Annotated in this window: 42 protein-coding genes (1 of these 42 running past the window's edge); 23 read left to right on the top strand and 19 right to left on the bottom strand. The window is 61.6% G+C overall.

The annotated features are described in order from the left end of the window. The 6 genes from PQU92_RS12715 to PQU92_RS12690 all read right to left on the bottom strand — a co-directional run. Positions 1-990, bottom strand: partial view of an MFS transporter gene (locus PQU92_RS12715; protein ID WP_272748597.1) — the 5' portion only. The gene continues 291 nt to the left of window position 1, outside the view; 990 of the gene's 1,281 nt are visible here — the first part of the coding sequence; its start codon is at positions 988-990; its stop codon lies beyond the left edge, outside the window. Next, a complete protein-coding gene (locus PQU92_RS12710; RefSeq protein ID WP_272748596.1) occupies positions 987-3,728 on the bottom strand; it encodes an alpha-L-rhamnosidase in 2,742 nt (913 codons plus the stop codon). Before PQU92_RS12710 ends, PQU92_RS12715 begins: the two co-directional genes overlap by 4 nt. Positions 3,729-3,879: 151 nt before the next feature. After that, the gene (locus tag PQU92_RS12705) at positions 3,880-4,812 is read right to left on the bottom strand and encodes a dihydrodipicolinate synthase family protein (protein WP_272748595.1); all 933 of its coding nucleotides are present in this window, start codon (positions 4,810-4,812) and stop codon (positions 3,880-3,882) included. Positions 4,813-4,884: 72 nt separating this feature from the next. Then, entirely contained in the window at positions 4,885-5,889 is a 1,005-nt protein-coding gene (locus tag PQU92_RS12700; protein ID WP_272748594.1) for an alpha/beta hydrolase, read from the bottom strand. 9 nt (positions 5,890-5,898) lie between these two features. Further along, a complete protein-coding gene (locus tag PQU92_RS12695) occupies positions 5,899-8,988 on the bottom strand; it encodes a DUF6298 domain-containing protein (protein WP_272748593.1) in 3,090 nt (1,029 codons plus the stop codon). A gap of 255 nt (positions 8,989-9,243) precedes the next feature. Continuing rightward, positions 9,244-10,287 (bottom strand): glycoside hydrolase family 43 protein, encoded by a 1,044-nt coding sequence (locus tag PQU92_RS12690; protein ID WP_272748592.1) that lies wholly within the window; start codon positions 10,285-10,287, stop codon positions 9,244-9,246. A 589-nt stretch (positions 10,288-10,876) separates the two neighbouring features. On the opposite strand from PQU92_RS12690, the gene PQU92_RS12685 reads away from it, so the two are divergent. The 13 genes from PQU92_RS12685 to PQU92_RS12625 all read left to right on the top strand — a co-directional run bounded on the left by PQU92_RS12685 (position 10,877) and on the right by PQU92_RS12625 (position 30,263). After that, positions 10,877-11,563, top strand: a complete 687-nt coding sequence (locus PQU92_RS12685) for an AAA family ATPase (RefSeq protein WP_272748591.1) — start codon at positions 10,877-10,879, stop codon at positions 11,561-11,563. Next, positions 11,564-11,902 carry a stability/partitioning determinant gene (locus PQU92_RS12680; protein ID WP_272748590.1) on the top strand — a complete coding sequence of 113 codons (339 nt, stop codon included), beginning with the start codon at positions 11,564-11,566 and terminating at the stop codon, positions 11,900-11,902. Between the two features lie 3 nt (positions 11,903-11,905). Continuing rightward, the gene (locus PQU92_RS12675) at positions 11,906-12,841 is read left to right on the top strand and encodes a replication initiator protein A (RefSeq protein WP_272748589.1); all 936 of its coding nucleotides are present in this window, start codon (positions 11,906-11,908) and stop codon (positions 12,839-12,841) included. Between the two features lie 667 nt (positions 12,842-13,508). Further along, positions 13,509-15,263: a DUF885 domain-containing protein gene (locus PQU92_RS12670; RefSeq protein WP_438263824.1), complete on the top strand. Its 1,755-nt coding sequence runs from the start codon at positions 13,509-13,511 to the stop codon at positions 15,261-15,263. A gap of 138 nt (positions 15,264-15,401) precedes the next feature. Next, a complete protein-coding gene (locus PQU92_RS12665) occupies positions 15,402-17,846 on the top strand; it encodes a beta-galactosidase (protein WP_272748588.1) in 2,445 nt (814 codons plus the stop codon). A 109-nt stretch (positions 17,847-17,955) separates the two neighbouring features. After that, entirely contained in the window at positions 17,956-18,930 is a 975-nt protein-coding gene (locus PQU92_RS12660; protein WP_272748587.1) for a pectinesterase family protein, read from the top strand. Between the two features lie 79 nt (positions 18,931-19,009). Further along, positions 19,010-19,987, top strand: coding sequence for a pectinesterase family protein (locus tag PQU92_RS12655; RefSeq protein WP_272748586.1), 978 nt, complete (start codon positions 19,010-19,012; stop codon positions 19,985-19,987). Further along, positions 19,984-21,579, top strand: a complete 1,596-nt coding sequence (locus PQU92_RS12650; protein ID WP_272748585.1) for a pectate lyase — start codon at positions 19,984-19,986, stop codon at positions 21,577-21,579. The genes PQU92_RS12655 and PQU92_RS12650 overlap by 4 nt, the downstream gene beginning before the upstream one ends. 4 nt (positions 21,580-21,583) lie before the next feature. After that, a complete protein-coding gene (locus PQU92_RS12645) occupies positions 21,584-22,462 on the top strand; it encodes a rhamnogalacturonan acetylesterase (RefSeq protein ID WP_272748584.1) in 879 nt (292 codons plus the stop codon). Positions 22,463-22,531: 69 nt separating this feature from the next. After that, positions 22,532-25,633, top strand: a complete 3,102-nt coding sequence (locus tag PQU92_RS12640) for a sugar-binding domain-containing protein (protein ID WP_272748583.1) — start codon at positions 22,532-22,534, stop codon at positions 25,631-25,633. Between the two features lie 13 nt (positions 25,634-25,646). Next, positions 25,647-28,001 (top strand): glycoside hydrolase family 95 protein, encoded by a 2,355-nt coding sequence (locus PQU92_RS12635; protein WP_272748582.1) that lies wholly within the window; start codon positions 25,647-25,649, stop codon positions 27,999-28,001. A 179-nt stretch (positions 28,002-28,180) separates the two neighbouring features. Continuing rightward, positions 28,181-29,029 carry a 5-dehydro-4-deoxy-D-glucuronate isomerase gene (kduI, locus tag PQU92_RS12630; RefSeq protein WP_272748581.1) on the top strand — a complete coding sequence of 283 codons (849 nt, stop codon included), beginning with the start codon at positions 28,181-28,183 and terminating at the stop codon, positions 29,027-29,029. A gap of 10 nt (positions 29,030-29,039) precedes the next feature. Continuing rightward, positions 29,040-30,263: a glycoside hydrolase family 88/105 protein gene (locus PQU92_RS12625; RefSeq protein ID WP_272748580.1), complete on the top strand. Its 1,224-nt coding sequence runs from the start codon at positions 29,040-29,042 to the stop codon at positions 30,261-30,263. Here the strand turns inward: PQU92_RS12625 and PQU92_RS12620 are convergent. Next, complete coding sequence (locus PQU92_RS12620; RefSeq protein ID WP_272748579.1) at positions 30,260-31,528, bottom strand: DUF2264 domain-containing protein; 1,269 nt, start codon at positions 31,526-31,528, stop codon at positions 30,260-30,262. The genes PQU92_RS12625 and PQU92_RS12620 overlap by 4 nt on opposite strands. Positions 31,529-31,648: 120 nt before the next feature. On the opposite strand from PQU92_RS12620, the gene PQU92_RS12615 reads away from it, so the two are divergent. Beyond that, entirely contained in the window at positions 31,649-32,095 is a 447-nt protein-coding gene (locus PQU92_RS12615; protein ID WP_272748578.1) for a heme-binding protein, read from the top strand. A 37-nt stretch (positions 32,096-32,132) separates the two neighbouring features. Here the strand turns inward: PQU92_RS12615 and PQU92_RS12610 are convergent, their stop codons facing one another. The 3 genes from PQU92_RS12610 to PQU92_RS12600 form a co-directional block, all read right to left on the bottom strand. Next, on the bottom strand, positions 32,133-32,864 hold the full coding sequence (locus tag PQU92_RS12610; RefSeq protein WP_272748577.1) for an SDR family NAD(P)-dependent oxidoreductase: 732 nt from the start codon (positions 32,862-32,864) through the stop codon (positions 32,133-32,135). A 1-nt stretch (position 32,865) separates the two neighbouring features. Further along, positions 32,866-34,071, bottom strand: coding sequence for a galactonate dehydratase (dgoD, locus tag PQU92_RS12605; protein ID WP_272748576.1), 1,206 nt, complete (start codon positions 34,069-34,071; stop codon positions 32,866-32,868). A 122-nt stretch (positions 34,072-34,193) separates the two neighbouring features. Beyond that, positions 34,194-34,901, bottom strand: coding sequence for a FadR/GntR family transcriptional regulator (locus tag PQU92_RS12600; protein ID WP_272748575.1), 708 nt, complete (start codon positions 34,899-34,901; stop codon positions 34,194-34,196). Positions 34,902-35,202: 301 nt separating this feature from the next. On the opposite strand from PQU92_RS12600, the gene PQU92_RS12595 reads away from it, so the two are divergent. After that, positions 35,203-36,645, top strand: coding sequence for a sugar porter family MFS transporter (locus PQU92_RS12595; protein WP_272748574.1), 1,443 nt, complete (start codon positions 35,203-35,205; stop codon positions 36,643-36,645). Positions 36,646-36,738: 93 nt separating this feature from the next. Further along, on the top strand, positions 36,739-38,103 hold the full coding sequence (locus PQU92_RS12590; protein WP_272748573.1) for a BNR repeat-containing protein: 1,365 nt from the start codon (positions 36,739-36,741) through the stop codon (positions 38,101-38,103). Here PQU92_RS12590 and PQU92_RS12585 read toward each other — a convergent pair whose 3' ends face one another. The 4 genes from PQU92_RS12585 to putA all read right to left on the bottom strand — a co-directional run bounded on the left by PQU92_RS12585 (position 38,104) and on the right by putA (position 42,362). After that, positions 38,104-38,295 carry a hypothetical protein gene (locus PQU92_RS12585; protein ID WP_023462431.1) on the bottom strand — a complete coding sequence of 64 codons (192 nt, stop codon included), beginning with the start codon at positions 38,293-38,295 and terminating at the stop codon, positions 38,104-38,106. It lies immediately after the preceding gene. A gap of 72 nt (positions 38,296-38,367) precedes the next feature. Beyond that, positions 38,368-38,577: a hypothetical protein gene (locus PQU92_RS12580; RefSeq protein WP_272748572.1), complete on the bottom strand. Its 210-nt coding sequence runs from the start codon at positions 38,575-38,577 to the stop codon at positions 38,368-38,370. Positions 38,578-38,694: 117 nt separating this feature from the next. After that, on the bottom strand, positions 38,695-39,183 hold the full coding sequence (locus PQU92_RS12575; protein WP_272748571.1) for an Lrp/AsnC family transcriptional regulator: 489 nt from the start codon (positions 39,181-39,183) through the stop codon (positions 38,695-38,697). A gap of 107 nt (positions 39,184-39,290) precedes the next feature. Beyond that, positions 39,291-42,362 carry a bifunctional proline dehydrogenase/L-glutamate gamma-semialdehyde dehydrogenase PutA gene (gene putA / locus PQU92_RS12570; protein ID WP_272748570.1) on the bottom strand — a complete coding sequence of 1,024 codons (3,072 nt, stop codon included), beginning with the start codon at positions 42,360-42,362 and terminating at the stop codon, positions 39,291-39,293. Between the two features lie 116 nt (positions 42,363-42,478). On the opposite strand from putA, the gene PQU92_RS12565 reads away from it, so the two are divergent. Continuing rightward, positions 42,479-42,934 (top strand): Lrp/AsnC ligand binding domain-containing protein, encoded by a 456-nt coding sequence (locus PQU92_RS12565; RefSeq protein WP_272748569.1) that lies wholly within the window; start codon positions 42,479-42,481, stop codon positions 42,932-42,934. 87 nt (positions 42,935-43,021) lie between these two features. On the opposite strand, the gene PQU92_RS12560 is transcribed toward PQU92_RS12565, so the two are convergent. Both PQU92_RS12560 and PQU92_RS12555 read right to left on the bottom strand, forming a co-directional pair. Further along, entirely contained in the window at positions 43,022-45,133 is a 2,112-nt protein-coding gene (locus PQU92_RS12560; RefSeq protein WP_272748568.1) for an alpha-glucuronidase family glycosyl hydrolase, read from the bottom strand. Between the two features lie 144 nt (positions 45,134-45,277). Next, positions 45,278-45,541: a GlsB/YeaQ/YmgE family stress response membrane protein gene (locus PQU92_RS12555; protein ID WP_272748567.1), complete on the bottom strand. Its 264-nt coding sequence runs from the start codon at positions 45,539-45,541 to the stop codon at positions 45,278-45,280. A 182-nt stretch (positions 45,542-45,723) separates the two neighbouring features. Between PQU92_RS12555 and PQU92_RS12550 the strand changes: the two genes are divergently transcribed. The 3 genes from PQU92_RS12550 to PQU92_RS12540 are packed head-to-tail and all read left to right on the top strand — an operon-like array spanning position 45,724 to position 50,407. Next, positions 45,724-49,848: an ATP-binding protein gene (locus PQU92_RS12550; protein ID WP_272748566.1), complete on the top strand. Its 4,125-nt coding sequence runs from the start codon at positions 45,724-45,726 to the stop codon at positions 49,846-49,848. Positions 49,849-49,889: 41 nt separating this feature from the next. Continuing rightward, a complete protein-coding gene (locus PQU92_RS12545) occupies positions 49,890-50,102 on the top strand; it encodes a hypothetical protein (RefSeq protein WP_272748565.1) in 213 nt (70 codons plus the stop codon). After that, positions 50,099-50,407: a GNAT family N-acetyltransferase gene (locus PQU92_RS12540; RefSeq protein ID WP_368407110.1), complete on the top strand. Its 309-nt coding sequence runs from the start codon at positions 50,099-50,101 to the stop codon at positions 50,405-50,407. Before PQU92_RS12545 ends, PQU92_RS12540 begins: the two co-directional genes overlap by 4 nt. A 63-nt stretch (positions 50,408-50,470) precedes the next feature. Here the strand turns inward: PQU92_RS12540 and PQU92_RS12535 are convergent, their stop codons facing one another. Both PQU92_RS12535 and PQU92_RS12530 read right to left on the bottom strand, forming a co-directional pair. Next, the gene (locus tag PQU92_RS12535; RefSeq protein WP_272748564.1) at positions 50,471-53,602 is read right to left on the bottom strand and encodes a TonB-dependent receptor; all 3,132 of its coding nucleotides are present in this window, start codon (positions 53,600-53,602) and stop codon (positions 50,471-50,473) included. 760 nt (positions 53,603-54,362) lie between these two features. Continuing rightward, the gene (locus tag PQU92_RS12530) at positions 54,363-54,788 is read right to left on the bottom strand and encodes a response regulator (RefSeq protein WP_272748563.1); all 426 of its coding nucleotides are present in this window, start codon (positions 54,786-54,788) and stop codon (positions 54,363-54,365) included. Between the two features lie 293 nt (positions 54,789-55,081). Here PQU92_RS12530 and PQU92_RS12525 point away from each other — a divergent pair, with 293 nt between their 5' ends. The 3 genes from PQU92_RS12525 to PQU92_RS12515 all read left to right on the top strand — a co-directional run bounded on the left by PQU92_RS12525 (position 55,082) and on the right by PQU92_RS12515 (position 57,231). Next, entirely contained in the window at positions 55,082-55,417 is a 336-nt protein-coding gene (locus PQU92_RS12525; protein WP_272748562.1) for a nuclear transport factor 2 family protein, read from the top strand. Positions 55,418-55,624: 207 nt separating this feature from the next. Continuing rightward, positions 55,625-56,788 (top strand): sensor histidine kinase, encoded by a 1,164-nt coding sequence (locus tag PQU92_RS12520; protein WP_272748561.1) that lies wholly within the window; start codon positions 55,625-55,627, stop codon positions 56,786-56,788. Positions 56,789-56,808: 20 nt separating this feature from the next. Next, positions 56,809-57,231 carry a response regulator gene (locus tag PQU92_RS12515; RefSeq protein ID WP_272748560.1) on the top strand — a complete coding sequence of 141 codons (423 nt, stop codon included), beginning with the start codon at positions 56,809-56,811 and terminating at the stop codon, positions 57,229-57,231. 158 nt (positions 57,232-57,389) lie between these two features. On the opposite strand, the gene PQU92_RS12510 is transcribed toward PQU92_RS12515, so the two are convergent. Next, on the bottom strand, positions 57,390-57,671 hold a 282-nt coding region (locus tag PQU92_RS12510; protein WP_272748559.1), incomplete at its 5' end, for a hypothetical protein.

Raw genomic sequence — 57,671 nt, 5'->3', positions numbered from 1 at the left:
GGAGATACAGGCCAGCGCCAAGGTGTTGCTCTGAACCAGCGCGGCGGGGACGGTGAAGGCCGCCATGCCGAACATCGCTCCGATGGCCAGATATTTGCGCCCCTTGACCGTCGACCCGGTCAGCCTGACCAGCCGGTCGGACAAACCGCCCGCGACCAGACACCCGATAAAGCCGAAAAAGAACGGCACGAAGGCGGCGAAGCCAGACCGGATGGTGTCCATGCCGCGCTCCATCTGGAGGTAGTTGGGCAGCCAGCTCAGGTACAGCCAGTTGAGATAGACCGAGCCGAAGAAGCCGAAGATCATCCCCCAGGTCGTCGCGTGTTTGAACAGCGCGCCCCACGCCTTGATCCCGCCGCCGGTTTTGGTTTCGACCGCCGCCTGCGTGATCGTGGCGCGGTCGTCTTCCGACAGCTTCACCTCGTTTGGATTGCGATAGGCCGCCCACCACAGGGCCGCGACGAATAACCCGGCGACCCCCAGCACGACGAACACCGCGCGCCAGCCCCACAGCACCAGAAACACGCTGAGTAGCGGCGGCGCAATCGCCGTCCCCAGCGGCGAGGCGGAGTTGAACACGCCCGTCGGGAAGCCGCGCTTTTCCGGCGGGAACCAGTCGCTGACCACCCGCGCAGCCGTCGGATATTGCGGCGACTCGCCGACCCCAAGCAGGATGCGCGCACCCAGAAACGTCGCAAAGTTGGTGACCAGCCCGCACAGGGCCTGCGCGATCGACCAGAAGGCGACCCCCACCGTCAGGAACAGGCGCGGCCTATAGCGGTCGATCAGGCCGCCGACCGGCAATTGCGCGATCGCATAGCTCCACGAAAAGGCCGACAGCAGCAGCCCCATTTCGCCGAGCGACAGGCCCATCTCTTCGCGGATGGCGGCATTGGTCACCGACAGGGCGCTGCGGTCGAGATAGTTGAGCGCACCGGTAATTACCAGCAGCACCAGCGACAGACGCTGAACGGAGGTCAAGGATCTCATGCGACGGCCCCTGTAAAGCGATGATGGCCGGACCCGATGAGCTGGGCGACCTTCACCCCCGGCACGATGATGCGGGCCTTGGCCCCCGGCGGGATATCGACCTCCATCTCGATACGCTGACCCTCGCGTATCCACCGGCTGCGCACCTCGCCGAAGACGGTCGTGTGGGCGACATCGGCAGAAGTCAGGCTGCCGACCGGTTTCGGCGCGACCGTGATGACGCGGCCCTCGGCATCGGCGAAATCGACGTGGATGCCGCCGATACCGCCATAGAGCCAGCCTTCGCCGTGCCCCAGCATGAAGTGGTTGAGCGACTTGTTCCAGTCGGCGTTCCACGCCTCGGTCAGGGCCGTCGCCCCCTTGGCCAGCTGATAGCCATAGCTGGGCCGGTCGGTGACCGACAGCATGTCGAACAGCACGTCGTCGCGCCCGTACATCATCAGGGCGCGCACCACATAGTGGAAGCCGACATCGCCGGCCGTCACGCCGTTCTGACTGTCGCGCACGGCCTTGACCAGCGCCGCCAGCACGCGTTGTTCCTGTCCCTTCGGCACGATACCAAGCGCCAGCGGCATGGCATTGGCCGTCTGGCTGTCGCGATCATAACTGCCGACATCGGCCTTGTAGAACCGGGCATTGAAGGCGTCGCGCACCGTGGCGTGGCGGCGTCCGGCGTCGGCGATTTCCGCCGCCGGGCGTTTGAGCACCGTCGCCACCTTACCCAGCGTATCGAGCACCTGAATATAGGTCGCCGTACCGCTCAGGGCGCGGCTGGTCAGTTGCGACGGCCCCAGCTTGCCATTGGGGGCCACGTCGTACCAGTCGCCAAGTCCGAAATCGACGATATGGCCGTCGGCGCGCGAAGCCAGATAGTCGGCATAACGGCGCATGGCCGGATAGCCGTCGGCAAGCAATTGCGGATCACCGTATTGCCGGTAGGCCGCCCACGCCGCCAGCGCCACCGCTCCGCCCCATTCCGGCGAATTGCGCGCGTCCTGATCGCTGCCGTCGGGTTTGAGGAACTGCATATATTCCGGCGCGATGCCCGGCACCATGCCGTCGGCCTTCTGCGTATCGTTGATATCGTGGACCAGTTTTTCATACATCGTCACGGCGTCGCGGTTATAGAAGACCGTCAGAGCGTTGAGATGGTTCTGCTCCAGCCAGCCGAGCTTTTCGCGGTGCGGGCAGTCGGTCAGGACGCTGTAGGCATTGCTCAGCACGGCGCGTTCGATCAGGCGATGGATACGCCCGAACAGCGGATCGCTGCACGCGAAGCGGCCCGCCTCCGGCAGGTCGGTGTAGCAGAACTGCCCCGACAGCGAGAGGACTTCGGCCTGACCGATGCCTGCCCTGCCCTTCGGTGCCGCGCCCTCAACCTGAAGGAAACGGAAGCCGTGATAGTTGAAGCGCGGCACGAAGCGTTCGTCGCCGCGACCGGCCAGCGTGTAATTATACTCAACCGTCCCCTTTTCGCCCCCGGCATTGAAGCTCTTTTGCCGTGCCAGGCCCTGCTCGTCGACGACCTCGCAGGGGGTCAGTTTCACGCTGGCCCCTGCCGGACCGCGCACGATCAGTTCGGGCCGGCCGGCGAAGTTCTGCCCCAGATCGTAGATGAAGACGCCGGGTTTCGGCTCGGTGATAGTGACCGTCTCGAAGCGCTGGTGCTGACGCACCGGCGGGATCGGCTGGGCGCGCAACCTGCCCTTGGGCGCAGGCACTTCCAGCGCTGCTCGCCAGCCATCGGTCGCAGTGTCGGCTACCGTGTCCCAGCCGGATCGTTCGCGCCGCGCATCGACGTCTTCGCCGCCGAAGATCGACGAGAACAGGATCGGCCCCTCGCTGACCTGCCAGCTTTTGTCGCTGACGACCTGTTTCACCGACCCGTCGGCCATAAACAAGCTGAGGTGCAGGCTGAATTTCGGCTTGCCGTAGCTGTGGCTGAACTTGGTCTTGCGACCCTTGACGCGTTCGGCATTGTACATGCCGTTGCCGAGCCACACCCCCAGCCGGTTGCCGCCATTGTTCAGCAACTTTGTCACGTCGTAGGTCGTGTAGTAGATCGTCCGGTCGTATTCGGTCCAGCCGGGATTGAGCAGGCTGTCGGTCACGGGCTTGCCGTTGACGGTCAGTTCGAAATGGCCGAGCCCGGTCACCGATACCACGGCGCGCACGACCTTTCCGGCGTCGAAGTCGGTGCGGAAAATCGGCAATATGGTTTCTTCCGGCGGCGTCAGGACCATGTTCTGCCCGCGCACATGCGTCCCCGGCGCCGGGTCGGCCTTGGCGGCGATCCATTTACCCTGCCACGTCGAAGGGTCGATAATGCCTGTGACGAACGACGCCGTTTCGCTCCATTGCCCGTCGGTGACCACCGCCCAGTAATAGGGGGTATGCGAGGCCAGTTTCAGCGGTGTTTTCGGCTGTGTGTCCAGACGCCCCTTTTGCAGACCGCTGTCCCACACATCGCCCTGACGACGACGCAGAGCCGCCTCGCTTGATGCGACGATCACGCGCGATATCCCCGGCATGACGTCGCGCGCGCCTTCGGGGGCCGTAATCTCCCAGCGAAACCGCGGACGCCGCGTGTCGATACCGAGCGGCGCGGTCAGCCATTCGATACGCAGATTGGCGGGTGTGACCGGTGTAGCGGCCCACACGCCGGCCGGCAGACTGGCCGCCCCGGCCAGCGCCGAGGCCGCACCTATAGCCATACGACGGCTGATGCCCTTCGCCATGTTTCGTCTCCTGTCTAGAGCACGTCCCGATCCGATTGGATCGGAACCGTGCTCTAATTTTTTGTTTTGTCGCGCATTTGCTTCCGAAAACCGTTGCACACTTTTCGGAATGCGCTCACACGGGCCTTTTGGCCTCTGATTTTTAGGTACCTTAAGCCGGTACTTTTAGGCTTTGAATCGCCGCCCGCGCCGTTTCGATCGACGCTTCGATATTATCAAGCACGTCCTCCACCGCCCAGCAACGCGCATAAAGGTCGAAATCCTCCCCCAGTGCGCGCGTATGGGTCGAGGCAAAGGTGCCCAGACGCTGATGATAGCGTTTGGCCAGCGCCGGGTAGCCGAACAGCTCGCACAACGACCCCACCGCCAGTGTCGGCGCGACCTGCGCCGCGACCTGCGGATGGCGCTCGCCGTGCGTCAGCAGCCATTTGTACAGGTCCGGCGCGAAATTGGCGAAGATGCCGCAAAACCCCCGCGCCCCGGCTTTCATGGCGTCGAAAGCGATGGCGGCATTGGCATTGCTGATGGCAAGCCGCGAGCCCTTGGCCAAGGCCAGTCGCCGCTTGACCACCGACAGATCGCACGACACGTCTTTCAGGATCACAAAGCGGTCCATATCGAGGCAATACTGCAATTCGGCATCGCTCAACAGACGTCGCTGCGGTCTGGGGCACTCGTACAGACCGAGATCGATATCGGACGGAAGCGCCTGAACCAGACGATCCAGTTGCGACAGAAACGCCCCCTCGCCTATCCGGTTCGTGATGAGAACCACCGCATCCGCCCCGCTGTCGGCGGCGGCACGCAGATCGGCTTTTTGCGCCTCTTCATCCTCACTGACATGACCCGAGACCAGTACGGGCACCCGGCCCCGGACGGCCTCGACCACGAACCGGCCCAATTCGCGCCGCTCCTGCGGCGACAGGAAAAACATCTCGCTCGACAGGCAGACGGCGAACAGGGCATCGGCACCGTTGGCGATATACCACTCGATCAGACGGCTCAGGCCGTCGTAATCGATGCGGTCATCCGCCGTAAACGGCGTCAGCATGACGGGAACGATACCGTTGATTGCACCCGCCACCTGTGTTCTCCCCTATAATCTTGCCCCTGCGCATCATTATTCATATGACATCACAACACACTGTTCGCCGGGTCAGCTCACCAACCCTTGTTTCCGGGCAAAATCCATGAACAGGCCGGGCCAGGCGGCACACGGCAAACCCACGGTCTTGCGGATACCGAACCCGTGCCCGCCTTCGGTGAACAGATGCAAGGCTACGGGTACCTTGTGCGCTTTCAGCGCCGCGCGGTACTCAACAGAGTTCTCCGGCGGCACACCGGCATCGTCTTCGGCATGAACCAGAAAACACGGCGGCGAGGCAGAAGTGACATTGCGCGCCGCGGTCAGCAGCGCCTCCATCTCCGGTGTCGGGGCCTCACCGAGCAGGTTCTTGCGCGACCCCATATGGGCGACGCCCGGCGTCATCGACTGCACCGGATAGATGGGGGCCGACAGGAAGGGCCGCGCCGACAGGGCATCGGCAGCATCGACAGGCTCATAAGCTTTCGTGCCGAAGCGTGCATTGAGGTCGCAACACAGGTGCCCGCCGGCCGAAAAACCCATATGGGCCACGCGCGCCGGATCGATGCCGAAGTCCGCCGCCCGCTGCCGGATCAGGCGCACGGCGCGCTGAGCGTCGGCCAGAGGCGCGTTGTAGCCCTTGGCCCAACCATCGGCGGGCAGACGGTAAAACAGCACGAAACAGGTAAAGCCCAGCTTCGCGAAATGCCCGGCGATCTCATAGCCTTCGCGGTCGACCACCACCCAGCTATAGCCGCCGCCGGGCGTAATCAGGAGCGCTGCGCCATTGGGTTTGGCCGGGCGAAAGACCGCCATCCGCGGCTGGCTGATTCCCACCGTGAAGCGGTCGTGTATCGCCGGGTCCTTGCTGCGTTCGGTCGTCTTCTCCTGTGGCAGGACCTTAGGCGCACCGGGCGCCCCCTTCGGCCATAAATCGATAGTTCCGGAAGGCTCAGGCCATTCCTCGACCAAAGGACCGGCGGTCGGCGCGGGGCTTTGGGCGCGCGCCGGGGTGACCAAGGCAGCGACCAGTGTCCCGGCAATCAGGTCACGACGACGGGGTTTGAAATCGGTCATATCATCCTCCTATTGCGCCGTTTCCGGCGTCAGCCACGCCGCCCAGCTTTTACCCGCAGGCGCGTTAAGCGGCTGATCGGCGCGCCAGACGCCGCCATCGACCGTACCCGCCGGGGAAATCCATGTCACGCGGAACGCACCCGCGACCTGCGCCGGATCAAGCCGTACCGTCGTACCTTCGGGCGAATAGACCAGCCACGCCCCGGATGGGTGTTTCGACATCCACGCCGTTTCGCGGCCTTCGACCACCGCATCGACGGGTACCAGCCCTGCCCGTTTAGTGTCGGGCAAGGCGGTCTCGATGGCGGACGTCAGGTCCGGATACCGGTCCTGCGTCGTCAGGACCACGATGTGCGGATATCGGTCGCGGTATTCGCGCCACGCCCGGTACTGCATGGGTTTCGTCGTCTTCCACAAACCGTCGCGCATGGCCCCGTACAGCGAGGTCGCCTTCAGTTTTGGCAGGTCGGCAGGCAGACCCGGATTGGCGGCTTTCAGGGCCGCGATATCGGACTCGCGCACGATGTCGTCGGTCTGCTCGCGCGGGGCCTTGTTGATGCCGCTTTTCACCGAATAGAGGCTGCCGTCGGGGCGATAGACCCAGTGGTGGAACTCGACCGCCGCCACCTTCGGCCCGCGCACCGGATCGGCCAGAAGACGATCGAGTTGCGGTTTCGGGATCTTGAGATTGATGAAGACCGGTTTGCGCTTTTCTTTCGACCAGGCCGTGACCTCATCGAACCAGAAATCGAGGAAGCGGTCGTCGCCGGTATATTCCTGATCGATGCCATAGACGACATTGGTCCGGTCTTTCAGCACACCCAGACTGTGGCGGATGTAGCGGCGGTGCAGGTCGCGGCGCAGCGGATCGCTCACGTCGTAGAAGATATTGGCCGCAGGCACTTCGAACGGCAGGCCGGTCGGCTGGATCGTGTTTTCCGGTCGCCACGCGAAATCGGCATAATGGGCGCGGCTTTCGAGCAGATTATGCTGGAAATAGAAGTTGTAATAGAGGATGCGCCCGCGCTGATCGGCCAGCTTTGCAAAGTCGGCGATGCGGTCGAAATACCAGGGATTATATTTCGTCAGGTCGTATTTGCTCAGACCGTCCCACGCCACGCCCTCGCCGCTACGCGCCCACGGCTGCTCCAGCAGCGGGCCCCACACCTCGCCCGTATCGCGTTCGGCCGAGCCGTCGTAATTGTGATTGACGCGCCGCCGGTCGTACCACAACGGATAGAACTGGTTGAACGCCATGCCGGGCTTCATCGCCTCGACCACGGCTTCCAGATCGTCGGTATAGCCGGTCCCCGTCCGTCCCGGCACGTAGCGCACCAGCGCATGCCCGAAGGTCGGCGCGAGCGTCGGCGGAATCTGACCCTGAAACCACGAATAACCCATCACCCCGGTCCAGGCCGGTTGACCGTCGATGACGAAGCGCCCATTTTCGACCTTCAGCGGTCCCTTGGGTGCCGGTTGGGCCGCCGCCTGACGCGCCTCATAGGCCTTGATATCGGCGGCGGTCAGCACCGGTACACCGGTGGCATTCGTCGATACCGCCTGACGTTCCAGCGCCTTCAAACCCGCCTCACCCAGCCGGTCGAACAGTTGCACGCGGTACAGACTGGACGGTCCGATCGGCTCGCCACGATAAAAGTCACGGAAGGCCACAGCACGCGCGTCGGTGACGATACCGTCGCCATGCACAGTGGCCATCGATCCGAAGGCCAGATTCCACGCCCCCGGGGGATTGCGTGCCTCAATATCGGTGGCCTCCGAATTCCACGCCACGGAGTTGGCGGCGGTCCAGCCCGCGCCCTGCCCGTCCGTGTCGCGGTCGGTCAGGCGCAGGGCGTCGCCGCGGATCTTGACCCGGTCGAACAGCACCCCTGAGGCCCAGCTTTCCAGCGGCCCGCTGTCGTCGAGCGACTCTTCGGTGCGACAATCAAGGAAGACGTTGGGTCCGGCGGCGGCGTGGCCGGTCGACAGGTCGTGGCCGCCGTGGCGGCTGAAACAGCGCTGAATCAGGGTCTGCTGGCCCGCCGTGTAGAACATACGGCGGCGGAACCCGCCCACCTCGCCTACAGGATCGAGCGCGGCGATATCCTGAACCGTCACGCGTCGCGCGTCCGGCCCGATATGGACAGCGTAGCTGACGAAATGGCGCGTCTCGACGTCGCGAACCCAGGCGTCCTCGACCTTGTCCAGCCCGATGGCGACCCAGCTATGGTCCTCGTCCTTAGGGCGCTTTGTATCGTAGTTTGACACCAGCCGCAGGTTCTCGATGCCGACCTGACGCAGACGGCCGTCGAAGGCGTAGGTCGAGACATAGGCCCCGTCTTCGGGCACCAGAGTCGTCGTCAGGGGCGCATCGAGCGTCACCGTCTTGTCATTAACGGCGACGATACGGCGCTCCCAGACGATGTCGCGCGTCCCGGGCTGCCAGTGCAGGCGGTTTTCCGGCCGCCAGCCGGGAAACTGATCCATCCCCAGCGCCGCAATCCACGCCTTGGTCGACGGGCGGTGAACCACCACGGCATCCCCGGCTTTCAGACCCGTCGTGTCGGCCAGTTCCAGCGTCACCGTGCCCGTCGGCGCGCGGCCCGACACGGCGCGGCGGGTATTGGCGGTTTCCGTCAGGCTCCCCTCACCCGCTACATCGATCAGGGTGCGACGGTCATGGCCATCGGCGATCAGGATGGTGCCTTTGTCGCCCGTCCCCGATCCGCGCAGAACGATGCCACTGGCTTTGATGCGCACCTGTCCCTTGATGCGATATTCGCCGGGGGCCAGCAGGATTACGCCGCGAATACCGTTGGCATCCGGCTGACGCGTCGCCACAAGATCGATCGCCGCCTGAATCGCTCCACCCGCATCGCCACGCACCGGCTTTACCAGCAGGGTGGGCGCAGGCAACGGCAAAGCCACGCCGCCTCCCGCATAACCTGCGGACGAAAAGTCGATCATCCGCTGGCCATCGGTGGTCATTGCATAGACCAGCCGCCCGTCAGTCCCCGCCGAAATCGTCGGCGCCTCGGCGGTAACGCCACTGGCAATAGCCAACCACAAAGCGGCGGATAACAGGAGGCGCAATTTCATTTGGTCTGACCCTTCGCTGGCGGCATAAGGTTAGGCCACGGCAAAGACGCCCGATCTTTAAGGGATCAAAGACTATAAATTGCCCGGTCCGGCCTTTGGCCTGTTTATATCTGGCCGGCGTTCACCGTCCCTGTAAGCACGATGTTAGCGCTATCTTTGACGCTCTGGCAAGTCAGACCAAGGTATATTTTCAAGACATTCAGGACGCAGGGGGCTCGACCCCCTGCACCCCGAAACCAAATAGCTATCCGATAGCTATTTCAAAAGGCCGTTGGCAACCGGTTCGCCGAAATCGGGGGTACCGTCGGCACGATAGGTGAAATACTGCATACGGGTGTGACGGTTCGGGTCGTGCAGCGGGCTCTTGACCTGCTCATAGTCACGCCCGTGATAGACCAGCACGTCCCTGCCCTTTTCATCGACCGTGAAGCTGTTGTGGCCCGGCCCGAAGACTTTGTTTTTCGCTGAGGTTTTGAATACCGGCTGCTGGGATTTGACCCACGACTCCGGGTTCATCAGGTCGGCATCAGCCTTGGCCGTCAACATGCCCAGGCAATAGTTGGCATCGGTTGCCGCCGCCGAATAGGTCAGGAAAATGCGCCCGTTGCGCACCAGAAAGGCCGGTGCTTCGGCGACCTTATAACCGATGATTTCCCAGTCGAGCGTCGGCACGGTCAGGCGTACCGGCTTGGCCCCCAGCTTGGTCGGCGAGACCAGCGGCGCCAGATACAGATTGCTGTTGGTGGCAATCCCCGGCTCTTTCTGCGCCCAGCACAGATAGCGGACGCCCTTGTGTTCGAAAACCGTCGAGTCGAGGTTGAAACTGTCCCAAGGCATTTCGACCTGCCCCGTCAGGCTCCACTGGCCTTTGAGCGGGTTCTTTTCCTTGCAGGACAGAACGTAGGTGCGGATATGGAACTTGTCGTCGCTGTTGCCGGCGGCGAAATAGAGGTGCCACTGACCGTCGAACCAATGCAGCTCCGGCGCCCAGATATAGCCACCCATCTGACCCGCCGCGGGCCGCTTCCATACCACGACCTCTTCGGCGGTCGTAAAACCGCCCAGGGTCTTCGACCGGCGCAGGATCAGGCGGTCGTATTCCGGGACCGAGGCGGTCATATAGTAATAGCCGTCGCTGTGGCGGAAGATTTGCGCGTCGGCGCGTTGCAGGACGACGGGATTGACGATCGGCGATGCCTTGGCGGCCTGCACGGCTGAGGCTATCGCCAGCCCCGCACCGACGGTCGTTGCGCCCGCAATGAAATGACGACGGGAAAAGGGAGGGTTAGGCTGCGTCATGTCGTCTCCTGACTGTGGGCTGTTGCGCGCGGCGCAATCTAATTTTGTCGGACAATTTTTACAGAGACGGTTGCGCCTTGTCAAACCTGACAAGGTGCCTAGCCCTTGCCGTCAGCTAGCCATTAGCTATCCAACCTGCCTTCACGCAATGGCATTGGATAGCCAGCAGATACCTTCCAGATATCTGATTTAAGTCATTAATTTATATGAATTTATATTTTTTGTAGTTTCGGGGTGTGGGGTCTGCGACCCCACGTCTTCTTAACGTCGCTCACTTCGGATATCCAAAAGATATCTTATTTCTATCGGATAGCCGTCAAACAGCTCCCCTTAAGCTTTCTACAGGCTTTCTGGCACCTTTCTGAAATCTGTTAACTTCCTGTTAGCCATCCGAAAGCTAGATTATTGCTAACCGAAGGCTATCGGACGGGTGTCTGGTAGGTTTCCGTCAGCTTACCGGTAGCTATCTTGTATCTATCGGTAAGCGCTTCGCTGGACCCTCGGGTCGAATCGGCGCAGTTTGCGTTAACACTCTATTAACTTTTTGAGCGCGCCCGCAAGCTATCGGGTAGCTATCCGGGAGCCCGCCATGCCGGTCATTTCGTTCATTTCGCCCAAGGGCGGCGTCGGCAAGACGACGGCGGCGACCCTGATGGCGACGCAACTGGCGCGCAAGGCAAAGGTCATCGTCATCGATGCCGACCCGAACCGTCCGATCCTTGCCTGGTCGCAACTGGCCGACTGCCCGGCCAATATCAGCATCGTATCGGACGCCAATCAGGAAAACATCCTCGACAAGATCGAAGAGGCGGCCGCTGAAGCCCCGTTCGTGGTCGTCGATTGCGAAGGGACGGCGTCGCTGACGGTCGCCTATGCCATCGGAGCGTCGGATCTGGTCGTGGTGCCGACGCAGGGCTCGCAACTGGATGCCAAGCAGGCGGCCAAGGCCCTGAGCCTTATCAAGAATACCGAACGCCAGTCGCGCCGGCCGATCCCGCACGCGGTGCTTTTGACGCGGACCAATCCGGTCATCAAGCCGCGCACGCTCAGCGCCATCCACGAACAACTGCACAGCCACGGCATCAAGCTGTTCAACACGCAACTGCACGAACGTGAATCGTTCAAAGCGATGTTCTCCTTCGGCGGGACACTGGAAACACTCGATCCGAAGCAGGTCGCCAATATCGACAAGGCGATTGCCAATGCCCGCGACTTCGTGTCCGAGGCCATCGAATTGCTGAAAGAAGGCCAAAACCTTCAACAAGAGGTAGCATAAGTGACTGAACGCGCTTCCATTTTTGACGACGATCTCGATTTGTCGGCCTTCACGCCCAAATCAAAGCCCAAGCCCGACAAAGAGGCTCTGCGCGCGGTAGCCGAGGCGCGGGGGTTCCCGTCGCGCGAAGCCGTGGCCGCTGAACCCGTAGCCGCGGAGCCTGTCCTGCAGCGCCGTTACCGCACGGGTCGCAACCGTCAGCTCAATCTCAAGGTCACCGACGAAGCATTGCGCCGCTTCTATGCCCTGGCGGACGCTCAGGGTCTAGTGCTGGGGCAGGTCTTCGAGCAGGCCGTCGAGGTGCTGGAGGCCAAGCTGAAAGCCGAAGGTAAGTTATAAGCCATGGTACGCCGCGCTTCGGAATCGCAGTTCGACCTGTTTATCCCGCTGGTCAGCGACATGTCGCTGAAAGACCAGCGCGAGGTCATGGAGCGGCCCTTTTTCTCGCTCGCCAAGCGCAAGCGCCTCAAGCCGATCGAATATACGTCGCCGGATGGCGATACCTGGGTCAAGGTCTCCGGGAACGCCGAATTCGGCATCGCGACGATCTGGGACGCCGACATCATGATCTGGGCGTCCTCGGCGCTCAACCGGCTGAAAGAGCAGGGGGTCAACGACCTGCCGCGGACGCTAAAAACGACCTCCTACGACCTGCTACGCGCCATCAAGCGCGACACCGGCGGCAAATCCTATCAGGAACTGAACGCAGCGCTGCAACGGCTGGAATCGACGACGATCCAGACCTCTATCCGCGCCCCCAAGCGCAAGGACAAGGCGCAGTTCGGCTGGATTGACGCCTTCCAGCTTGAGGTCGATCCGGTGACCGAGGCGCCGCGCGGCATCTCGATTACTCTGTCGGACTGGGTCTATCAGGGTATTGTCACCGAGCGCTCGCTGCTGACCATGCACCCGGACTACTTTCTGCTAACCGGTGGCATGGAGCGGGCGCTCTACCGCGTGGCGCGTAAACACGCCGGTGACCAGACGGACGGCTGGACGTGCCGAATCTCTTTACTTCATGAGAAAACTGGTTCGGATAGCCCGTTGAAACAGTTCACCTATTTGCTGAAACGCATTCTGGTGAAAAATGCCTTGCCCGAATACGAGATGACCCTGACCAAGACGGCGGACGGTTCGCCCGCCGTGCACTTCATCCGCCGCAATGCCGAGGAACGCGCCAAGGTTCGCGATGCGCTGAAAGCGTTGGAACGTCAGACGCTTGAGGACGAGCGCGCTCTGGAGGTCGATGGCCTTATGCATAAACGGTTTGCCGATTAAATCCTCGGGGGAATGGTGACCGGGATTCGATTTTTTATCGGGGGATCGGTGACTATTGCCACGGGGGATTAAAGACCGAACTATCGGGGGAATGGTGACCGATTCGCTAGCACTGAGTCGGGGGATCGGTGACCCGGACTCGGTTCGGAGTCATTATTGACACTTTTCCTTGGGTTTTTAGGCTCTCAAAGCCTTTTCGGGGGATCGGTGACCGCTTTTGCCGCTTGTTCTATGGTTAAATGCCGTTCACAAGCTGTGGAAAAGCCTTGAATTTTCCGTAACCCCGAACGGGGGAAGAGTGACCGGCCCCACGGGGGAACGGAGACGGCTCACGCGGGGGAACAGTGACGCAAGGACGGGGTATCAGAGATTAATAAAACCTTACACCCCTGATCTGTAAGGGAAAATATGATCGTTTCCAACCTTAACTTACTTAACTAGATTCACTAACACTTCTCTTTAACGCAGAAGATTTGCGGTGATGACCGTGCAATGGCCGGCTTTTGGCGACCTTTGGAGGGTCGCCCAAGCCTGCCAATCGGCGAGGGGAGGGGGGCGTCACCGGGATTTACTGGAAATAACCTGAACCGACATTTCGGTGGCCTCGATCAAAAAACTTGTCAGGTGCCGAGACTCGGCATCAGTGTCGCCGATTATGGCTATCCCGATGACCAACCTCTCAGCCGTTTTAATGGCCGCTGCCTTAAGTACGTTTCCGGTCACCGGGATGGCGCAGACGACCGGTGAGGGCGCGCGCCTGAAAGCCATCTACGGCGCTGAATGGGCGTGGCGAGGGGCCCAGCAGGCCGACAGCGAGGAGACCGAACGCAGCGGCATTGCCAACCGTCTGGCCGATGTCGGGCCGGCGGCGCAAAAACAGCGCCTCAATTACTGGCTGAAGGTGCGGGCGCAGCTACAGGCTATCGACCAGACGGCGCTTAGTCCGCGCGAACGCGACGACTACATGGTTTACAAAACCCAGATCGACGCTTTGATCGACGGGCAGGTCTTTCGCGACTACGAAAAGCCCCTCAATTCCGACTCGGCGTTCTGGAGCGATCTGGCTTACGGGGCTTCGGCGTCATTTCGCACAGAGGCCGATTATCGAAACTATATCAGGCAGTTGAACGACGTCCCGCGCTATTTCGACCAGAATATCGACAATATGCGCGCGGGCCTTAAACGTGGGTTCACGCCACCGAAAGTGACCCTGACGGGGCGTGAGGCCAGTATCGCTCGCGTGGCCGACGCCATACCGCGCGACACGGTCTATTTCAAGCCGTTCCTGAACCTGCCATCGGGTTTCAGTGACTCGCTGAAAGCCGACCTTCAGGCTCAGGCGGAGGCCGCCATCGCCACGCGCGTCATCCCGGCGCATAAAAAACTACTGACCTTTATGGTCACCGACTATATCCCGAAAGCCCGCGCCGGACTGGCGGCCGCGGACCTGCCCGACGGCAAAGACTATTACCAGGCCCAGATACGCGCCTATACCACGCTCGACCTGTCGCCGGACGATATCCACGCCATCGGTCTTCGGGAAGTCGCGAGAATCCGCGCCGACATGCAGACGATCATGACCGAGGTGGGCTTTAAAGGCTCGCTAGGCGAATTTCTGACCTTCCTGCGCACCGACCCTCAGTTTTACGCCCAAACGCCTCAGGACCTGCTCTACAGGGCGGCGTGGGTATCCAAACGTTTCGACGCCAAGGCCGGTGACTATTTCGGCCGCTTGCCGCGACGAAGGTTCGGCATCTATCCGGTCGCGCCGGAGATCGCGCCGTTCTACACCAGCGGACGCGGCGGGCCGGGCGCCTACTGGGTCAATACCTACGATTTGAAATCGCGCCCGCTCTATTCGCTACCGGCCCTGACCTTGCACGAATCGGCGCCGGGCCATGCGTTTCAGATGCCTTTGGCCATGGAAAACAAGGATTTAGCCGATTTCCGCCAGCGGACCTATATCTCGGCCTATGGCGAGGGCTGGGCGCTCTATGCGGAATATCTGGGGCTGGAAATGGGCCTCTACGAGACGCCCTATGAGCGCTTTGGTTACCTGTCCTACCAAATGTGGCGGGCGGCGCGTCTGGTGGTCGATACCGGCATCCATGCCAAAGGCTGGACGCGCGAACAGGCGCAGGCCTTCATGCGCGACAATACTGCGCTCAGCGAGCACGAACTGACGACCGAGGTCGATCGCTATATCACCTGGCCGGGGCAGGCTCTGAGTTATTATCTCGGCTATCTGACCATCAAAGAGGCGCGGCAAAAGGCTGAAGCGGCACTGGGTGACCGGTTCGATATCCGCGCCTTCCACGATACGATCCTCGATCTGGGCAGCGTGCCTTTGCCGCTGGTAACGGCGCGGGTGGATCGCTTTATCACGGATGGGGGCAAGGGGCCCTACTCGGAGACGCCGTAAACCGGTCACCGTTCCCCCGATGATTCGGCCTCAAATCCTTATGCAAACGATAATCCCTGCGGAAGGATTATTTTGTCTTTGATTTTTCGAGATCAGTTTTTATATTATAAATAATCTTATAAAACGGGGAGCGACCAAATGTCGAAAACACACTGGGCAACCGCCACGGCGCTGGTGGTCATGATGATGGCCGCCCAAGGCGCTTTCATGGCATCCGCCGAGACCGTCACGCTCGATGCCAGCAAGGCCGCACCTGCGCCGTTGCAAAATACGCTGAAAATGGGCGCCAATCGCGCCCCGTCGGGTGAAACGATCGAGGTCAACAGCCAGTATCTCAGGATCGGTGGCAAGCCGGTCATCCCGGTGATGGGTGAGTTCCACTATACGCGATTCCCACACGCCTACTGGGAAGAACAAATCCTCAAGATGAAGGCCGCCGGCGTCAATGTCGTGGCGACCTATATCATCTGGCAGCACCACGAAGAGCTTCCGGGCAAATTCGACTGGTCCGGTGACCGTGACCTGAAAAAATTCGTCGAACTGTGTGCGAAACACGGCATGTACGTCTATCTGCGTCCGGGGCCATGGGCCCATGCCGAGGTGCGCTTCGGCGGCATCCCCGACTGGGTCGTCGATTCGGTGCCGACGCGCGGCAACGACCCGGTCTATCTCAGCTATGTCGACGCTTTCTATAAACAGACCTTCCAGCAGGTGAAGGGGCTTCTGTGGAAGGATGGCGGGCCGATCATCGGCTTCCAGCTTGAGAACGAATATAATCGCAACGGTCCCAATCAGGGGCGCGACCATATCGCGAAGCTCAAGGAAATGGCCATCGCCGACGGTTTCGACGTACCGCTCTATTCGGTCACCGGCTGGGACAATGCCATCTTCCCGCGCGGCGAGGTGATCCCGGTCTTCGGCTCCTATGTCGACGAGCCGTGGTCGGCCTCGGCCAGCATCCTGCCACCGAAATCGAGCTATATGTTCCAGTTTGGCGTGCGCAACGAAAAGGGCCTCGGGGCGCAGGGATCGACCTCGACACTGGATGACGGGGCGCGCGACACCGACATCACGCCCTTCTTCGGGGCTGAATACGGCGGCGGCGTGCCGCAGATGTACCGCCGCCGGCCGATCATCAAGCCCGACGATATCGTGGACATGGTCATTACCAAGGTCGGCTCCGGCGTCAACCTGATGGGCTACTACATGTTCCAGGGCGGCCAGAATCCCGGGGGCTATCCGTCGCGCGATGAAAGCGTGGCGACCGGCGGATTCAACGATGTCCCCAAGCGCGGCTACGATTTTCAGGCACCGCTGGGCCAGTACGGTCAGGCGCATCCGGTCCTGAATCAGATCAAGCCCATCCATTATTTCCTTCAGGATTTCGGCGATCGGCTGGCCCCCACTCACGTCTATGCGCCCGACACGCAGGCGGTTGATTCCAAAGACCTGAAGACCCTGCGCTGGGCCTTCCGCGGCGATGCGACATCGGGCTTCGTTTTCGTCAACAACCACGTCCGTCAGTATGCCATGGCCGAACACACCGATACGCGGTTCACGGTGAAACTGGGGGCGCAAAGCCTGACCTTGCCGTCGAAGGGCGTGACCGTCAGGGACGGCGACGCCTTTATCTGGCCGGTCAATTTCGATCTGTCGGGCGTCAATCTGGTCTGGGCAACGGCGCAGCCGGTGACGAAAGTTACCGACGGGGCGGGCGATCTCTACGTCTTCAAGGCGACAGGGAGTGTGGCGCCGGAACTGGTCTTCGACAATGCGCAGATTGCTTCGATCAAGGGCGCGAAAAAGGCGGTTATCGACGGTCGTGCGGTGGTGACGGTCACACCCGGCAGCGGCTCTGTGGTCACGATCAAAACGAAAGATGGTAAGACGGCGCGCGTGCTGGTTCTCACCAATACACAGGCCGAACACCTGACCAAGGTCGACATCAAGGGCAAGCCGCACCTGATCCTCAGCGACGCCCATGTCTTCGGGGACGACGCTCAGGGCTTCGAACTGCGCTCGACCAACGCCAGTTTCAGCTTCGGTATCTATCCGGCAGCGGACCTGACCGGTACGCTGAGCCTGAAATCCGGCAAGGCCGACGGGGTGTTCCGTGGCTTTACGGCGCAGGCGACGCCGAAGACCCTGACGGCGACGCGCACCGTCCTGCGTCCGGCGGGCAAGGCGCCGCCGCTCAAGACCTATGGCCCGAAAAACACGCCGGTCGTGCCGGAACCCGAAAGCTTCGGCGCGTCGGCGGGATGGACGATCGAGGTCCCTAAGGGGGCGCTCGATGGCGTGGCCGACGTCTATATGGACGTGACCTATCAGGGCGACGTGGCGCGGCTGTTCTCCGGTCCTGAAATGCTCGACGATGAATATTTCAACGGTCAGGTCTGGCGTATCGGGCTCAAGCGTTATGCGGCGAAACTGGACAAGCCTTTGACCCTGACCATCATGCCGCTGCGCGAGGATTCCAAGGTCTATCTTGACGCCTCGGTAAAACCGGTGTTCGAAAACGGGCAGGTGGCGAAAATAGAATCGCTCACCCTGACACCGGAATACAGTCTCAGGGTGCGATAAAAACAATTATCACAGGTGATAATTCGTCTGGTCAAACGTCGCCGGTTATGTAAAGTTAGCGCTAACAAAAGCGCGATAACGCGCAGAACGTTAAAACAGGGACTATCACATGAGATTATCGCGCAGAGTCGTTCTGGGCGGGCTGACCTTGTCGGGCGCAGCGGCTTTCGCTGCGTTACCGGCGACAGCCCAAACGCGCCCGGTGATCAGGGTGCCAGAGCAGTACAAGACCCTCGCCGAAGCCTTTGCCGCCGTCGGGGATACCGGGGCGACCATCGAGATCGCCCCGGGCACCTATCGCGAAAAGCTGACCCTAGCCAAGACCGACGTGCACCTCGTCGGCACGGGTAAGACACCGAACGACGTGGTTATCGTCTGGGGCGACAGCTCGAAAATGGCCGGCGGCACCGGTAAATCCGCCTCGTTCACCGTGACCGGCGACGGTTTCCGCGCCTCGAATCTAACGATACAGAACGACTACCATCTGAATAATACCGAAGGGTCGCAGGCCGTCGCTTTGTACCTGACGGCGGACCGCGCCGTCCTGACGAAGGTCCGGCTTCTGGGGGCACAGGACACGCTCTATGCGGCGTCGAAAAAGCCGACTCAGCCCAGCCGTCAATACTATAAGGACTGCTATATCGAAGGGCACGTCGATTATATATTCGGCAATGCTCTGGCCTTCTTCGACCGCTGCCAGTTGCACATTCTGGCGCGCAGTTCGGCCTTTATCACGGCCCATAGCCGTACCGCTGACACCGAGACCACGGCCTATGTTTTCGATCACTGCCGCATCACGGCGGGCGAGGGGGCGACCTTTTACCTTGGTCGCGCGTGGCGACCCTATGCGCAGGTGATTTTCCTCGATACGCAGATCGATGCGCCTTTGCATCCGGAAGGCTGGCGCGAATGGACGCCGGGGAAAACCGAGACCTACGCGACCGCGCACTATGCCGAATATAATTCCTCCGGCATCGGGGGCGATATGAGCCAGCGCGTCTTCTGGGCCAAAAAACTGACGGCCGAACAGGCGACCAAATGGCGGCTTGAGGCCGTCTTCCCGGACCGGAGCTGGATCGGATAAATTAATAAGGGAAGCGGCGACGGATAAAGATAAACCGCACGTGTTAGCGGTAACAATAAAATATCCAGTGAGGAAATCCATGCTCTTGTCACGCAGGCTTTTTGCCGGTGGTCTAACCGTTAGCGGCCTGGCCGCTGGTCTGGCTGCACCCGTTTTTGCGCAATCGAAGATGGTACTCAAGGTGCCGCAGGATCACAAGACGATTGCCGAAGCCCTGACGGCTCTGCCGGAGACCGGCGGCACCATCGAGATCGCGACCGGCACCTATAAGGAAAAACTGGTCGTCGCCAAACCCGACGTGGTGCTCAAAGGGCAGGGCAAGACCGCCGAAGAGGTGCTGATCGTCTGGGGCGACAACGCCCACACCCCGCGCCCCAACGCCACCCTGACCGTGTCGGGCAACGGCTTCCGCGCGACGAACCTGACGATCCAGAACGACTACCACCTCAAACAGCCCGATGTCCCGGCGCAGGCTCTGGCCCTGTCCATCGATGCCGACAGGGCGGTGGTGACGGGTGTAAGGCTTCTGGGGGCGCAGGACACGCTGATGGCCTCGTCCAAAAAGGGCCCGCAGCCAAGCCGTCAGTACTATAAGGACTGCTATATCGAAGGTCATGTCGACTTCATCTTCGGCAATGCTCTGGCCTTTTTCGATCGTTGCCATCTGCACGTCATCGACCGCGGCAGCGCCTTTATCACGGCGCACAGCCGTAATGCCGAAACCGAGACCTCGGCCTATGTCTTCGACCATTGCCGTATCACAACGGCGGGTGACGGCGACTATTATTTCGGCCGGGCGTGGCGCGCCTACGGTCAGGTGGTGTTCCTCGACACCCGGATCGAGGGGAATATCCATCCCGAAGGCTGGCGCGAATGGACGCCGGGCAAGACCGAGACCTACACGACCGCGGCCTTCTCGGAATACAATTCCAGCGGTCCGCATGGCGATATGAGCCAGCGCGTCTTCTGGGCGAAAACCCTGACCGCCGAACAGGCCGCGAAATGGCGGCTTGAGGCCGTCTTCCCCGACCGCAGCTGGATCGGGGCGGGGGCATGAGGCGGCGTGAGTTCCTTCTGACCGCTACGGCGGCCAGCATCGCCGCACCGGCCCTGGCCGCCGCACCGTCGCGTGACAAGGTACTGAATACCATGTCGCGCGCCACGCGATTCATGACCGATAAGGTGGCCGTCAATGGCGGCTATGTCTGGTCGTACCTGCCCGACTTTTCGCGCCGCTGGGGCGAGATGGAAGCCAAGGCGACCATGATCTGGGTGCAGGCGCCCGGCACGCCGGGCATGGGCCATCTGTTCCTCGACGCCTATCATGCCACGGGCGACGAACAGTATTACAGGGCCGCCGAGGACGTGGCCGGGGCCCTGATCTGGGGTCAGCATCCGTCGGGCGGCTGGCACTATATGATCGACTTTGCCGGCGAGGCGTCGCTGAAGGACTGGTACGAGACCATCGGCTCGCACGGTAAACGCCTCGAAGAGATGCGCCACTATTACGGTAATGCCACTTTCGACGACGGCGGCACGATCGACTCGGGCGAATTCCTGCTCAGGCTTTATCTCGAAAAACGCGATCCGAAATACCGCGTACCGCTGGAAAAGGTCGTCGATTTCGTCATCGACAGCCAGTACGCCGTCGGCGGCTGGCCGCAGCGCTTTCCGATCAACCGGGAATATTCGAACGGCGGATTACCCGACTATACGGCCAATATTACCTTCAACGACGAAGTCGCTATCAACAATACCGACTTCCTGATGCGCATCTATCAGGCCCTGGGCGAGCAACGCGTCCTAGAGCCGCTGATGCGCGGCATGGGCGTCTTCATTCTGGCCCAGCAGGGTGCGCCGCAGCCGGGCTGGGCGCTGCAATATACGACCGACCTCAAACCGGCAGGGGCGCGTTCGTCCGAGCCGCCGTCTCTGGCGACCCACACCACGGCGGCCTGCGTCGGGCAGATGATGACATTCTACCGCTGGACCGGTGACACGAAGTATCTGGCACGGCTGGACGAGGCGCTCGACTGGCTCGACGCCATGACCTTGCCGAAAGAGCGTCAGGTCGACGGCTTCACGCACCCGACCTTTATCGAGGTCGGCACGAACCGGCCCCTGTATCTCAAAGGCGGCGGGACGTGGAGCGGTGATCAGCGCAATGAGATTAGTTATGAGCCCGTGGGTGGTTCGTGGTTCAACCGACGGCTCGACGTCGCCCGTCAACGCCGGGAACTGGCCGCGCTTCGGGCGATGCCGAAGGCCGAGGCGACGAAGGATTCGCCGCTGTTCGCGAAGTCTGGCAAGCCGTTGAATCGCTACTTTGTCGTCCGCGAGGTCCGCGGTTCGGACCTCAATATCTCAGAGGCGGCGGCCAAACCTGTGGCCGATCTGGTCGCGGGGCTTAATGCCGAAGGCTACTGGCCGACGCCGCTCCATGCCACCAGCAATATCTATCATCCGGACGAGGCGGCCGCGAAGATGCCGCCGTCGAAGACCGCCACGGGGCAGTCGATCGATGCGCGCGACACCTCGCCCTACACGGTCAAGGACCCGGTCATGGGCATTTCGACCGGCACCTATATCAATAATATGAGCCGCCTGATCCAGTATCTGGACCAGACACGCTCGACGGCAAAAGGATAACCCTATGAAGCCTTTGTTCTTTGCGGTTTCGCTTCTGCTGGCCACATCGGCGGCGGCCCAAACACCGGCGCCTGGCCCCGCGCCCGTGGAAGCGCCGCGCAAGATCACCGCCAGCCGCATCATCCTTGTCGGCGACTCGACGACGGCGGTGCAGGGCGGCTGGGGGCCCAGCTTCTGCGCCTATCGTGTGACCTCGTTCGTCGCCTGTATCAATCTGGCGCGCGGCGGACGATCCAGCGGCAATTACCGCGTCGAAGGATCGTGGGATATCGCTCTGGCCGAGATGAAATCCGGTGGTTTTGCGAAAACCTATGTCCTTATCCAATTCGGCCATAACGATCAGCCGGGAAAGCCCGGACGCTCGACCGATCTGGCCACCGAGTTCCCGCAGAACCTGAAACGCTATGTCGAAGAGACTCGCGCCGCCGGAGCCATCCCGGTGCTGGTCACGCCCCTGACCCGGCGTATCTTCAAGGACGGGCAACTGGTTGATGATCTGGGCCCGTGGGCCGAGGCGACGCGCAAGGTGGCCAGGGAACTGAATGTGCCGCTGATCGATCTGCACGCCCGTTCGCGTGCCGAGGTCATTCGTCTGGGGCCGGTCGACGCCATGCGTTTCGCACAGGAGCCGCCCGCGCCTCATATCCGTGACGCGGCGAAATCGGGCACGACGGTTGAGGCCTCGACGCCCGTGCCTGTGCCGGCCAATGCGACCGAAGAAGAGCGCCGCAATCTGACGGAATCGATGAACCGCACCAAATCGGCCTTCGACTACACCCATATCGGGCGCGAAGGGGCCGATGTCTTTGCCGAGATGGTGGCCGAAGATCTGGCCACCGTGGTGCCGGAGCTGAAGCGCGGTCTGGTTCTGAAAGCGAAGTAAATTCAACCGGGCCAGAGCCCGTAAAACAAATATCGGGGCGCGGTAGCCGCCCCAGTGAGGGAGATGAACATGGCCCAGGTACAAATGGACAGACGACGTTTTCTGGGGGCCGCCGGGCTCGCGACCGCCGCCACCGGACTGGCCGGGAGCGCTGCGGCGCAGACCGTGGCCGCTCAGGCTAATCGTATCGATATACCCGATGAAGGCTGGGGTATCTGGATCGACGACAAGGCCGCCTATAAGGACGACGTCATCTACCTGCCGGCGCAGGTCGATCTGGCCAAGCTGCCGATCAATCCGCCGACCGGCGGCTGGGCGTCACTGAAACCCGATGTGACGGTGACGCTTCCGGCGACCGTCGAGCAGTATTTCTGGGGCAAGTACGGTCTACGCCCCTATACGGGCGACGAATATCGCTACGCCGAAGACGACGCCGTACCGCAGAACGGTGCCTATCGCGGCGTGTCGTGGTGGTTCCGCTCGATCGATATTCCCGCGTCGGCCAAGGGCAAGCGCGTCCTGCTGCACATCCGCGGCGCGCGCCTGCGGGCTGAGGTCTTCCTCAATGAAAAGCTGGTCGGCTATTCGATCATGTCGGAGCAGCCGATCGACTGCGACCTCTCGGGCGCGATGACGACGGGGGCCAACCGTCTGGCCATCCGCATCACCAATCCCGGCGGGCGCTACGACTGGCGCGACTCGACGACCATGATGTGGGGCAAGCTGAAGCTGTTTGCCTCGCACGGTTTCGGCGGCATGGACCGCGGCCTGTCGCTCAGCGTCCACCCGCTGAGCGCCCATATCGAAGACGCCTGGGTGCTCAATACGCCGCACGCGCGCACGGTGACCGCCCATATGCAGGTCCGTGTCGCGCCGGGTGTGAAGACCGGCAAGCCGACCGTGACCCTGCTGGACGATTTCGGCGCGCCGCAAAAGGCTGCCGTCAAGCTCGACAGCCTTGAGATCAAGGACGGTCTGGCCAAGGTGAAATTCACCCTGACCGCCGCCGATGCCAAGCTGTGGGATCTGAAAAGCCGTAACCTCTACCGTCTGCGCTTTGCGTGGCCCGCGGGCAAGGACGCCTCGATCAAGGAGGTCCGGTTCGGCTTCCGCTGGTTCGCCGTTGAAGGGATCGGGACTAACGCTCTGCTGCGTCTGAACGGCAAGCGTATCAAGCTCTATTCGGCGATTTCGTGGGGCTACTGGGGCTATAACGGCATGTGGCCGACCAAGGCCCTGTCGCGGCGCGAGGTCGAGGCGGCGCAGGACCTGGGCCTCAACACGCTGCACGCCCACCGTAATGTCGGCAAGCACGATGTCTTTACCGCGCAGGACGAACTCGGCCTGATGCGCGTGATGGAGCCCGGCGGTGGTCGCCACGGTATCGGCAAGGACCTGAAACCCGGCGAGACCCTGAACGCGGCGGATACGTTCAGCCGCGACTTCATGGTCGAAAAGTGCCGCATCATGGCGCGCACCTTCCGGTCGCACCCGTCTCTGGCGCATTACACCCTGCAAAACGAGATCGGAGCCAATCTGGAAAACCCGGATGTGCAGAACGTCCTGAAGGCCATCCATGACGAAGATCCGTCGCGCACGGTCATCCTCAATGACGGCTTCGTGGCGCGCGGCGCGGCGCAGGCCATGTATCTGGCCTATGACGACCACTATTACCGCTCGGACAAGGAACAGTGGGGCGGCTGGTGGGTCAATCACCAGGGCGCCGGCGATCAGTGGTACGATAAGTTCTACGAGAACAAGGACAAATATATCCACTATCAGACCGGCAAGCCGTTCATCGTCGAATTCGGTGAAATGCAGGGCTGTGCCGTCGCCGACAATCACGTGAAGATGGTCGCCGATATCAAGGCCTCGGGCGGCAAGTCCTACGATCTCGAAGACCACACGGTGATCATCGCTAACACCGCGACGTACCTCGACAAATGGGGTTTCCGTAAGGCGTTCCCGACGACCGAGAGCCTGTTCCTGTCGGTCGGGCGCAAGGCCTATGACGCGTGGCAGAACTATCTCGAAAACATCCGCATCGGGGATGAAACCGACATCGCGGCCATTTCCGGCTGGGAAACGACGGCCATCGAGAACCATTCGGGCATCGTCGATAACCTGCGCTATTTCAAGGCCAATCCCGATTTGCTTAAAAACAGCCTGCTGCCGGTGCGCCCGGTCGCCAAGCAGCGCAAGCTGGCCTATGCCGTGGGAGAGGTGGCCGAGGTCGATATCTACCTGCTCAATGACACCAGCGAACCGGTGTCGGGGCAACTCAAGCTGTCGCTGATCACGCCGGACAATAAAGCTGTCGAGATCGCCACCTACGATGCGCCGAAGCACACGCCGGATCAGTTCAGCTATCTGCTGGCCGAAAAGGTGGCGACCCCGGCCCTGACTCAGCCGGGTCTCAACAAGATCCAGCTTGAGCTGAAAGGCTATCCGGCCTTCGTGCGCGAAATCTGGGTGGTGGATACAAAACCCGTCTTCAAAAAGGCGCTGAAAATCGGCCTGTCGGGCGTGGCGAAATCCTTCCGCGACCAGTTGGCGAAAATCGAAGGCGTCACCTTCGAGGATGTCAAACCGAAGACGAAATACGACGCCATCATCGCCTCGGGCCTCAAGGCCGACGAGATTGCCAAGCGTCAGGTCGGCGAACAGACCGGCCTCGAAGCTCAGCCCAAGGCGGGTGAAAAGCCCAAGCTGATTCTGGGCGAACTGCCGGCTGAGGTGCTGGAGGCCGTGAAATCCGGCACGCCGCTGCTGGCCTATGTGCCGGAAGACGGTCTGGCCGACGGTGTGGCGAAGCAACTCTCGGCGCTCGGCCTGTTCGACTACAAAGGTCAGGTCGGCAATCTGCGTGCGCCGTGGATGGGCAACTGGAACTATCTGCGTGCCCACGCCATCTTCGATGGCATCCCCGCCGATCAGGCGACGTCCGTCTGGCATCAGATCGAAGGCCAGCCGTCGAACGGCCTGATCATCGACGGGCAGGGGCTTGAGGTCATCGCCGCCTATAGCCGCGACCACGACCGCCACAACGGTGCGGCGACCTTCACCGCCCAACGTGACGGCATGAAGGTGCTGGTGCAGCGTTTGCCCGACATGGTCGCGCCGCTGCAAAAACGCTTCCTGATCAACGCCCTCAACTGGCTTTCGAATTAATCCGGAGTTTCCGATGCCCCAGCTTAACCGGCGCGACGCGCTGAAAACCGCCGTCGCCTTTTCCGCCCTGTCCGGCGTCAGCCTGCCCGCCAAAGCCCAGACGAAGGCGTTTTCGAACGACGACCTGAAACTGTGGTACAAGACCCCGGCGGTCGAATGGACCGAGGCCCTGCCGCTCGGCAACGGGCGTCTGGGGGCGATGGTCTTCGGCGGCGTGGCGCGCGAACGCCTGCAACTGAACGAAGACACCATCTATGCCGGTGCCCCGTATCAGCCTGCCAATCCGGAGGGCCTGATCGCCCTGCCGGAAATCCGTAAGCTGATCTTCGACGGCAAGTATCTGGACGCCGAAACCCTCATCCATAACAAGTTCCTCGGCACGCCCAACCGTCAGGTCTCGTATCAGACGGTCGGTGAACTGGTTCTGACCTTCGGCCCGTCGACCAATTCAAGCGGTTACCGCCGCGAGCTTGACCTCAATCGCGCCGTCTCGACCGTGACCTATCGTCAGGACGGCGTCACCTATAAACGCGAAACCTTTATCTCGGCGGTCGATCAGGTGCTGGTCACCCGCATTACCGCCGACAAACCCGGCAAGGTGTCGCTGCAACTGGGCTTCGAGACGCCGCAGGTGGCTTCGGTGACGGTCGAAGGCCCGCAGGATATCGTCCTGACCGGCAAGAACGGCCCGCACAACGGCAAGGACGGCGCGCTGCGTTTCGAGAGCCGCGTGAAGGTGCTGGCGCAGGGCGGCAAGCAGTCGACCGGCCTCGACGAAGTGCTGGTGTCGGGTGCCGATTCGGTCACCGTCTTCATGGCGGCGGCGACCAATTACAAGTCGTATAAGGACGTGTCGGGCGACCCAACGGCGATTACCAAGGCTCAGTTGGCAGCAGCTTCCGGCAAGGCCTACGACGCCCTGTTGAGCGCCCATATCGCCGACCATCAGGCGTTGTTCGGCCGTGTCAGCGTCGATTTCGGTCGTACCGAATTCGCCGACCTGCCGACCAATGAGCGCGTGCTTCTGTCGCAGAAGCAGAACGATCCGGCGCTGGCCGCGCTCTATTACCAGTACGGGCGTTACCTGCTGATCGGTTGCTCGCGGCCGGGGACGCAGCCTGCCAATCTGCAAGGGCTGTGGAACGAGAAGCTCAACGCCCCGTGGGGCGGCAAATATACGATCAATATCAATACCGAGATGAACTACTGGCCCGCCGAGCCGACGGCCCTGCCGGAGCTGGTCGAGCCTTTGATCGCCATGGTGAAGGATATTTCCGAAACCGGCGCGGTGACGGCGAAGGTGCAATATAATGCCCGAGGCTGGGTCACCCACCATAATACCGATCTGTGGCGGGCGACAGCCCCGATCGACAAGGGCTTCTATGGCATGTGGCCGTCTGGCGGGGCGTGGCTGTGCCTGCACCTGTGGGACCGCTACGACTACGGGCGTGATAAGGCCTATCTGAAAGAAATCTACCCGATCCTGCGTGGGGCCTCACTGTTCTTTGTCGATACCCTGGTGAAGGACCCGCACACTGGCTACATGGTCACCTGCCCGTCGATGTCGCCCGAAGCGAAGCATCCGTTCGGCACCTCGATCTGCGCCGGCCCGACCATGGACATGCAGATCATCCGTGATCTGTTTGCCAATACGATCAAGGCGTCGGAAATCCTGAAGACCGACGCTGCCTTCCGCAAGGAAATCACCGCCCTGCGCGGCAAGCTGGCGCCCAACAAGATCGGCAAGGCCGGGCAGCTTCAGGAATGGCAGGACGACTGGGATATGGAGGCGGCGGACATCCACCATCGCCACGTGTCGCACCTGTACGGCCTGTTCCCTTCGACCCAGATCACGCCGCGCGGTACGCCCGAACTGGCCGCCGCCGCGCGAAAGTCACTCGAAATCCGTGGCGACCTGTCGACCGGCTGGGCGATTGCATGGCGGATCAATCTGTGGGCGCGGCTGGGGCAGGGCGACCGGACGCACAGTATCCTCAAACTGCTGCTGGGGCCGGAACGTACCTATCCCAACATGTTCGATGCCCACCCGCCGTTCCAGATTGACGGCAATTTCGGCGGCACGTCGGGCATGACCGAGATGCTGCTGCAGTCCTATAATGACGAGATCATCCTGCTGCCGGCCCTGCCGACGGCGTGGCCGCAGGGCAAGGTGACCGGGCTCAAGGCGCGCGGAGGCTTTACCGTCGATCTGCACTGGAAAGACATGACGCCGGAAACGGTGATCCTGACCAGCACTCTGGGTGAAAAGACGACCCTGGTCTTCGGTCAGGTGGTCCTGCCGGTGGCCTTGAAAAAGGGCGAGACGGCGACCTTCCGCTATGACGGTAAGGCCTTGGTGCGTGTATGACCAACCCGTCTCAAAAATGGGTGATTTTACGTTCAATTATGAGATAATTGTCTAGGTCTGTCGGCATAGTTCCGCTAAGGTCGTAGCTATAAGTCGCGCATTTGACTCCGAAAACCGTTGCACACTTTTCGGAATGCGCTTCAAGCCGCCCTCAGAGCGGCCTTAGTCAGGGACCCTGAATGTACCGAAAGACCTATTACGCAACGCATCCTGACGGTATGGCCGGGGCCTCCAATGCCGACTTGCGCGACCGTTATCTGATCGACGAGATGTTTGTCGCCGATCAGGTCGTGCTCAACTATCTGCATCAGGAGCGCCTGGTCATCGGCGGCGCGGCACCCGTTACGGCGGTGGTGCGTCTGCCCGTTCACAACGAACCGGCGTCGGCCAAGGGCGCGCCCTATCTGCACGCGCGCGAAATGGGCGTGGTCAATGTGGGGAGCGGAGCCGGTGTGGTCACGGTCGATGGCACGGACTATCCCCTTGGCCCGCTCGACGCCCTCTATATCGGTCGCGGGGCCGGTGAGGTTGCGTTCAGGAGCGACGATAGCTCCGTGCCCGCGCGTTTCTATCTCGCTTCGACCCCGGCCCATGCGGCCTATCCGACGCAGGCCCTGTCCACCGCCACCGCCGTGCCACTGGAACGCGGCGATCAGGCGACCTCCAATGCGCGGATTATCTATCAACTGATCGTGCCGGGGGTTTGTGCGTCGGCGCAGTTACTGATGGGCCTGACCATCCTCAAAACCGGCAATGTGTGGAACACCATGCCGCCGCACACGCACGACCGCCGCTCGGAAGCCTATTTCTACTTCCAACTGGGCGAGAACGACCGGGCTTTCCATTTCATGGGCGAGCCCGATAAGACGCGCGACATCGTCGTGCAGAACGAGGAAGCGGTGATCTGCCCGCCGTGGTCGGTCCATATGGGGGCGGCGACATCAAGCTACGCCTTCATCTGGGCGATGGGCGGCGAAAACCTCGACTATGACGATATGGACGTGCTCGATATCTGCCAGCTTTGCTAAGGAAACTTTCATGACATCGCGTATTATCAAATCCACGCTCCTGTCCCTGACGGTTCTGAGCGCCCTTCACACCACCGCGCTGGCGCAAACCCCTGCGTCGCCGCCCGCTTCGGCGCGGGCCGTGCCCGACAATGCCATTCCCTTCGACCGCAAGCGCATCATCGCCCTGGCGGAAAAAGCCGCCGATTATCAGATCGCGGCCATGGCCGCCGGTGGTCCCGTCACCAAAAAGGAAATGACCGACACGACCGGCTGGATTCAAGGGGCGTTTTTCGTCAGTCTGATCGATCTGGCCGACCGGTCGGATGCCCCGATCTACGGCCAGCTTATCCGCGCGCGCGGTCGTGCCAACAACTGGGCGCTGGGGTCGCGCCTGTACCACGCCGACGACCACGTCATCGGACAGTCCTATTTCTGGGCGGCCCGCCACGGCGACGGCGAAGCGGCGCTGAAACCGATGCGCGACAGTTTCGACAAGATCCTCGCCGCGCCTTCCACCGTCGATCTGAAGCACGGCGAATATACGGCACCGGGCGGGGCCGGGTGCGACACGCGCTGGTGCTGGGCCGATGCGATCTTCATGGCCCCGGCGGCCTGGCTTGAGATGTCGAAGGTCACCGGCGATCCGAAATACGCAGCCTTCGCCAAGTCGGAATTCCGCGCCGTTACCGAATATCTCTTCGACAAGGACGAGCACCTCTATTACCGCGACTCGCGCTTCTTCGAGCGCCGGGGCCCGGACGGCGAAAAGGTCTTCTGGAGCCGTGGCGATGGCTGGGTGCTGGCCGGTCTGGCGCGCATGATCGCCCTGCTGCCCGAAGGCGACCCGGACCGCGCCTATATGGTCGGGGTCTTCAAACAGATGTCGGCGAAGATCAAATCCATCCAGAAGGCCGACGGCTACTGGGCGCCATCGCTGCTATCCGATCCGAAGACGGCTTTGCCCGAATCGAGCGGCACGGGCTTCTATACCTACGCGCTCGCCTGGGGCGTCAAGGCCGGTATCCTCGATCGCAAAACCTATGAACCGGCGATTCGTAAGGGTTGGGCCGCGCTGGCCCGCTCGGTCCACGCCGACGGCAAGGTGGGCTATGTGCAGCCGGTCGCCGATCGCCCGAACAATGTCGGCTGGGACGATACGCAGTTCTATGGCGTGGGCGCGTTCGTGCTGGCGGCGACGGCGGTGGCCGACCTCGATCTCGACAAGCCGGTGGTGAAAGCCAAAAAGCGTTAGCGCTTGAGGTCCGGCACCACGACCTGCCGCACGTCCTTGAGGGCGTGATCGGCGGGTTGATCGACCCCGCCCCATACCTTCCGGCTGGTCCACGGGGCGGCGGGCGCGCTCCAGAAGGCGTGGGCAGGCGGCAAGCCCAGCGGCAGCAGCCCCGCCGCGCAGAGATAGAGGCTGCCGGTCGAGATATAGGCCTCACCCAGACCCGGCTGATGACCGGCGAACCCGATGGTCAGCCAGCCCTTGGCGTCGAACGTTCCCCTGGCTTCGCTCAGGCGCCGGATCGTGGCGGTGAGGGCGCAGCGGACCTGCGCCGGCGTGATTTCGGCAGGTAATGCGTCCATCCACGCCATCTGGGCCAGGGTTTGCAGCGCGCCGAACCGATAGGTCAGGGAGCGCCCCAGCGGCGGGAAGCTGCCGTCCGGCGCGATCATCCGCTCTTGCACGGCGGCGTATCGCACGGACCGCATCAGCACCTGATCATAGGCGGGGGTAAAACGCGGATCCTGTGCCTTGAGTACCCCCAGCACATCGACCAGCATCGGCTGGATGACCAGCGCGTTGTAGTAGTCGTGGTGGTAAAATTCGCCGTCGCCATAGGCCCCGTCGCCGAGATACCAGCCCAGCATCAGGCGAACATTTTCCTCCAGACGGCTGGGGACGGTGGTTTGTCCGGCAGAGCGCAGGAAGGCTTCGACCATGGCCGCGAACATCACCCAGTTACTCGTCTTGGGGTCGCTCGCCTTACGCGAGGCGACGAAAGCCTCGATCACCTGCGTCTTGACGCGGTCGGACAGTGGCGCCCACAGGACGTCGGGCGCGCGCAACAGGCCCTGGGCCAGAAATGCCGCATCGACCAGCGCCTGACCGCCGTCGGTGAAGTTCAGGGCATCCGGCGATCCGGGGCGAGTGGCGTTGTCGAGCGCGGTGGGGGACCAAGCGATATATTGCTGCTGAAGCTTGAGTTCCGTACCCGCAAGGCCCTTGAGCGCCAGCCACGGGGCGATGCCGCACATCAGCCGCCCGAAGGCTTCGAGATGGCTGTATTTTTCGCGTCCGGCATTGGGTTTCTGCTCGACGGGCATGGCCTGACGCAGGGTGCCTGCCGCCAGATGGCTGAGAACCGGGCGCGCGATACGGTCCATGACACCGACCCAGTAGGCGCGATCCTGAGCGCCGGTGGTGGCGGTCACCGTCGCCGCGCTCAGGGGGCCGGTTATGCCCATGGCCGTGGCGGCCGTGAAAAAGAGACGCCGGGATATGGGCATGGAAGTCCTCCTTGTCTTATTATTTCATATTGGCATCCCGAATATGCGGATGACAAGCCTTGGCTCTATCTGTCTGTAAAAACCTGTGCTAGGCCTTGGTCATATATAAAGGAAATGCCCATGTCTCTCTCGCTTGCCCTGGTGCTGGCCCTTGCCGCCGCGCCCGACGTCACGCTCAAGGAATCGCTCGATCTGGCGACCGCCGCCGCCGACATCTGTCAGACCAAGGGCTTCGCCGCGAGCGTCAGCGTGGTGGACACCCAAGGCGTGGTCAAGGTGACGCTCAGGGCCGACGGCGCGACGAAAGCCCCGGTCGCCGCACCCAAAAAGGCCGCGACGGCGGTCGCGTTCAGGGCCCCCGGTTCGGAGCTGGAGCCGCGCGAGAAGAGCGATCCCGCCTTTGCCGCTCTGATCGCGGCGAAGCCCGATCTCTACAACGCCCATGCCGGATCGATCCCGCTCTATCGCGGCGAGGTTCTGGCGGGAGGGCTGGCCATCGGCGACGTGCCCCACGCCATGGCGGACCAGTGCGTGCGCGAAGCCGTGCAGAAATTCCCGCTGAAATAAGGGAGCTGACAGTTCTCAATCGGCGCGGTTTCGGGCGTCAGAGTTTCGCCAGTCGTCCGCCGTCCACCGTGATTTCCGATCCTGTAACGAACCGTGCGTCATCGCTCAGAGCGAAGACGATGGCGGCGGCGATATCTTCGGCCTGTCCGATGTCGAGCGGGTCGAGGACTTCGAGGCCCGATTTGATATTGGGGCTCTCGCGCAGCATGGGGGTATCGACCGCGCCCGGCAGGATGGCATTGGCGCGTATATTACGCCCGCGCCCTTCGATGGATGCCGTGCGCGCCAGAGAACTGAGCGCGGCCTTGGCGGCGGCGTAGGGGCCGACCAGAGGCGAGGTCTGGTGCGCGTGGATGCTCGACACATAGACGAGGCTGCCGCCGCGGCTCATATGCCTGAACGCATGGTGCGTGAAATAGGTCGCGGCGAAGAAGTTGATCGTCATGATCCGCGCCCAGTCGTTGCCGGTCAGCTCGGCCAGAGGCTGATAGATCATGGCGCCCGCGACGTTGACGAACCCGTCCACATAGCCGAACCGGCTCAGGGCCTCCGCATAGGTGCGCTCGGCTTCCGATTCGACGGAGACATCGTGCGCGCGGACAAGCACCCGGTCGGGTGCCGCAAGGCCTGCACGGGTGACGTCGAGCGCCGCAGCGTCGCGGTCGACGAGGACCAGATTGGCGCCTTCGGCCGAGAGGCGTTCGGCGGTCGCCCGACCGATGCCGCTACCGGCACCGGTGATGATAACGGTCTTGTTCTGAAAGCGCATCCTACCACTCACGAATATAGCCGTCGGGGCCGCGCCAGACAGGGTTGCGCCACGGAGGGCAGTCGTGGCTCAGGCGGCGAACCTTTTCCTCGTCGATGCCGACGCCCAGACCCGCTCCGTCGAAGGCCTCGACCATGCCGTCCCTGACGTCGAAGATTTCGGGATTGGTCATGTAGGAAAGCAGGTCGTGCCCATCGGTATTGTAGTGGATGCCAAGCGACATTTCCTGCAGGACGAAATTGGGCGTGGCCAGGGCGAGCTGCATGCAGGCGGCCAGCGCAATGGGGCCCAGTGGGCAATGCGGCGCGATGGCCACGTCATAGGCCTCGGCCATCGACGCCATGCGGCGGACTTCAGAAATGCCGCCCGCGTGGCTGAGATCGGGCTGAAGGATATCGACGGAGGCCGCAGCCAGAAATGGCTTGGCGTCCCAGCGGCTGTACAGGCGTTCGCCGAGCGCGATGGGGATGCTGGTCAGCTGGCTCAGTTGCGCGATGGCCTCGGGGTGTTCGCTGAGCAGGGGCTCCTCGATGAACAGCGGCCGCAACGGCTCCAGCGCGCGCGCCAGTTGCTTGGCCATCGGCTTGTGCACCCGTCCGTGGAAGTCGAGACCGGCGTCCATGCCTTCGGCCTTCACGGCCTCAAGCCGGCTGACGGTGGCGTCGAGGGCCCGGGGCGAATCGAGCCAGCCCATGTCCTCGGTACCGTTCATCTTGAGGCAGGTGAAGCCCTGCGCCTTGCGGACGCGCGCCGCTTCGACAACATCGGACGGGCGGTCGCCGCCGATCCAGGCATAGACGGCCATCCGGTCGCGGACCTTACCGCCCAGCAGCTGGTGCACGGGCACGCCCAGCGACTTGCCTTTCAGGTCCCACAGGGCCTGATCGAGGCCGGACAGGGCCGACATGAGGACCGGGCCGCCGCGATAGAAGCCGAGGCGGTAGGCGGTCTGCCAGATATCCTCGATGCGGTCCGGATCGGCGCCGATAAAGCGGTCGCGCAATGAGGCGAAGGCCCCCTGTACGGCTTCGGTGTGACCTTCCAGCGAGGCTTCGCCCCAGCCGATCAGACCGTTCTCCGTCTCAACGCGCACGAACAGCCAGCGCGGCGGTACCGGGAAGAGATCGATCGATTTTATGGCCGTGGAAATGTGGGCGGCAGGCCTTTGGGCCGTCACCGGCGCGGCGGAAGGATGGGCGTCGGGCATAGGAAGTCCTTGGGGCGGGTTTACCGGTACGCACGTACGGGCCGGCCGCTCACACTTTTGCGTACGCCGCAGAAATTACCGCCAGCGACCCTTAACGTCAATAAATAATATAAATAATATACTTATGGATGTTTGGGCAGGGTGTCGATCAGGTCGAACGCGCCCTGGATGAGGCGTCGCATCTCGCGTCGGGCGGTGTCGGCATCTCCCGAAAGGATAGCTTGGGCGACGCGATCGTGATCGACGGCGCTGGCCCGGTGCACCCCTTTGAGCTTGTTGGTGCGCATGATGCTGACGTGCAGGGCGGTCGAGATCATGTCGCGCATCTGCAGATAGAAGCGGTTGCCGCTGGCCTTGAGCACTGCGACGTGGAAGGCGATGTCCGAATGCAGCGGGTCGTCGTCGCCGAGTTCCGCCGCATACATGCGCTTGATGGCCGCCCGGATCTGCGCCTTGTCGTCTTCGGTCGCGAATTGCGCGGCCAGAGCGGCGGCACCCGATTCGACATCCAGTCGGATCTGGGTGAATTCGACCAGCAGGCGCAGGGAAAACTTGCGCTCCAGCAACCAGCGAAGCACGTCCGGGTCGAGCAGATTCCAGTCGTATTCGGGCGCTATGCGGATACCCTGACGCGGGCGCGTGGTAATAAGTCCCTTGGCAATCAGCATTTTTACGGCTTCACGCAACACGGTCCGCGCCGCGCCGTAATGGTCGCAAAGGGCGCTTTCGGTGGGAAAGGGCGCGTTATCGAAGCGGCCTGTGACAATGCCCACGCCGAGATCCTGAACAATCGACTGGGTAACACTGGTGCTGAAAAGCGGTTGGCGCATGAAAATCCAGGATAAAAGATCGCTGGCCATACGAATAGTATAAACGGGAAGAATACTCAACCGGTTGTTATAATGATACTTTTGCTATTACTGGCAGGTGTGCGGCGTCCGATCTCAGGCGGCAGGGGTCTATACGACGTGCCGCCGCCCCGCGGCAAACCGCCCAAGCGAGGGTGTAATTATCTTATTTATAATATATTTCTTGACGCCTGCCGAGCCGATGCGGTTAAATCGGCCTCATAAGGGCGTCTGGACCGGGGTAACATGACCGGTCAGCGTGATAAAATCAGGGACCCGATCCATGCATATGATCTCCGAGGGTGCGTCCGGCGCGGACGGTGTGGGCAAAGCCTACCGTTTCAATCTGGCCTATATCTGGATGATATCCGCCATTGCCGCACTGGGCGGGCTGCTGTTCGGTTACGACTGGGTCGTGGTGGGCGGGTCCAAGCCTTTCTACGAACCCTTCTTTCACCTGACGACCGAAGAACAGATCGGCTGGGCCAATAGCTGCTCGCTGCTGGGGTGTCTGCTGGGGTCCATCCTCAGCGGTCTGCTCAGCGATCGCATCGGACGCAAAAAGCTTTTGATCATCGCCGCCGTCCTGTTCGCCGTATCGTCCATATTTACGGGGTGGGCGAGCCGGTTCGATACCTTTGTCTTCTGGCGCATTATCGGCGGTGTGGCCATCGGCGTGGCGTCCAACATATCGCCGACCTACATAGCCGAGGTCAGCCCGGCCGCGTGGCGGGGTCGGCTGGTGACCCTCAATCAGCTGACTCTCGTCGTGGGTATTCTGGCGGCGCAGATCGTCAACATGCTGATTGCGGGCGATGTGTCCGCGACCACGCATGAGGCCATTCGCGACACTTGGCAGGGGCAATATGGCTGGCGCTGGATGTTCACCGCCGTGGCCGTGCCGTCGGTCATCTTCTTCTTTTGTGCGTTTCTGGTGCCCGAAAGCCCGCGCTGGCTGATCAAGATGGGCCGCCGGGACAAGGCCGCCGAAGTGCTGCGCCGAATTGGCGGTGACGCCTATGCCGAGGACGAGGTGCGCGATATCGAGGCTGGTATCGAACGCGAACGGAGCGAAAAAGGGTCTTTCGGCGAATTGTTCGCGCCGGCGGTGTTCGGACTGTTGCTGACGGGGGTCGGTCTGGCGGTGCTTCAGCAATGGAGCGGCACCAATGTCATCTTCAACTATGCCGAAGAAATCTATCGCGGGGCGGGTTATGACCTCAGCGGCGTCATGTTCAATATCGTCATCACCGGCGCCATCAATCTGGCCTTCACGCTTCTGGCGACCGCGACGGTGGACCGGCTGGGGCGGCGGACCCTGATGTTGTGGGGCACGGCGGCTATCACGATCATGCACGCGCTTCTGGGGGCGGCCTTCTTCTTCCATATCCAGGGGCCCATCGTGCTGATCCTTACCCTGGGTGTCATTGCCGCCTATGCGACCTCGCTGGCCCCGGTGACCTGGGTCCTGCTTTCCGAAATCTTCCCTAACCGTATCCGGGGCGTGGCCATCTCCATCGCCGTGTCGTCGCTGTGGATCGCCTGTTTTGGCGTGACCTACACCTTCCCGATCATGAACCAACGGCTGGGTGCTGCCGGTACCTTCTGGTGCTATGGGATCATCTGCCTGATCGGTTTTCTGTTCATCGCGCTGCGGGTGCCGGAAACCAAGGGCAAGTCTCTGGAAGACATCGAAGCGCAGCTGGCGCATGGCAAGAGCAAATAGTCCACCCCGGACGCGCCAAAGAGGTTATTCGTGATCTGGTCCTGTCCGGCCTTTTCGCCTACACTATCGCGAAAAGAAGGGTCGGGGGCATTCGTGATATTCAGAGCGCTGTGTTTAGGCGGGGTGGTTTGTCTACTGTGTCCGGGTCTGGCTTTCGCTCAGACGGGATCGTCGCGATCTGAAAGCCCGCCCACGGCTGCCCGGGCCGATGTATCGCCGGAAGCCATCGATCGGGTGTGGTCCGGCCACAGTGTCAAATTCGCTCTGACGGCCAGCAAAACCCATCTTTACGTCGCCTATTACGACGCCAACCGGCAATTGACGGTGGCGCAAAGGCCGCTCAACAATCCGGCGCACTGGGTCTATCACAAGGTCGATACCTGGCTCGGCTGGGACAGCCATAACCTGATCGCCCTGGCCGTCGATAATGCGGGAGCGGTGCATGTCGCCGCCAATATGCACGTCGATCCGCTGACCTATTTCCGCAGCGATCCAGGCGGCGATGTCCGGACACTGAAACGTGTGCCGGTGCTGGTGAATGCGGCGCGCGAACAGGCCATGACCTATCCGATCTTCCTCAAAAATGCCGAGGGGCGGCTGATCCTGAAGTATCGCGACGGGTCGAGTGGACGCGGCAACGAGATCTATACGATCTATGACGAAGCGATGCAGAGCTGGCGCGCTTTGACCGACGCGCCGTTGGTCGACGGCGAAGGGCGGATGAACGCCTATTTCATGGGGCCGGTGCAGGGTGCCGACGGTTATTTCCATATCGCTTGGGTGTGGCGCGACTCACCGCAGGCCGAGACCAATCACGACCTCAGCTATGCGCGCAGCCGAGACCTTATCCATTGGGAGCGCGCCGACGGGACGCCTCTGCCCTTGCCAATCCGGCTGAAAGACGCCGAAATCGTCGATCCGGTGCCGGTCAAGGGCGGGATGATCAACAACAATACGATCATCGGGTTCGATGATCGGGGGCGGGTGATGATCACCTATCACAAGTACGATGCAGTCGGGAACACGCAGATCTGGGTCGCCCGTTACGACAAGGGTTGGAAAACGGCGCAGGTCAGCGCGTGGATGAACTACCGCTGGGATTTCAAGGGGACGGGGTCGCTCAATTCGGAACTGTTCGTCGAGGGCGTGCGTCCTGGCGCGGTGGGTAAGCTGATTGTGCCGGTGGTGCGACTGGGGCAGCCGATCGAGTTCGAAATCGATGCGCAGACCCTGAAATTGATCGTGGAACGCCCGGTCGAGAGCATCGCCGAAGCTTTACGGGGCAAGCTGGATGCGCCGGCCGATATGCTGATCAATGTGGCGGAAACGACCGCATCGGACGGCACGGTTTATCGTCTGGGCTGGGCGGCCAAGGCCCCGAACCGCGATCGGCCGCTGGAGGCCATTCCGGCCCCGACCGACCTCAAGCTGTTTGTCTATAAACCGGAAAAGCCGTAGCTACTCCATGCCCTTCATGGCGCGCGCCGAGCGCAACCCGTTACGGCGCAGCGCGAGAATGGCGTGGCGCAGATCGGCCATGGCCTGTTCCTTGGTGTGACCTTCGGCCTCGTATTCGGCGATGGTCTGCTCGATCAGTTCGGCTTCCGGCGAGCGGTTATCGTTGGCAGCGATAAAGGGAGCGGCGGGCATGGGGTTTCCGAACTGTGGCTGAGACGCGTACCCTACGGTACGGGGATTACTATCCTCCTAAAGACGCCAAAATTAACCGGTGATCAAGCCGTTTTCGCGCGCCCAGTCGGCATCGAGCACCATCTGAATCGCCGGAGCTTTGAAAAGCTTCGGCAAAGGCCGTCCGTCCTCACGATAAAGTTCCCCGGCAACCGAAAATATGCCCTTCAGCATCTCGATGGCCTGAAGCGCCAGGGGCTGCCCCGCCACGATGACCCACGCTCCGTCGTATAGTTTTCCCATGACCGTCTCCACAATTGTTCCTATATTGTTCTCGCGCTGGGGATAAGTCAAGCGGCCAGTGTTCTTATTTTGATCTTTTCGCGTGCGTGGCGGCTTATCGGCTATCCGATAGCTACCTCAAAGCGCCATGACGCCGCGCAAGGGCAGGGCGGTGGTCGATTTCAGTTCGGTGAGGGTTACGCTCGACTGAATGTCTGTGACGCCGGGTAGTTTCAATAAGGTATTGAAGATAAAGCCTTCGTACCATTCCATCGATGGCGCCAGCACCTTGAGCATAATGTCTTTTTCCCCGAATAGGGCATGGCATTCCAGGATTTCCGGCGTGGCGTTGATCTTGCGCAGGAATTCGGCGCGTTTGTCGTCGGGCGTGGGCGACATCTTGAGATAGGCGAAGATCAGGACCGACGGCCCCAGCCTGTGGCGGTCGAGCAGGGCGACCTCGGCCTTGATGATCCCGTCCTCGCGCAGACGCTGCAACCGCCGCCAGCACGGCGATTGCGACAGGCCGACGCGATCGGCCAGTTCGGTGGTGGATAAGGACGCGTCCTTCTGGAGCTGCGCCAGAATCTTGATGTCGATGCTGGAAAGAGGTTCCGCCAGACTCATTTTACCCTCATGTTTTGGCGCGCACCTTTATCCAAAAACCGCTTCACACTTTTTGGGGTGCGCTTGGCAGACGGTAAAACAAGTTTCAAATTAAACCAAATAAATTCCTACACGTCGGTTTCGGCCAGCGACAGCAGGCTGGCATTGCCACCTGCCGAGGTCGTGTCGACCGACACCGTGCGTTCATTGGCAAAGCGCAGCAGATAGTGCGGGCCGCCCGCCTTGGGGCCCGTGCCGGACAGGCCTTCGCCGCCAAAGGGTTGCGAGCCGACGACCGCGCCGATCATCGAGCGGTTGACATAGAGATTGCCAACTTTCGCCAGAGCCTTGACGCGGTCGGCGGTCTCCGCGACGCGTGAATGCAGCCCCATGGTCAGGCCGTAGCCGCGCGCATTGATACGGGCGACCACGTCCTCAAGCTCACCGGCTTTCCACGTCACGACGTGCAGGATCGGGCCGAACCATTCCTGCGTCAGGTCTTCGATACCCGACAGACGGATGGCGGTCGGCGGCACGAACAGACCGGTTTGCGGTGCCTCGACCGTGTGCAGCCACTGGGCTTTCATGGATTCGCGATAAGTCATGAGCTTATCGCGCGAGGCTTCGTCGATGACCGGACCGACATCGGTGCGCACATCGGCGGTGTCGCCCAGCGTCAGGGCGTCCATCGCGCCTTTCAGCATGTGCAGGATCGTGTCGGCGACGTCTTCCTGCACGATCAGCAAGCGCAGGGCCGAGCAGCGCTGACCGGCTGAACGGAAGGCCGAGGTCACCACGTCATTGACGACTTGCTCCGGTAGGGCGGTGGAATCGACGATCATAGCGTTCAGCCCGCCGGTTTCAGCGATCAGCGGTACGATGGGGCGCGAGTCGTCCTCCAGCAGGGTGCGGGCGATGGCGCGGGCCGTGCCGGTCGAGCCGGTAAAGGCGACGCCCTTGACCTCAGACGCGGCGGTGATGGCGGCGCCGACCTCCGGCCCGCCGGGCAGGAAGTGCAGGACATCGGCCGGAATCCCGGCTGCGTGCGCCAGTTGCACGGCGCGCCACGCGATCAGCGGCGTTTGCGGCGCGGGCTTGGCCAGCACGGCGTTACCGGCAACCAGAGCGGCGGTCACCTGACCGAGGAAGATGGCCAGCGGGAAGTTCCATGGCGAGATACAGGCGAACACACCGCGCCCGCTCAGACGCAGTTCGTTATATTCGCCGGTCGGTCCGGGCAGGGCGACGGGCTGGAACTGCTGACGGGCATTGATGGCGTAATAGCGGCAAAAATCGACCGCTTCGCGGATTTCGGCGACGGCGTCAGCCAGAGTCTTACCGGCTTCGTGGACGCACAGGCCGATCAGTTCGAGGCGATTGTCTTCCAACGCGTCGGCCAGTTTTTCCAGCGCTGCAGCGCGGATTTCGACCGGCGTATCGGCCCAGCCTGTGGCGGCGTTCGACGCGGCGACGATAGCACGTTTGACGTCGTCGGCAGAGGCCTCGACGACCGAACCGACGCTCTCGGACCGGTTGGCCGGACGGGTGACGGACTTCGGCGTGCCGGTGACCGGTTGGCCGGACACCAGCGCCGTCGCCTGATAGGTTTGACGGCCCACCTCTTCGACGGCGGCCAGTGTTGCGTTCAGCGTGGCGGCATCGTTAAGGTCGAGGCCTTTGGAATTGGCGCGGCCCGGAAAGATATCGGCCGGGAGCGGAATAGCCGGGTGCGGGCGACCACCGACGGCGGCGATGTGCGAGGCGGGGTCTGACAACAGCATGTCCTCATTGACGGTGGGGTCGGCCAGTTGGTGGACGAAAGACGAATTGGCGCCGTTTTCCAGCAGGCGACGCACCAGATAGGCCAGCAGTTCCTTATGCCCGCCGACGGGCGCATAGGTGCGGCAGTGATAGCCAAGGTCCTGCACCAGACGCTCGTGCAGGCCTTCGCCCATGCCGTGCAGGCGCTGGAACTCGAAGTCGCGGCGCGGCCCGGCCCAGTCCATGATCGTGGCCACCGTGACGGCGTTGTGACCGGCAAAGGCCGGCCAGATATGCGAAGCCGCCAGCATGTCGTGCGCGCAGGCCAGATACGACACGTCGGTCGCCGGTTTGCGCGTGAACAGCGGGTAGTCGCTGTGACCCTCGACCTGCGACTTCTTGATCTCGGAATCCCAGTAGGCCCCCTTGACGAGGCGGACCTTGAGTTGGTGGCCGGTCTCTTTGCCGATGGCCTGCGCCCAGCCGATCAGCGGACGGGCGCGCTTCCCATAAGCCTGCGCCGCCATGCCGAGGCCGTCCCAGTCCTTGAGCGCCGGATCGCGCAGCACGCCTTCGATGATATCGAGCGACATCATCAGGCGCTCGGTCTCTTCGGCGTCGATGGTCAGGTCCATATTGGCCGCCGCCGCCTGATGCGCCAGATGTTTGATCATGGCGGTCAGTTCGGGCACGCAGGTGTCGGCGTGGCTCACCTCGTAGCGGGGATGCAGGGCCGACAGCTTGACCGAAATCGAATGGCCAGCCCCTTTCGGCGAGCGTCCGACGGCGGCAATGGCGGCCTCATAGGAGGCGAAATACTTCTCGGCGTCAGCAAACGTCTTCGCCGACTCGCCCAGCATGTCGAACGAGGCGGTGAAGCCCTTGTTTTCCGGTTTGGCGGCGACGGTGAGCGCCTCCTCGATGGTGCGGCCCATGACAAAGACCTCGCCCATCAGACGCATGGCGACGGCGACGCCCTGACGGATAACGGGCTCGCCCATCCGCGCGACCAGCTTTTTCAGCGTCCCGCCCTGTTCCGGATCGGCGACCAGCGCGCGCGTCAGGATCAGGCCGAAGGTCGCCGTATTGACCAGTTTCGAGCCTGATTTCGACTTGTGCGACAACCAGTCGGCGTCGCTGATCTTGTCGCGGATGAGCAGGTCGGCGGTTTCGGGGTCCGGCACGCGCAAGTACGCCTCGGCCAGAGACAGGAGCGCGATGCCTTCCTGCGTATTGAGGCGATATTCCTGCAGGAAGCGGTTGACCCAGCCGGTCGATTGCGCCGCCTTGAGGTCTTTCAGGATCAGCCGGGCCTCGGCGCGCACGCGTTCGCGCGCCGCCAGATCGAGCGTGGCGGTGGGTAGCAGACCCGCCAGCACCTCGTCCTCCGGCGCACGATAAAGGGCAGACATGGTGGCGCGGGCGTCGGCGGGGCTCATATGGTGTCTCCTGAAACTTATCTCAGTATGCCCGGTATTTTGAAAATGTCCTTGGTAATTTGAGTATATTGAGCGAAGGATATTCGGATTATAGGGAGTTTTGACGATAAATTATCATGCTTGACGATATCGACCGTAAGCTGCTGCGTCTCCTGCAAAAGGACGGGCGGATGACCAATCAGGCCCTGGCCGAGGCGGTCAGCGTCTCGCCTGCGGCCTGTTTCGACCGCGTGAAGCGGCTCAAGGCCAATGGCTATATTCTGGGGACCATGGCTGTGCTCGATCCGGTCAAGCTCGACCGGGCGCTGCTGATCTTCGTCGAGGTCGTGCTGGACCGGACGACCGAAGACGTGTTCGAAGCCTTCGGGCGGGCGGTGACGCGGCAACCGGAAATCCTCGAATGTCATATGGTGGCGGGCGGGTTCGATTACCTGATCAAGGCGCGGGTCAGGGACATGGCTGCCTACCGGCAATTTCTTGGTGACGCTCTGGTATCGCTTCCGGGTGTGCGCGAAACGCGGACCTATGCGGTGCTGGAAGAGGTCAAGAGCACGCTGGCGCTGCCTGTTTAAGAGCGCATGCCAAAAAGTGCGCAGCGGTTTTTGGAATCAAATGCGCGACCAGAAAAGATTTAGAGCCCGTCCCGAACGGGATGAGCTCTAAATCCCGGGTGCGAACGGAAATTTCAGCGACTTATAATAGTCGAGGCTGTGGTCCGGCGGTGCGACGCCCGCAGGCAAGGCACGTCCCGATTTCGACTGGAAATAGGCGATCGAGGCGTCGCGCCACCCTTTCGCCTCGCGCGCCTGAATGCGCAGATTGGCGGAAACGGCCTCGAAGCGTTCGGCATCGATATAGGGCTGCATCTTGGCCCAGATGTCTTGTAACGCGGCGGCATCCCTGGCACCCCTGTCGTAGGTCAGGACCAGTTCGTCCCATAGCGGACGACCGGAGCGCGTTTTATAGTCCCACGACAGATGGTGGAACCACAACAGGTAACGCTCATCCATACTTTGCGGATTGGCCCACGCGGCCTGTGCCAGAGGATCATACTGCGACAGTGCCCCCGAGCCTTTGGCGGTGCGGTCGAAGCCAATGCCGTCCTTGTCGGCTTTGTGATAATAGACCGGGTTCCAGTCGGGCCGCGACAGGTTGTCGACCCATGGCCCCGGCCCGTAATGGTGTCCCGTCGCCATCAGATGATGCAGGCCCAGCGGCGTCATATAGTCGGCCACTGTCTCGCGCGACCGCATCATCATATCGACGACGGGTCGCACGAAGCGCGCGTCGGTGGTGAAGGTCATCCGCGCCCACTCGGTGGCGATATCACGGGCCGAAGCGTGCGGATTCCACGCCAGCCGCCCGAAGGCGTACCAGTTGGCCTGATCGAAGTTCGACCCCGACCAGTTGCGATCCGTGCCGATATTGGCCACGCCCGCCATGCCGCTGATCACCTGCGCGACGGTGCGACCCTTTTGTCCGCGCTCGAAGGTGTCGGCGCTCAAGGTTTCCTCGTAATACTGCCCCAGATAGGCAAGGTGGGTGGCGAAGCCCAGATACTCCTTGGTGATCTGGAACTCCATCATCAGCGGCGTTTTCGGCATGGCGCCGAACAGGGGATGGAACGGTTCGCGCGGCTGAAAATCGATGGCCCCGTTCTTGACCTGCACCAGCACATTGGGCGCGAAGGTGCCGTCGAGGGGCGTGAATTCATTATAGGCCTGCTTGTGACGGTCTTCGGCGACCTCGCCCTTATAGACGAAGGCGCGCCACATGACCGTGCCGCGATCGCCCAGCGCGGCGGCCAGCATATTGGCACCGTCGGCGTGGGTGCGGTGGTAATCCTGAGGCCCCGGTTGGCCTTCGGAATTGGCCTTGACCAGAAAGCCGCCGAAGTCGGGGATCTGCGCATAGATTTCGTCGGCCTTGGCCTTCCACCAGGCGCGCACGGCGGGATCGAGGGGATCGGCAGTTTTCAGCCCGCCCAGCTCAATAGGGGCGGAAAAACGCACCGACAGATAGACGCGGATGCCGTAGGGCCGGAAGGTGTCGGCCAGCGCTGCCGCCTTGACGATATAGGGCGAGGTGAGCGACTCGGCACGGGCATTGACGTTGTTGAGCACGGTGCCGTTGATGCCGATGGACGCATTGGCGCGCGCATAGTCGACATAGCGCGGACTTTTGAGGTCCGGCAACCGCCACCAGTCCCACAGGGACGAGCCAGCATAGCCGCGCTCGACCGTGCCATCAAGATTGTCCCAGTGATTAAGCAGACGCAGCTTGAGGCGCGGGGCATCGGTCGTGTCCCTGACCGGTTGGCCCGTCTGGACCTGACGCAGATAGGCGAAAGCGCCATACAGAAGACCGATATCGCGGTTGGCGCTGATCCGGGTGACCAGAACATGATTTTCGACCGCCCCTGTCTCGATGTGGTAGCCTTCTGCCCCCAGCGTAGGGTCAGGTTGGGCGTTGCGCGACAGGACGATCTGCTTTTTGCGCGCCTCCGCCGGGTCTTCGTTCATGGCGATACCGCGCTTCACGGGACTATCGATAGACACCGTCCGTCCGGTCATGGCTGAAAGGCCGCGTTGAAGCTCGCTGGCCGCCGCCCGACCGGTCGGAGACTCGTCATAGAGAACGACGCGTTGCGGCAGGTCGACGGCACTTTGCACCGGGCGATAACGTAGCCACAGCTCATAACCGTCTTCGGCATGGGCTTGCCCCGCCGTCATAAGCATCAGCAGACAAAGCCAGATCGCGCGCACAACCATAATTTCCGTCCCGGTTTTATTTTTGGCTACAAAACGGGAAAGAAGGTCCGATGGCAATAGGTTGTATGATGACTTAATAAAAAAGCCCACTCCAGACGGGAGCGGGCTTTTTTCAGTTGGCAGTGCGTGTTTTACGGGCGCGCCTTACGAATGACGGCGACCGCGGAACATGCGCCCGGCACCGATCAGCAAGCAGGCGCCGATCACACCGGCAATCAGGTAGCCGATCCAGCCGCCGAACGACACGCCGATGATCGAGAACAGGAAAGAGGCCACGGCCGCACCGATAATGCCGAGGATGATGTTCATGAACAGCCCCTGTTCCGACTTCATCAGTTGTTCGGCGATCCACCCGGCGAAAGCACCGACGATGAGGGCGGCCAGCCAGCCGATTTGATTGTCCTGCATAATGAAACTCCTTACCTGTAACATAAAACCGGAGTTCAGGATGCCGGGCCGGGCATAAGGTTAAAATGGGCTGAATCTCAATGTTGATAAGAAAGGCGCAAAAGCGCCAAAAGCCCATCGCTTCTTTATGAGATTCTGATGAGTGTGGGCGGGCAGGTATTTTTCACAACGGGCCCTTATAAATGGACCATACGACCCTTTCCGTTGATTTTCTGCGCGGCAAGGGAGAACTGGCGTCGCTGATGCGCGCCTTCGACTGGTCGCGGACCGCCATCGGTCCGGCGCATCGCTGGCCGCAGAGTCTTAAGACGGCGGTCGGCATCATGCTGACCTCGCGTCAGCCGATCTGGATCGGCTGGGGGCCGGAGCTGATCTATCTCTATAATGATGCCTATAAGTCGATCATCGGCGGCAAGCACCCCGAGGCTCTGGGTAAGCCGACGCGCGAAGTATGGCCTGAAATCTGGGACTATATGACGCCGCTGCTGGCCGAAGCCCTGACCGGGGGTGAGGGCACCTATGTCGAATCGCAGCTTCTGATCATGGAGCGCAACGGCTATCCGGAAGAAACCCATTATACGTTTTCCTATAGCCCGATCCCCGACGATACGGGCGGCGTCGGCGGCATGATCTGCGCCAATACGGACGACACCCAACGCGTGATCGGCGAGCGGCAACTGGCCTTCCTCAGCGCCCTGTCGGCGAGAACCGGTACGGCACGCAGCCTCGGTGAGGTCTATCACGGCGTGACGGTGGCCGTGGCCGAAAATGGCCGCGACCTGCCCTTCGCCCTGTTCTACGTAGCCGGGCCGGAGGGTTTCACCCTTGCGGCACACAGCGGGATGGCCCCGGATCACCCGTCGCTTGCGCCTGACACATGGCCGCTCGACAAAGCGCTGGCCGATCAGACCGGGCAGGTGGTCGACCTCTCGGCCTTTGCCGCAATGCCGACGGGCGACTGGTCGCGCGCGCCGTCACAGGCCGCGGTCCTGCCGATCGCCGGAAGCGGGGAGGCTTCGGGCGGTGTGTGGGTCGTCGGGCTCAATCCGTTTCGTCTCTACGATGAGGGCTATCGCAACTGCCTGCATCTGGCCGCCGGGCAGATCGCCGCCGCCCTGACCCATGTCCATACGCTGGAGGCCGAGCGCAAACGCGCTGAGGCCCTGGCTGAACTCGATCGTGCCAAGACGGCCTTCTTCTCGAATATCAGCCATGAATTCCGCACGCCCCTGACCCTGCTGCTGGGGCCGGTCGAGGACGCGCTGGCCGACGCGGCCACCATCCCCGCCAATCGGGTCCGCATGGAGGTGGCGCACCGTAACGCCCTGCGCCTGCTGAAACTGGTCAATAGCCTGCTCGATTTCGCCCGCATCGAGGCCGGGCGGGTCACGGCGGCATACGTGCCCACCGATCTGGCGGCTTTCACCGCCGAACTGGCCTCGGGCTTCCGCTCGATGATGGACAAGGCAGGCCTCGATTACGTCGTAGATTGTCCGCCGCTGGGCGACACCGCCTTCGTCGACCGTGACATGTGGGAAAAGATCGTCCTCAACCTGCTGTCCAACGCTTTCAAATATACGCTGGAAGGCCGGGTCGGGGTGTTGCTGCATCAGGACGGCGATCACGCGGTGCTTCGGGTCAGCGACACGGGCGTCGGTATGGCCGACAGCGACTTGCCGCATGTCTTCGAACGTTTTCATCGTATCGAGGGCGCGGCGGGGCGGACCCACGAAGGCAGTGGAATCGGGCTGGCGTTGGTGCAGGAACTGGTGAGGCTGCACGGCGGGGACGTCGCGGTCGAGAGCGTTTCAGGCAAGGGCAGCACCTTTACGGTGCGATTGCCGCTGGGCCGTGGACACCTGTCCGATGCGCAGATCGGTACGACGCCGGAAGCACGCGACCATGATGCGCGACGCGAAACCTTTATGGACGACGCGATTTCTGCGATCAGGCCCCATGCGCCGCCTGAGTCCTTGGTTCCTGAGTCGATGGTTTCTGAGTCCATGGTTCCTGAGCCCATGGTTCCGGGGACCCGCATCGTGCTGGCCGACGACAATGCGGACATGCGCGGTTATGTCGAACGCCTGCTGTCGGCGCATCACGCCGTGGAGGCCGTGGCCGATGGCGAAGCGGCGTGGGCCGCGATCCGGCGCGACCCGCCGGCTCTGGTCCTCACCGATGTGATGATGCCGCGTCTGGACGGGTTCGGCCTGCTGGCGCGGCTGCGCGCGGATGAGGCGACGCAGCACATTCCCGTGGTCATGCTGTCCGCCCGGGCGGGCGAGGAGGCGCGCGTCGAAGGGCTCGACGCCGGGGTCGACGACTATCTGATCAAGCCGTTCAGCGCCCGTGAACTGCTGGCGCGGGTCAATTCCCAGCTCAAGATGGTCGCCTTGCGTCAGGAAGGCGAACGCCGGGTGACGCGGGTGCTGGAAAGTCTGGAAGACGGCGTGGTCGTACTGCAGGGCGACTGGCGCGTCACCTATCTCAATCAGGCGGCGCGGACGACCTTCGCCCAGGAAGGGCTCGATCCGGACGGAGTCGAGGGGCGCAGCTACTGGGACGCCTTCGGCGACGTGCGCGGCACCGTGATCGGCGACCACCTCGAAGCCACCATGTACCGGCGCACGACCGAGGTGTTCGAGGCCTTCTATCCGCGCTGGTCGCGCTGGTTCAATGTGCGCGTCTTCCCCGTCGAGGACGGGGGCCTGACCATCTATTTTCAGGAAATCACGGCGGAGAAGACCGCCCATGCCGCCCTGCGCGATTCGGAAGAACGCTGGCGGGGCCTGACCGAAACCATGCCGCAGCTGGTGTGGATGACGGCGGCGGACGGGCCGTGCATCTTCCTGAACGCCCAGTGGACCACCTATACCGGTCAGCCGCTGGACGACCTGCGGGGCTATCGCTGGCTCGACTGCCTGCACCCGGACGACCGGTCGGGTACGCAAACCGCCTGGACCCGGGCGGTGGCGGGCGCACACCAGTTCGATACCGAGTTCCGCATACGCCGCGCCGACGGCGTCTATCGCTGGTTCAAGACCCGCGGCGTGCCGGTGCGTGACGAAGCGGGTGCGGTCGGACGCTGGTACGGCACCTGCACCGATATTCAGGACACCGTCGAGGCGCGCGAAAAGGCCGAGGCCGCCAATATCGCCAAGTCGGAATTTCTGGCCAATATGAGCCACGAGATTCGCACGCCGCTCAATGCCATTGTCGGCCTGACCTCGATCATGCTGCAGTATCGCACCGACCCGGATCGGCAGGGCAAATATCTGCTGACCATGAAGGATTCCGCCGAAGCCCTGATGGAGCTGATCAACGACGTCCTCGACTTCGCCAAGATCGAGGCCGATCGGCTGGAGCTTTACTATGGCGACTGCCACCTGCATCAGGTGCTGGCCGAATGTCTCAGCGTCATCTCGGTCAAGGCGCAGGAAAAGGGGCTGGAGGTCACGCTGACCGACGACTTCGAGCCCGGCACGGTGTTTCATGCGGACGGCCTGCGCGTGCGTCAGATCGTCACCAACCTGCTGTCGAATGCGGTGAAGTTCACCGCCGAAGGTGCCATTTCGCTCCATCTCGGGGGTGTGCCCCAGGGGGACGGGACGACGCGTGTCCGGATTGCGGTGCGCGACACCGGCATAGGCATAGCGCCGGACAAGATCGAGCACATCTTCGACAAGTTCACTCAGGAGGATTCCTCTATCACCCGCAAGTTCGGCGGCACCGGGCTGGGTCTGGCCATTTCACGGCGACTGGCCGAGGCCATGGGCGGCCGCATTCAGGTGGAGAGCGTGGCGGGCGAAGGCGCCCTGTTCACGCTTGAACTGCCGATGCGCCGCGTTCAGGCCCCGACAACCGCCGGTGCGCCGTGTCCGCCCGATGGCGAAGCCTGTCCGCAGAAGGCGCGCATCCTGCTGGTCGAGGACTATCCGCCCAATATTCTGGTCGCGACGACCCTGTTGCGCAGTCTGGGCTATACGGTCGAGGTGGCCGAAAACGGCGAAGCGGCGGTGGTGGCGTGGGAAGAAGGTCATTTCGACCTCATCCTTATGGATATCCAGATGCCCGACATCGATGGCTTCGAAGCCACGTACCGTATTCGTCGCCGGGAAAAGGCCCTGGGGCGCGACCGGTGCCCGATTATCGTTATGACGGCCCACGCCCTGAACGGATATCGGGAAAAATGCCTGGCGGCGGATATGGACGACTATGTCGCCAAGCCGTTCAGCCTTGAGGATCTGAGCCTCAAGCTGTCGGATATCCTGTCCGCCCGCACAGGTGGTGGGCCGGACGCATCATAAACCGGCCTTGCCAGTCCGTGCCCGGCGCATATGATGCGGTCATGTCTCCATCGTTCGCCATTCGCCCGCTCGGCCTTGCCGACCTCGACGCCTTGAGCCACCTGATCGTCGAGGTCGTGGCTCATGGCGGCTCGATCAGCTTCATGCACCCCCTGCCTTTGGCGCAGGCCGAAGAGCCTACTGGCGTGGGTCGCTGTCGGCGGCGGAACGCGGTGAGCGGGTGGTCTTCGGCGCCTTCGATGACGGCCGCTTGATCTCGACGGTTACGCTGGCTCTGGCGCAGGAGCCCAATCAGCCGCACCGCGCCGATATTGCCAAGATGATGACGCACCCCGCTTATCGTGGACGCGGGGCGGCCACCGCTGTTTTGCGCGCTGCGGAAGCCGAGGCGCTCAGGGCGAACCGCTGGCTGCTGGTGCTCGATACCGCCGAGGACGAAGGGGCGGCGGGGATGTACGAGAAGCTGGGTTATCAACTGACCGGCCTGATTCCCGATTTCGCGCTGAAACCGCATGGTGGCCTCACCGGGACGCTGATCTACTGGAAGCGCCTCGAATGAAAAAACGCCGCCAGCTTTGAGGCTGGCAGCGTAAGTTTCAGGGAGGAAAGGTTTAAGCGCGGCTTACCGCTTGATGGTGAAACCGGCGAAGAAGCGGCGACCGAAGTAGCCCAGCTCCGTCAGGCGCGTGCCCCCGGCGGTGGTCAGCTCTTCTTCCTTGGTCAGGTTCTTGCCTTCGACGAACAGCGACAGACCGTTGGCGTTCTTCGGCTTCCAGGTGATCTTGCCGTCCAGATAGCCGGTCGGGTCGCGATAGAGCGGCTGACCGTAGCTGTCGGCGGCGCTAACCAGCCACTTCGAGCGGTAGTTATAGGCCAGACGGGCATTGATCTGCCCCTTGTCGTACCACAGGGTCGCGTTGTAGCTGTCCGACGACAGACCGGGGAAGGGCAGGGGCGAATTGTCGATCTGGCTGTACAGGCCGACGTCCTTGGCTTCCTGATAGGTATAGTTGACGTCCGCGCCGAAGCCCGACAGCGCTTCCGGCAGGAAGGTGAAGGCGGTCTTGGCCGTCAGTTCGATACCCGAAATCTTGGCACCGTCGCCATTGATATAGGTCTGGACGTAGTATTCCGTACCGTCGCCGAAGTAGTCCATCTTGCCGACGCTGACGCGCGACGAGACGTAGAACTGCTTGATATCCTTATAGAAGAAACCGGCAGTCACCTGGGTATCGCGGTTCGGATACCATTCGAACGACAGGTCGTACTGGTCGGCGCGGTACGGCTTGAGCGCCGGGTTGCCGCCGACACAGCTATCGGCGTCGTCTTCAGCGGTGCCGTCATTTGTATAGTTGATGGTGCAGGTCACTGACGGCATCAGATAGTTGACCAGAGGCCGCGCCATCAGCTTGGCGAAACCGGCCCGCGCCGACAGCTCGTTCGGGATGAACCAGACACCGATATTGAAGCTCGGCAGATAAACCGTGTAATCCTTGGTCATCGAGGTCTGCGAGTTGCCGACGACATAGGTCGTGGCGACATTGGCCGCGTTGTAGCGGATTTCCTGACGCGTGATGGTGCCCGAAGCCGTAGTTTCGGTGTGGACGCGGCGCACGCCGAAGTTACCGCTGACGTCCCAACCGTTGAACGGGAAGGCGTAATTGGCCTTCAGGTACTGGGCCTCGGTTGTTTCCTCGACCTGATACGGGATCTGCGAATAGGCCTTGCCGTCATTGCCGGTGGTGTTTTCCAGATTGTCCAGATTGAAGTGCGAGGTATCCAGATACTGCGCGACCTTGTTGAAGTCCGGATAGAGCCAGTTGCTGGCGATCGAACCGCCGCCGAAGTAGAAGTCGGCGGGCAAGGCGGTCATGGCGCTGTTGAAGACGCTGTTCGAGAAGGTCTTCGACCAGGTTTCGGTCGAGGACCAGTAGCCGGTCTGATAGGCAGCCGCAGCCGCGGCGGCGGCGGTCTGATCGGCAGTCTGGGTCGCTGATACCGTAGCGGTCGAGTTGACGGCGTTGGTGTAGATGACCGTGTCGTCGGTCGCCGAGGTCAGGTCGCTGCCGGCATTGAGCAGGAAGCCGCCGTAGCCGTAACCGCCAGTTTCATACTTGGTGGCGCGGGCACCCCATTCCAGCTTGTTGAGGACCGGGAACTTCGTCTCGTAATCGAAGTCGAGCTTATACTGCTGTTCCTTCGACTTGGCGTTCGACGGACGGTACTGGATCTGCCACTGGCTGACCGCCGAGGCGTCGTTCGGGCTATAGCCGGTCGGGAAGGTGAAGGTCGGTGCGCCGCGCGAGTCGAGCGTCACGACAAGGCCCGGCACATTGTAGCTGACGCTGACATTGTTGGTCTGGGTCAGGACGTCCGATTCGGAGTTGGAGCCCTGGAACTCGACCTGAAGCGTGTCGCCCTTATAGTTGGCGCCGTAGCTGATATAGTCGCTCTTGGTTTGCTGCGAGAAGTCGCGGGCGCTGACGCTGAACGCGTTGGAACCGCCACGACCCGTCGTCGCCAGGCAGTTGCCGACGGTATATTGCACGACGTTGTGGCTGGCGTCGACAACGGTCGAACCGCTGGGGACGGTCGAACCGCAGGCGGCATTGGTGGCCGAGGTGACGTTGTACAGGCGGTTCACTGAAGTGAAGTCCGTGCCGTAGTTGATGTCGTTCAGGGTCTGGTCGCGCGTGTTACGGTTATAGCTGACGAAGGCGTCGAAACGGTCGCTGAACCTGTATTGCGCCGTGAATTCCGCCGACATCCGCTGATCGTTGCGGGTCCATACACCGTAGCGCGCCACGCGGGGGCTGTAGTCGTACCACTGCGACAGGCAGTTGTTGCGCTGGGTCCCGGCGGCATAGGCCGTATTACACCCGGCCTGGGTCGTGATGGCGTTATAGGCCGCGATATTGGCCGCCGTATCGGTCGACGAGAAATAGGCCGATGTCTTTTCTGCCGAATTGTCGAAGTCGGCCAGACGCACCCACGCCGTATTGCGCAGATAGTCACCGCGCGTATCGACATTGTCGAAGGTCACATTGGCCATAATGCCCAATTTGCCATCGAGCAGTTTGGTCGCACCGAAGAAGTTGGTGCGCGGCTTCCAGCCATCGACCGTGTCGAGGTTCTGCAGCGAGCCGGTGATCGAGAAGGTGGGTTTCCTGAAATCGAGGGGCTTGCGTGTCTTGACGCTGACCGTACCGCCGACGCCGCCTTCGGTCATGTCGGCGGTGAAGCCTTTGAACACGTCGATCGACTGCACCAGTTCGGACGCCAGTTCGCGGAAGTCGTTGGAACGGCCGCCGCCGCCATAAACGCTGATATTGCCAGCGGTCGACAGGGTGCTCATGCCGTTGATTTCGATACGGTTCAGGTCCGGCTCGACCCCGCGGATCGAGACGCCGGAGCCTTCGCCGAAATCGCGAGCCAGCTGCACGCCGGTCACACGGCCCAGCGCTTCGCCGACGTTTTTGTCGGGAAACTGTCCGATATCTTCGGCGACGATCGAATCCGACACCGTGCCGCTGCGCTTCTTGCGGTTGATGGCCGATTGCTGCGACGAACGCGTGCCGGTGACTACGACGGTCTGAATGTCGTCATTGGCCGATGCGGCGGCAGGGGTGGCGTCCTGCGCGAAGGCGGTGCTGGAAAAAGCGGTCGCGGCGATCAGTGCGATGGCGGAAAGCGCTGTGCCGCGCTTGAGGCGCACGGCAAAGGTCTTGTGGGCGGGGGGCGTGTCGGATGGCATATCCCGTTACTCCTGAGCGAACTTCGTGAAACGGCGCGCCCATCTGGAGGCTTTCCATCAGGAAAGGTCCCGGGGTTCTTGTGACGCCGGCTGAGGCCTGAGGCGGGAAGTCGGGCGCATGAAATGAAGACCGTCTGTGCTGCCCCCCGCGGAAGCATCAGATGTCATTCGTTTCACTTGCCACTCGAAAAGGCCCTGAGGGGCATCCCCGGTGTTTCGCACTCCCGTATTGCGTTCCCATTAGGGCGCAATCATCAATTATCAGCGTCATAAGCATTTATGATCACAAACGATCAGTCAAGTGATCTTGTGTAAATACCGATGTTATTGTCAAAAATTCTTCACTGTTCCGTCAGAATGGGCGGAAAAGACACAATATTTTTCATTGTGTCAGGATTTGATTGAGCATAATGGCGTAATTGCGGCTTTTTTTATAAAACTAATTCTTCATTTTTGTTTTCATAAAAACTATATTGTACGAATTATTGAATAATGTGCCGTAATTAAGAAATCACAATTAAAACATAATTTAATATGCAAATGCTATTTTGACAGATGTGTAAAAAAGTTTCTGAATATACTTTTTTGCCGATAAAAATTCTACCAATTGCGTCAAATTCGATCAACTTAGAGCGCGGGTGGAAACAACGCGCAACCTCTGATCGGAGTCGCATGCAGGGGTGTGGGCGTGGCGTTATGGATTGAAATCGTATGGCTCCTGCGCGTGGGCAGGGGCGCATTTGCTAAGGTAGCGACCGGGTTAGCCCCCGGCGGGCAGGCTGCGGAACAGCGATAGCATATCCTCCAGCACTTCGAAATTCACCGGCTTGACCAGATGCAGATCAAAGCCGGCCTCGGCGGTGCGCTGGCGCATCCGGGTATCGCCCCAGCCGGTCTGGGCAATGATCTTGACATTGGCTGTAGTCGGATCGGCGCGCAGGGCGGCGCAGACTTCGAGGCCGTCCATGCCGGGCATACCGATATCGAGCAGCACGATATCCGGATGAAACTCACGCGCCAGTTCCAGCGCCGTGCGCCCGTCATGACAGGCGCGTACCTCGTCTCCCCAGGATTCCACGGCCCACATGAGCGTCAGGGCCGAGGCTTCGTTGTCGTCCACGACCAGAACACGTAGTGTGCCGGGTTTGCGGCCGCTCTCACTCGGCCGTTCCTGGTAATCGATCATAGCTAAACTCTTGAAAACACAAATAAGACGGAGGCCCCACCACGGTGAAGGATTGCCCTTCACGGTGCGCGTCATTTGCCGGAGGGGGTGTAAAAAATCAGTATGAAGTCTCCGATGTAGCCGTTTACCGCCATTTGACCGCAGAGGGGTGGCTTTGAATATCGTCCTGACCTGTGACCGGGATAGAGTCGAATTGGGTTATAATTGAGGAGAAGGGCTATGGGCCGTAGCCGTCGGATCTATAAGCGCGGCGTCACCCGGATGCGCATATTGCTCTGGGAGATAAGATAGTGATGGCCGAGCCCGCCCTACATATCGTGCGGCGCTATCTGAGCCTGTACCGGTCGCGCGACCGTGAGGCCTGCACGCGCCTGCTGGGGGAAGCCTTTACCTTTACCAGCCCCAATGACGACCATATCGACCAGCGGGCTTATTTCGAACGGTGCTGGCCGCCGGGCGACACGGTGAAGCGATTCGAGGTCACCCATATGGTCGCCAGCGGCAACGAAGTCTTCGTGCGCTATCTGGCCAAATGGCCCGATCAGCCGGCCTTTCATAATGTCGAACGTTTTTGCGTCGAGGACGGGCGGATTGCCCTGATCGAGGTTTATTTCGGCGCCGCGGCCTGAGGGCGACCTGAGCAAGACATCCTAACTCAAATGTGACTTCTATGAAAAGTTGTATCGCGTCATATATGGGCGTAGTCTATATCTGTGGTACAGGGGTGTATTGATTCAGGAGGCAGGCATGGCGAAATCATACGTGTGCTTACCGGAAGTCCATTATAACCTTACCGTATCCGCGGTCGGGCCAGCCCACCGGGTGCGTCTCACCCCATGACCGTTCTGGCTCCGGCGGCTATGGGCCGCGGTTTGGCGAAGCCGGAAACGCACGGCGCGACCAAGCCCAACATTCTCATTGTTGACGACCGCTGGCAGAATCTGCTGGCGACCGAGGCCCTGCTCAAGCCGCTGGGTGCCGATATCACGACCGCCGAATCGGGAGAGGCGGCTCTAACGCTTGTGCTGGAGCGTGAATTCGCTATCGTTCTTCTCGACGTGCAGATGCCCGGCATGGACGGTTTCGAGACCGCGCGCCTGATGAAGACGCGACCGTCGATGCAAGGTGTGCCGATCATCTTCGTCACCGCGATATCCAAGGAAGATCACTTCGCCACCGAAGCCGCCGCGATCGGCGCGGTCGATTACATCTTCAAACCGATCAATCCGGACATCCTCAAATCGAAGGTGCAGGTCTATCTCGACCTCTATCTTCAGCGGCAGGAAATCCTCCAGCTCAATACGACCTTGCGTCAGTCCAACGAAGAGCTGGAACGTTTCGCCTATGTCTGTTCGCACGACATGAAAGAGCCCGTGCGGATGATGAACATCTATGCGGGCTTTCTGGCTGAAGATGCGGCGGATCAACTGGACGAGGACGGCCAGCGTTATCTGCAATATATCCGCGACAATGCCGTGCGCCTGAACAAGATGATCGGCGATATCCTGACCTTCTCCCGCGTCGGCCGCGAGGATATCCAGATCGAGGCCGTCGACTGCCAGCAGATTTTCGAAGAGGTCCGTGCCGAGTTTGCCGAGGCCATCGCCTTCCGCAAGGCGAAGGTGACGTCGGGCGGGCTGCCGATCATGCACACCTCGCCGACCCTGATCCGTGTGCTGTTGCAAAACCTCATCGGCAACGCCCTCAAATTCCAGGATGGACGCCGGACGCCGGAAATCCACGTGTCGGCACGTCATGAGGGGGGCTTCTGCCGGTTCGACGTGAAGGATAACGGTATAGGCATCGATCCACTTTATTCGGATCGCATCTTCACCATCTTCAAGCGGCTGCACAGCGAGGACGAATATCCAGGGACGGGTATCGGTCTGTCGACCTGCCGCAAGTTCGTGCGTCTCTATGGCGGCGATATCACCTTCACCTCGGTGCCGGGCGAGGGGAGTACCTTCAGTTTCACGTTACCAGACAAAAAGGCCGTATAGACACAATGATGGGAGGTCTGATGGCGCTGGAGATCCTGCTGGTCGAGGATAATGAGGGCGATGTCGAAATGACGCGCCGGGCCCTGAAGACGGCCGAGCCGCCATGCCGCGTGTCGGTCGCCAATAACGGCCAGCAGGCCCTGGAGTTCCTCAAGAAGGAAGGCCGCTTCGAAGGCGTGCCGACGCCGCAGCTTATCCTGCTCGACATCAATATGCCGCGCATGGACGGCAAGATGTTCCTGACCCAGGTCAAGGCCCTGCCCGAATTCAGGGCGATTCCGGTGGTCATGTTCACCTCGTCGGAATCCCCGACGGATATCCGGGAATGTTACGAACGCTTTGCCAGTTGCTATGTGGTCAAGCCCTTCGACGGGCAGAAATATGCCGAAGCCGTGCGTCAGATCGTGCGTTTCTGGGGGGGAACGGGCCAGTTGCCCGCCTGATCGACGGGGCACGTTTTAGCAAGTCGGGGGATAAATCAAAAATAAGTAAAATTAGCGCTTGCAGAGTCGCTGAAGGATTGTCTATAAGCCGCACCTCGACGGGGCGCACCCGCCGGCGGTTGTTGAAACCGAAGGCACACAAGGGTTTGCTCAGTCAGTCATCCTTTTAAAATGGCCTGAATAGGCTGGCTCTTAGTTGAGTTGGCTTGGGTTGATTTTTTGACTTTGAATTGGCTCTTTACGGAGCTGGGGATAAGAAAAAAGAAAAGGTTGACACGGTTTTGTGGCTCCTTTAAAAGCCGCCCTCCGCTTCGGCGGGTTTGGTCCTTGACATTGTAGATATGGAAAGAGAAACGCAGGCGGCGGTAGTCCAGCGGCTCAGTTGAGATACTGAGTATGATTTGGAATACACGACGTCGATGCGGTCTCTTAATAGACAA

The organism is Asticcacaulis aquaticus, from assembly GCF_028550415.1.
GTDB lineage: Bacteria > Pseudomonadota > Alphaproteobacteria > Caulobacterales > Caulobacteraceae > Asticcacaulis > Asticcacaulis aquaticus.
The sequence above is the reverse complement of the archived record's forward strand: the minus strand, read 5'-3'. Positions and strand labels throughout refer to the sequence as shown.

Excerpts from the sequence above, each read along its gene's own strand:
- PQU92_RS12645 (WP_272748584.1), top strand. The coding sequence starts at position 21,584 with ATGAAGCCTTTGTTCTTTGCGGTTTCGCTTCTGCTGGCCACATCGGCG.
- PQU92_RS12520 (WP_272748561.1), top strand. The coding sequence starts at position 55,625 with ATGACCGTTCTGGCTCCGGCGGCTATGGGCCGCGGTTTGGCGAAGCCG.
- PQU92_RS12625 (WP_272748580.1), top strand. The coding sequence starts at position 29,040 with ATGACATCGCGTATTATCAAATCCACGCTCCTGTCCCTGACGGTTCTG.
- PQU92_RS12515 (WP_272748560.1), top strand. The coding sequence starts at position 56,809 with ATGGCGCTGGAGATCCTGCTGGTCGAGGATAATGAGGGCGATGTCGAA.
- PQU92_RS12650 (WP_272748585.1), top strand. The coding sequence starts at position 19,984 with ATGAGGCGGCGTGAGTTCCTTCTGACCGCTACGGCGGCCAGCATCGCC.
- putA (WP_272748570.1), bottom strand. The coding sequence starts at position 42,362 with ATGAGCCCCGCCGACGCCCGCGCCACCATGTCTGCCCTTTATCGTGCG.
- PQU92_RS12545 (WP_272748565.1), top strand. The coding sequence starts at position 49,890 with ATGTCTCCATCGTTCGCCATTCGCCCGCTCGGCCTTGCCGACCTCGAC.
- PQU92_RS12655 (WP_272748586.1), top strand. The coding sequence starts at position 19,010 with ATGCTCTTGTCACGCAGGCTTTTTGCCGGTGGTCTAACCGTTAGCGGC.
- PQU92_RS12600 (WP_272748575.1), bottom strand. The coding sequence starts at position 34,901 with ATGCGCCAACCGCTTTTCAGCACCAGTGTTACCCAGTCGATTGTTCAG.
- PQU92_RS12695 (WP_272748593.1), bottom strand. The coding sequence starts at position 8,988 with ATGAAATTGCGCCTCCTGTTATCCGCCGCTTTGTGGTTGGCTATTGCC.
- PQU92_RS12670 (WP_438263824.1), top strand. The coding sequence starts at position 13,509 with ATGACCAACCTCTCAGCCGTTTTAATGGCCGCTGCCTTAAGTACGTTT.
- PQU92_RS12665 (WP_272748588.1), top strand. The coding sequence starts at position 15,402 with ATGTCGAAAACACACTGGGCAACCGCCACGGCGCTGGTGGTCATGATG.
- PQU92_RS12710 (WP_272748596.1), bottom strand. The coding sequence starts at position 3,728 with ATGGCGAAGGGCATCAGCCGTCGTATGGCTATAGGTGCGGCCTCGGCG.
- PQU92_RS12615 (WP_272748578.1), top strand. The coding sequence starts at position 31,649 with ATGTCTCTCTCGCTTGCCCTGGTGCTGGCCCTTGCCGCCGCGCCCGAC.
- PQU92_RS12635 (WP_272748582.1), top strand. The coding sequence starts at position 25,647 with ATGCCCCAGCTTAACCGGCGCGACGCGCTGAAAACCGCCGTCGCCTTT.
- PQU92_RS12640 (WP_272748583.1), top strand. The coding sequence starts at position 22,532 with ATGGCCCAGGTACAAATGGACAGACGACGTTTTCTGGGGGCCGCCGGG.
- PQU92_RS12555 (WP_272748567.1), bottom strand. The coding sequence starts at position 45,541 with ATGCAGGACAATCAAATCGGCTGGCTGGCCGCCCTCATCGTCGGTGCT.
- PQU92_RS12660 (WP_272748587.1), top strand. The coding sequence starts at position 17,956 with ATGAGATTATCGCGCAGAGTCGTTCTGGGCGGGCTGACCTTGTCGGGC.
- PQU92_RS12550 (WP_272748566.1), top strand. The coding sequence starts at position 45,724 with ATGGACCATACGACCCTTTCCGTTGATTTTCTGCGCGGCAAGGGAGAA.
- PQU92_RS12620 (WP_272748579.1), bottom strand. The coding sequence starts at position 31,528 with ATGCCCATATCCCGGCGTCTCTTTTTCACGGCCGCCACGGCCATGGGC.
- PQU92_RS12675 (WP_272748589.1), top strand. The coding sequence starts at position 11,906 with ATGGTACGCCGCGCTTCGGAATCGCAGTTCGACCTGTTTATCCCGCTG.
- PQU92_RS12535 (WP_272748564.1), bottom strand. The coding sequence starts at position 53,602 with ATGCCATCCGACACGCCCCCCGCCCACAAGACCTTTGCCGTGCGCCTC.
- PQU92_RS12595 (WP_272748574.1), top strand. The coding sequence starts at position 35,203 with ATGCATATGATCTCCGAGGGTGCGTCCGGCGCGGACGGTGTGGGCAAA.
- kduI (WP_272748581.1), top strand. The coding sequence starts at position 28,181 with ATGTACCGAAAGACCTATTACGCAACGCATCCTGACGGTATGGCCGGG.
- PQU92_RS12580 (WP_272748572.1), bottom strand. The coding sequence starts at position 38,577 with ATGGGAAAACTATACGACGGAGCGTGGGTCATCGTGGCGGGGCAGCCC.
- PQU92_RS12610 (WP_272748577.1), bottom strand. The coding sequence starts at position 32,864 with ATGCGCTTTCAGAACAAGACCGTTATCATCACCGGTGCCGGTAGCGGC.
- PQU92_RS12530 (WP_272748563.1), bottom strand. The coding sequence starts at position 54,788 with ATGATCGATTACCAGGAACGGCCGAGTGAGAGCGGCCGCAAACCCGGC.
- PQU92_RS12565 (WP_272748569.1), top strand. The coding sequence starts at position 42,479 with ATGCTTGACGATATCGACCGTAAGCTGCTGCGTCTCCTGCAAAAGGAC.
- PQU92_RS12585 (WP_023462431.1), bottom strand. The coding sequence starts at position 38,295 with ATGCCCGCCGCTCCCTTTATCGCTGCCAACGATAACCGCTCGCCGGAA.
- PQU92_RS12685 (WP_272748591.1), top strand. The coding sequence starts at position 10,877 with ATGCCGGTCATTTCGTTCATTTCGCCCAAGGGCGGCGTCGGCAAGACG.
- PQU92_RS12575 (WP_272748571.1), bottom strand. The coding sequence starts at position 39,183 with ATGAGTCTGGCGGAACCTCTTTCCAGCATCGACATCAAGATTCTGGCG.
- PQU92_RS12525 (WP_272748562.1), top strand. The coding sequence starts at position 55,082 with ATGGCCGAGCCCGCCCTACATATCGTGCGGCGCTATCTGAGCCTGTAC.
- PQU92_RS12700 (WP_272748594.1), bottom strand. The coding sequence starts at position 5,889 with ATGACCGATTTCAAACCCCGTCGTCGTGACCTGATTGCCGGGACACTG.
- dgoD (WP_272748576.1), bottom strand. The coding sequence starts at position 34,071 with ATGCCCGACGCCCATCCTTCCGCCGCGCCGGTGACGGCCCAAAGGCCT.
- PQU92_RS12690 (WP_272748592.1), bottom strand. The coding sequence starts at position 10,287 with ATGACGCAGCCTAACCCTCCCTTTTCCCGTCGTCATTTCATTGCGGGC.
- PQU92_RS12560 (WP_272748568.1), bottom strand. The coding sequence starts at position 45,133 with ATGGTTGTGCGCGCGATCTGGCTTTGTCTGCTGATGCTTATGACGGCG.